The organism is Tenacibaculum aestuarii, from assembly GCF_964510395.1.
Taxonomy (GTDB): Bacteria; Bacteroidota; Bacteroidia; order Flavobacteriales; family Flavobacteriaceae; genus Polaribacter; species Polaribacter aestuarii.
This window is the reverse complement of sequence record NZ_CAZEFY010000003.1, coordinates 1153431-1211101: the sequence shown is the minus strand read 5'-3', so window position 1 is coordinate 1211101 and position 57671 is coordinate 1153431. Positions and strand designations below refer to the sequence as shown.

The following is a 57671-nucleotide window of genomic DNA, read 5'->3' as shown; positions in this document are numbered from 1 at the left end:
CAAGAGTTGTTTGCTGAAACCCAAAAAGTTTTTTCTGAAATCAATAGAGAAAAAGAGGAGTTAACATCACTATTCAAACATGTAAAATATTACAACCCGAAGTTTGTGAGTCCGAAAGTAATTACCATGCTAACAAATATTGATTACAACAATCGAATAGTTTATACCGATAGCTTATTATTAATTTCTTTAGATGCTTATTTAGGAGGAAAACATGAGTTTTACAACGATTATCCTGAATATGTAAAACAGAATAATACCAAAGAACATATTGTGGTAGACGTAGCAAAAGCTATTGTTGGTAAGCAAATGTTACCAAGTACAGCTAGAAGTTTTATTGATAAAATTATTTATCGCGGAAAGAAAATGTATTTGTTAGATGCTTATTTACCAACTATTCCAGATGCGATTAAAGTAGGATATTCACAAACTAAATTAGATTGGGCTAAAAGCAATGAAGAGCAAATTTGGATGTATTTTATTGAGAAAGATTTGTTGTATAGTACCAGTAAAGATGTTGATAAACGTTTTTTAGATTTGGCACCTTTTTCTAAGTTTTATATGGAAGAAGACAACCAATCACCAGGAAGAATAGGCGAGTGGATTGGTTGGCAAATAGTACGTTCGTATATGCAAAAGAATGACGTATCTTTGCATCAATTATTACAAACAAGTGAAGAGGAAATCTTCAAAAAATCAGGATACAAACCAAAAAGATAATGGCGGTTAAACATACATCAAAGATTACATTTAAAGTAGGATTAGACGAAAACAGAATTCCAGAAGAAATTACTTGGAATGCAGAGGACGGAGGAATAAAAGATGAGGCATCAAAAGCAATTATGCTGTCTGTTTGGGATCATAAACAAAAAGATACATTGCGTATGGATTTATGGACCAAAGACATGCCTGTAGATGAAATGAAGCAGTTTTTTCATCAAACCTTAGTATCTATGGCAAATTCGTTTGAAAGAGCTACGAATGACGAAAAAATGAGCGCTACCATGCGCGATTTTTGTGATTACTTTGCTGAAAAGCTAGAGTTAATTCAGAAATAATGAGTTCTGAAAAAGAGCAAGATATAATAATAAGAAATAAATTATGGTTAGCTTTTATGCCTATTTTAATAGTTTTTATTATTGCTTCTTATTTTAAAACTAACTCACTTAATTACAAAAGGAAAATTTATTATGAGGCAAAAAGTATTTCTTATTCAGGAGTAATTATAAGAAAAAGAATTGACAAAGATTTTGGAGATGTAGGTTCTAGAACACCAAGGATAATTACATTAAATTCAAATTATGAAAAAAATGTTTTTTCTAATTTATTTGATAGACTGAGAGTAGGAGATTCAGTTGTGAAAAAACAAGGATTTGATTCAGTTTATTATTACAGAGATAATAAAATTTTACATATAGTAGATGAATTGAAATATTTACGAGAAGATTATTTAGTAAATATAGAGAAATAAAAAAAGCAGCTTTTAAAGCTGCTTTTTTTATGCGTTGTGATTTTTTATTTTATTAATGATGGTTTCATAATCATCAAGATTATTTACAAAATCCAGTTCAGAAACATCAATAATTAAAATATTTAAATCAGGTTGTGTTTTGATAAAGTTACTATAGCCGTCATGAATTTTCTGTAAGTAACTTGCTTCTATATTTTGTTCGTAATCACGACCACGTTTCTTTATGTTTTCTAATAAACGCTCTGTGTTTTGATATAAATAAACGTATAAATCAGGTTTAGTAATTTCCTTGTACATTAAATCAAACATTTTTCTGTACAATTTATACTCGTCACTATGTAAAGTAACCTGTGCAAAAATGAGCGATTTAAAAATATAATAATCAGAAACAATAAAGTTTTTAAACAAATCAAATTGCGCTAAATCATCTGATAATTGTTGATAGCGATCCGCTAAAAAACTCATTTCTAAAGGAAAAGCAAAACGTTCATTGTCGTTATAAAACTTTGGTAAAAACGGATTATCAGCAAAACGTTCTAGTACGATTTTAGCGTTAAATTCGTCAGACATCATATTTGCTAAAGATGTTTTTCCTGCACCAATATTTCCCTCAATAGCAATGTAATTATACTTTTCAGTAATAGGAATTGGTCGTTCAAGTTTCACATCTAACTTTGTGATTTCCGAAGTGTCAGAACAATTTTCTAAACAGATATATAAATGTTTTTTTTCTATTGGATGAATAACATTACGAGCAATTTCAACCAAAGGAACTAAAGCGAATTTACGCTCTAACATTCTAGGGTGCGGAACAATTAAAGTCTTTGAAAAGATGATTTCATCATCAAATAATAGAATATCTAAATCGATTAATCTATCTGAATATTCGTTAGTATCTTTTCGAGTTCTCCCTAATTCTTTTTCAATAGAAAGGAGTCTTAAAATTAATTGCTCAGGTGGTAAATACGTTGAAACTTTTATACAAGTATTATAAAAATTATTACTGTTAAAACCCCAAGAAGCTGTTTCGTATACTGAAGCTACTTTTAAAACTGCTCCTACTTTATCAGCAATTAAATTAATTGCTTGTTGAATGTTTGCAAGCTTGTCTCCTTGATTGGTTCCTATAGAAATATATGTGATTCGTTGTATTTTCATGAGTAGAATGCAAAGAAAAATAAAACTTAAATAAGAAGTGCTAAAAAAATGGCTTTTTATTTAAATATTTTTTTTAAAAAAAGGTAGGGTGTTTTTATATTGAACTGTTTTAGTAGTGGATTTCTTTATAGAGTAAGATTTTTATATGATTATTGGGGAATGATCTAGAACAACTCTAAGTTAAAAGGCTACTGTTATTATGGTAGCCTTTTTTTTATTGTAAAATTTAAAAATGTAATAAAACAAAAAGGTAACCAATTTGGTTACCTTTTTGTTTTTATATAGAAAAGAATATTATGATTCTTTTTTCTCTTCTCTAGGTCTTCTGTCATCACGACGATTATCGCGGTTGCGATTGTCGCGACCTCCTCTGTTATCTTTATTATTGTCTCTAGGTGGTCTAGCTACATAACCTTCAGGTTTTGGTAATATCGCTTTACGAGATACTTTTTCCTTACGAGTTTTAGGATCAATTCCAAAGTATTTTACATCAATAATATCGCCAATGTTTACTACATCAGTTACATTGTTTGTACGTTCCCAAGCAAGCTCACTAACGTGTAATAATACTTCATTTCCTGGAGCTTCAGTATATTCAACAACAGCACCAAAATCTAATATTTTTATAACTTTTACTTCGTAAATAGAACCTTTTTCAGGTTTAAACATCATAGAGTCGATACGAGCAAGTACTTTATCAATTCCTTCTTGGTTAGTACCTAAAATTTCAACGATTCCTTCTTCAGTAACAGGATCTTCATTAATTACAATAGTAGTTTCTGTTTCTTTTTGTAACTCTTGAATGTGTTTTCCTTGTGGTCCGATAAACGCACCGATTAAGTCGTTAGGAATAACTCTATTTACCATTTTAGGAGCATGAGGCTTCACATCTGCATTTGGAGTAGCAATTGTGTCAGTTAATTTCTCTAAAATATGTAAACGACCATCACGAGCTTGTTTTAATGCTTTAACTAAGATTTCGTAAGATAATCCTTTAATCTTAATATCCATTTGACAAGCAGTAATACCATCAGCGGTACCAGTTACTTTAAAGTCCATATCTCCTAAGTGATCTTCATCACCTAAAATATCAGATAAAACAGCATAACGATCACCATCAGAGATTAATCCCATTGCGATACCTGAAACTGGTTTTTTCATTTGAACTCCAGCATCCATTAATGCCATAGTACCAGAACAAACAGTTGCCATAGAAGAAGAACCGTTAGATTCTAATACTTCAGAAACTACACGTACTGTGTAAGGACAATCTGCAGGAATCATTCCTTTTAAGGCTCTTTGAGCTAAGTTTCCGTGTCCTATTTCACGACGAGAAGTTCCTCTTAAAGGACGCGCTTCACCAGTTGAAAATGGAGGGAAGTTATAGTGTAAATAGAATTTTTCTTCACCTTGTAATGTAGGAGAATCTACCATGTTAGCATCTCTAGAAGTACCTAAAGTAACAGTAGCTAACGCTTGAGTTTCACCACGTGTAAAGATTGATGAACCATGAGTTCTTGGTAAATAATCAACCTCACACCAAATTGGTCTAATATCAGTAGTTGTACGACCGTCTAAACGTAAACCTTCGTTTAAAGTTAAGTCTCTAACCGCTGCTTTGTGTGCTTTACCAAAATACTTTCCTACTAAATCACCATACTCTTCTAATTCTTCTTCGGTAAACATTGCGATAACTTCATCTTTTACTTCAGAAAAAGCTAATCCTCTTTCTTGTTTAGAAGTTCCTTTTTTAGCAATGTCATAACATTTTTGGTAAGCTGCTTCATGAATTTTAGCTGCTAACTCTTCGTTTTCAGCCTCTCCTTCGTATTCACGAGTTTCTTTTTTACCAAAAGCTTCTGCTAATGCTACTTGAGCATCACACTGTACTTTAATAGCTTCGTGTGCTATGCGGATTGCTTCTGCCATTTCTTCTTCAGAAACTTCGTCCATTTCACCTTCAACCATGGCAACGAAGTCATTAGAAGCTCCAACCATTAAGTCGATGTCAGCTTCTGCTAATTGAGTAGCGCTCGGGTTAATGATAAACTCACCGTTAATACGTGCAACACGTACTTCAGAAATTGGTGCTTCAAAAGGAATGTCTGATAACTGAATTGCTGCAGATGCTGCTAAACCAGCTAAAGCATCAGGCATTACATTTTCGTCATGAGACATTAATTGAATCATTACCTGAGTTTCTGCGTGATAATCTTTTGGGAATAATGGACGTAAAACACGGTCAACCAAACGCATGGTTAAAATTTCTTCGTTAGAAGGACGTGCTTCACGTTTCATAAATCCACCAGGGTAACGACCTGCGGCAGCAAATTTTTCACGGTAATCTACCGTTAATGGTAAAAAGTCTATACCTGGATTTGCAGTTCTTGCTGATACAACTGTAGCTAATAACATTGTATCTCCCATTCTTACAACAACAGAACCATCTGCTTGTTTTGCTAATTTTCCTGTTTCTAATGTGATGGTTCTTCCATCTCCAAGTTCTATAACTTGGTTAAATACTTTTGGAATCATAAATTAATTCGTCTAAATTTTTAATTCGTTTTTGTTTGTTGTTGTGTTGTTGTTGTTGTTCCAATGGAAAAATCAAAATTGTTGTTAATAATTTTGAACTTTTTATATATAAATTTCTGGTTGTTAGTCAGAAATACTTTTTGTTGTAAAATAAAAAAGAGGCACGTTTATAGAGCCTCTTTTTTTGTAGAATTATTTTCTAATTCCTAATTCTTTAATAATCGCACGGTATCTGTTGATATCTTTTTTCTTTAGATAATCTAACAAGCTTCTACGCTTACCTACCATTTTAACTAATGAACGCTCAGTGTTAAAATCTTTACGATTTCTTTTTAAGTGCTCAGTTAAGTGATTAATTCTGTGCGTAAATAACGCGATTTGTCCTTCAGCAGTACCAGTATCATTTGCTCCCTTACCGTGTTTTGCGAAGATTTGTTCTTTAACTTCTTTTGTTAAATACATGCCAATATTGTTTAAATGATTATTATGTACTCAATGCTATTACATTGAAGTTGCAAATGTACGATTATTTTTTAAATGAGAACTATTCATGTATATTGAAAATGATAGAAAGCAAAAGGGCTAGCAATTGCTAGCCCTTTTGTTATGCTCTTACAGGTTGGTTTTGTATTAAATCTAAATATAAATTCACCTGTTTTTTTAAGTCTTTTCTTTCGTAGATAGCATCTAAGAAACCGTGTTCTAATAAAAATTCTGAACGTTGGAAGCCTTCAGGTAAATCTTTACCTGTAGTATCTTTTACTACACGAGGTCCTGCAAATCCAATTAAAGCATTTGGTTCAGCAATATTAATGTCTCCTAACATTGCAAAAGAAGCTGTTGTTCCCCCTGTAGTAGGATCGGTACATAATGAAATGTATGGAATTTTAGCTTCTGCTAACTGAGCTAGCTTTACTGAAGTTTTTGCTAATTGCATTAAAGAAATTAATGCTTCTTGCATACGTGCTCCTCCTGATTTAGAAATCATTAAGAAAGGAATTTTATGTTCAAGTGAATGATCAATAGCACGAGCTATTTTTTCACCTACAACACTACCCATTGAACCACCGATAAAAGAGAAGTCCATAGCTGCAATTACTAAATCTTTCCCATTTGATTTACCAACGGCAGCTCGTGCAGCGTCTTTTAAACCTGTTTTCTTTTGAGCCGCTTTTAATTTTTCAGGATACTTTTTAGTGTCCTCGAATTTTAAGGGATCTTTAGCCGATAATTTTGGTGCTATTTCTGTGAACTTATTGTCATCAAAAAATATTTCAAAATATTCTTTACTTCCTACACGTACATGGTATCCATCTTCTGGACTAACATATAGGTTTCTTTTAAGTTCATCGGTGTCAATTATCTTTCCGCTTGGGGTTTTATACCACAAGCCTTTCGGTGTGTCTTTCTTTTCTTCTGTTGGGGTTTGAATCCCTTTGTCTGTACGTTTAAACCAAGCCATAATTTAGTTTTTTAATCTTTAGTTGTTTGGTTTTTCTTTTTCAAAGAATTTTATAATGTGTTTACATTATTTAAATCTTCAAAAGCTTTCTTTAATCTAGCTTTAAAAGTTTGTTCTCCTTCGCGTAACCATTTACGAGGATCGTAATGTTTTTTGTTAGGAACATCATCTCCTTCAGGGTTACCTATTTGAGACTGCAAATATGCAGATTTTTCTTTCATATAATCACGAACACCTTCGGTGAATGCATATTGTAAATCAGTATCGATATTCATTTTAATAACTCCATAGCCAATAGCTTCACGAATTTCTTCTAAAGTAGAACCTGACCCTCCATGGAATACAAAGTCGATTGTATTGTGAGGTACATTGTACTTTTCTGAAATATACTCTTGAGAGTTCTTTAAAATTTTCGGAGTTAATTTTACGTTTCCTGGTTTGTAAACACCGTGTACGTTACCAAAAGCAGCAGCGATAGTAAACTGAGGGCTTACTTTCATTAATTCTTCGTAAGCATAAGCTACTTCTTCTGGTTGAGTATATAGTTTAGAAACATCTACATCAGAATTATCAACACCATCTTCTTCACCTCCAGTAATTCCTAATTCAATTTCTAAAGTCATTCCCATTTTACTCATGCGAGCAAGGTATTCTTTACAAATTTCAATATTTTCTTCTAAAGGTTCTTCACTTAAATCAATCATGTGAGAACTATATAAAGGTTTTCCTGTTTCTTTATAAAATTGCTCACTAGCATCTAATAAACCATCAATCCAAGGTAATAATTTTTTAGCAGCATGATCGGTATGTAAAATAACAGGAACCCCGTAAGCTTCTGCTAATAAATGTATATGTTTAGCACCTGCTACTGCGCCTGCAATAGCAGCTTTTTCATTTTCGTTTGATAAGCCTTTACCTGCATTAAATTGAGCACCTCCGTTAGAGAACTGGATAATTACAGGTGAGTTAAGTTCTTTAGCTGTTTCTAAAACAGTATTAATAGTATTAGAACCTACAACATTAACAGCTGGTAGAGCAAAGTTTTTTTGCTTAGCTAATTCAAAAATTGCTTGAACTTCTTTTCCGGTGGCAACCCCAGGTTTAATCATCTTTTGTTTTTTATTAGTTGTGTGTTACAAAATTAGGGAACAAATCTACACTTTTTTTATAAGTTGCGATAAATTTTTGATAGAAAGTAGTTTATTAAAAAGGGTAGTTGATACCGATATTTAGTACTGAGTTAGTGAAATTAAAGTTTCTAAACCATCTATTACCAGCTAGGTAAGGTTCGTGTGCTTTAAAGCCTAAATCTAATCGGGCAATTAAAAATTTGAAATCATATCGAAGCCCGAAACCAGCACCTACAGCCATATCTTTTATTGATTTAATTCCTTTAAATTTAGAAGGATCATCAACAAAACTTGAGTTGGTGATATCCCAAATATTTCCAGCATCAACAAATAAAGCTGATTTAAGCGAGCCAAAAACATTAAATCGATATTCGAAACTGGTTAAAAATTTTAAACTACCTATATTGTATTCTAATAAAGGAGTTCTAGTACCAGGACCTAAATCATAGGTTCTCCAAGCTCGTATATCATTAGAACCTCCAGCAAAATAACTACGAGAAAAAGGAATGTCAGAATTGTCGTAAGTAAAAATAGCTCCAAGAAAAGTCCTATGAGCAAGTACATTATTATCACCTAAGTCCCAGTATTTTTTATATTCAATATCAGTTTTAAAATATTGTGCTATTGGAATTTTAAATACTGTTTTTTGATCTAAATTATTTTTATTTTTAGATAAAAGCCCCATAAAGTTTCCAGAGTTAGCAATTCTAATTTTTAGAAATGAAAAGCTAGCGTCTTTAACACTTTCTTGGTTGTTATACGTATACCCATAAGCTATTTCAGGAATCAAGAAATCAGAGGTAATAATATTGAATCGATTTGCAATATTGAGTACATTTTGATATTCGGTAGGATTAGAACCCGCAAAAGAAGTGTCTGTAAGCACATTTCTCATAAACCCTACAATTAGATTAAAATTAGTTGCGGTGTTTTCAGGTAAAGTGTATGAAGGGTCAAAAATAGCAGCTACTTCATCTAGTTTTAGATATTCAGAATTGTAGATAGAAAAGTAATTATCTACATTTAAGTTTCTAATGTATTGTGTGTTTAATATTTCTAGTTGAATAGATTTTTTAGCGTCATAATCCCATCTGTAATCTATTCCAACGGAAATATTTTGTTTGTCTAAACCAATGTTTTTTTGAATACCTATACCTGAATAGAATTTGGTTCTAGGAAACATTTTTTTAGGAACTAGTTTATGTAAACCGAAAGGAGCCATAAAACGAGGAACTTCTAACGAAATGTCAGAACCTATTTCCCAACCAGGACCATTGTTTGAATTAAAATAGGAACCAAAGGTTGAAAATTTAAAGATTTCTGCACCTTTAAAAGTATTCCTGTTGGTTAAAGAGAATTTTAAAGAGACATCAAAATTACGAATATTAGAACGGGATAGTTCAGATTCAAATCCTAAGGTGTATTTTTCAATAGGGGTTAAAAAAATGTTGGCTTCTAGTTCGTTTTCGTTCAACTCATCATATCTAATAGAAGTAGCTTTGAAATTTTTTAAACCCCTTAAATGTAAACGTGTTAAATTTCTGAGAGAATCACTGTAAACATTGTTTGGTTTTATAAAGATAGATTGAGATAAATACTTAGGGTTGTATTTTAATTTGCGTAGCGCATAAAAATTAATTCCTTCATAGTTTGTAGTATCTCTGTGTCTAGCATTACGTCTATTATAAGCGAAATCTGTATAAACATTAACTTTTTTGATTTTTTGAACTTGAAAAGGAATTGATCTTTCTGAAATTTCTACATCTACATTTGACTTTTCATAGTTTTTTAAAGTGTCAATTTCAAAGGAAATGTAATTTTCATTAAAATGATAAATACCTTTGTTTCTAAAAAGTTTTACCAACCGATTAGCTTCTTTTATAAAGTTGTTATCTTTATATTGATCTCCTGACTTTAAGTAACTTTTATTTTTAGTCGATTGATATAGAGAATCTAAAACAGGAGAAGTGATAATAGTTTTAATAGTGTCTATAAGCGAGGGGTTTCCTTTGGTAATATGGTAGCTTATTTCTCCTTTTCTCTTCCCAATAGTATCTTTTTTTGAAAATACTTTAGCTCTAAAATGCCCTTCAGTTTGATAGTACGTTTTTAAGTTATCTACTGTTCTTGCAGTTTTTTTATCGTCTATAATAACAGGGGCTTGTCCACTAGTTAAAAACCAATTATTGAACCCGATAAAAGTTTTAGCAACCGAAATACTTTGCTTTTCAGAAAAAAGATCACTAATAAAATTATAAGTTTTTTGATGTTTTTTTCCCCATTCACTGGGTGTCTTTGGAGCTTCAGGATTTCCAAGGTTGTAAAAATGTAACGATAAAGGCATTCCTAAAGCCTTAGCATTAGGACGTTGCATTAGTAATTCAGAAATGTTTTCGCTTGAACTTTTTACACTGTCAATATACACGGTGTTTTTTGCCAGTAACAATTCATTTTCTTTAACATATTTAATCGTGCTACACGAACTGAATAAGACTACTAATAAAAAGAAGAAAAAAAGTTTTTTCATTAACTTTACGCCTCGTATTAAGAATCAAAAATACTATTTTTTAGTGGTTTTAGAGTGTTAAAAATAATTTAATGAGCTTATCTAAAAACAACATAAAGTTAATAACTAGTTTACAACAAAAAAAGTATAGACAAAAGCATGGATTATTTGTTGCAGAAGGGGTGAAAGTGGTAAATGAGTTGTTAGCATCTTCACTAGAAGTTGAGCACATATTTTCTGTAGATGAATCTTTTGAAGCTTCAAAAAAATATGAGATAACATTAATCTCTGAAAGCGAATTAAAAAAAGTAAGCACGTTAAAAAGTCCGAATAAAGTTTTAGGATTATTTAAAGTTCCGAAGGAAAAAGAAATCAACCAAGATAAGTTTATGGTTGCTCTAGATGGAGTTAACGATCCTGGGAATTTAGGAACTATTATTCGTTTATGTGATTGGTTTGGAGTTACTGAATTAGTTTGTTCAAAAAACACAGTTGATTGTTACAATCAAAAAGTAGTGCAATCTACCATGGGGTCTTTAACACGAGTGAATATTTCGTATGTAGATTTACAAGATTTTTTATCAAATAGCAAACTTCCAGTTTTTACTGCAGATATGGATGGTGAGAATGTATACACATCGTCATTACCAGAAAAAGCAGTATTAGTTATGGGGAACGAAGCTAACGGAATTTCACCTGAAATTGCTCAAACAGTAAAGCACGCGTTAACCATTCCAAGATTTGGTGATTTACAACAAACTGAAAGTTTAAATGTAGCTACTGCTACAGCAATTTTACTGAGTGAATTTAAAAGAGGATTAAAATAATCCGTTTATTTGCGCATCTATTCTGTCGATAACATACCCTAAGTCTTCTGGGTTGTCAACAAAATCTAAATTATCAACATCAATAATTAATAGCTTTCCTTTGTTATATTGGCTAATCCAAGCTTCGTAGCGTTCGTTTAATCGGCTTAAATAGTCAATACTAATAGAATTTTCATACTCTCTACCTCGTTTGTGTATTTGACCAACTAAAGTAGAAATATCTGCGCGTAAATAAATTAATAAATCAGGAGGCGTTACCAAGTTTTCCATTAATTCAAATAACGAAGAATAGTTGCTGAAATCTCTATTGGTCATAAGCCCCATTGCATGTAGGTTTGGAGCAAAAATATGAGCGTCTTCGTAAATAGTTCTATCTTGAATTATTTTCTTCCCTGACTTACGTAGCTCTAAGACTTGACGAAAACGGCTATTTAAAAAGTATACTTGCAAGTTAAAAGACCAACGCTCCATTTCACCATAGAAATCATCTAAATAAGGATTTTCATCAACTGATTCAAAGTGAGGTTCCCAATTGTAGTGTTTTGCTAATAATTTGGTTAAAGTGGTTTTTCCTGCGCCTATGTTTCCGGCAATTGCTACGTGCATAACTATTTGTGTAATAATGATTTTAATATTACTGGCAATGCCAGTTCAGGGGAGGTAAAAGTAAACAAAAAAAGGAATTAAGAAACAAGATTAACAAATCAATTTATAACCATAGCCTCTTACGTTTACAATCTGAATGTTTTCATCGTGTTTTAACTTCTTTCGTAATTTAGAAATAAATACATCCATACTACGCGCATTAAAAAAATCATCATCGCCCCATAACTTTTTTAAAATAAAGGTTCTGTCTAAAATTTCATTTTTATTTTGGGATAGATGAAAAAGAAGTTCAGACTCTCTATGTGTGAGATTTTTTATGTCATTATTAAGTACTAATGTTTGTTTAGTGTAATTGAAAATATAGTTACCTATATTTATGTTGTTATGGTTCTTTTTTAACTCAATTCTATTTAATAGAGCATGGATGCGAACAATAAGCTCTTCCATAGAAAAAGGCTTTTTTAAATAGTCATTGCCGCCATGTTCAAAACCTTCTACAACATCTTTAGTTTGTGATTTTGCAGTTAAAAAAATAATAGGAATCTGTTTGTTTTCTTGTCTGATTTATTTGGCTAAGGTGAAACCATCTTTTTTAGGCATCATTACATCTAAAACTAATATTTCGGGCGAGTTGCTTTTGTACACTTCATAAGCCTCTTCACCATTAAGTGTATGAAAAACCTCAAAGTTTCTGGTTTCTAAACTTTCTTTAACAATTTGACTTAAACTAGGTTCATCTTCGGCTAATAAAACCTTGATAATTTTATTCATAATTCAAAACAATTTTAAACAGCGTATTGTTGGGTTTTGAGGTTGCTAAAATTGAGCCTCCATGTTTTTCAATAATCTTTTTTGTGTAGTACAAACCAATTCCAAAACCTTTTACATCGTGAGTATTTCCTTTTGGAATACGGTAAAACTTGTCAAATATTTTTTCTTGTTGATGTTTGTCAATCCCTTTACCATTATCAGCTACTGTAATTTCAATAGTGTTTAATACTTGATTGATGTATACTTCGATAATCTCTCCTCCATATTTAATGGCATTGTCGAGTAGGTTTGAAATAGCATTTTCAAAATGAAAAGAATCTACATTGGTAATAATTTGAGGCTTATTTGTAGAAAATTGAATTGTTTTTTCTGAATTGGTGAACTGATGTTTTTTAACATTATTTTCTATCAGCTCCACTAAATTGATGGACTCTTTTTTTAGAAGTAGTTTTTCACTGTCAAGAGTTGCTGTTTCTAATAGTTTTTCAACCATTAAATGTAGTTTTTCAACTTGAACAGATGAGATAGCGAGGTATTTTTTCGTTTTTTCTTTATCATCTATAGCATTGAAATTATTAATAGCTTCTAATGCAGTTGAAACCGTTGTTATAGGAGTTTTAAATTCATGTGTAATATTGCTAATTAGGTCGTTTTTTATCTCAGCCAATTCTTTTTGTTGATTGATGATTTTTAGTAAATAAAATAAACTAGAGATTACAGCTAACGCCAATAATAGCGATAGTAAAATACCAGTTGAGCTTCTCTTTAAGGTAACATAAGTAGGGTTTTCATATTGCAATGATAGTTTTTCTTCACTTTTTATATAAGTAGATTTAGCATTCCTTTTTAAAGCAAGAACAGGCGAATTTTCCTTTTTTGATGAATAAAAAAGTGTATCATGTTTAAAATGATTGATATAAAATGGAGTAGAAATTCCCTTTGTGAAAAGTTGTTTCTTTATAAGTGAATCTAATTTATTATGATTTAAAGAATTGTCTTGAACAGAAATAAGAATGGTTTGTAGCCCTTTAATTAATCTTAAGCTGTCAGTAACTTTATCATCATTAAAATTAAAAACTTTGACTTCTTCAATATCGGTAGGAGAATTAAAATGAAAATTCGACTTTTCATTTGTATTAGAGTGAGTTATCTGCTTGACTTTAAATTCAAGTTTTGAAGAGTCTATTTTTTTGTGATGCTTTTTTATACCATTGGTAATTTGTTGAGTAAAAATAGAATCCATTTCTTTAAATTCCTGATTACTATCGGTGCTAAAACTCAACGAAGTTATATTGACTTTTGATTTATGGTCAGAGGAATCTTTGTTGTTATTTAAACTAGAAAAAATAGAACTCCAAGCATTTGTTTTTTTTGGTAAACTATCTGAAGAGGAAAAAGTAAAAAACTTTTTCTTAGTTAAATCTGTATAATAAATTTCAATAGCATCATCTAAACTTTGCTGAATTTCATTTACAACTCGTTGTTTGTTTTCTTGGTAGTTCTTATAATTCCAATAAAACTGAATAGCAATAGTAGCAACAATGGTAATACTGATTAAGTATAAAATCCAACGATGTTTTTTCGTGTTCATATTCCAAAGATATAATCTAATGTTGAATAAAAATACCGGTTAACACTCGTTAACACTCATTAACTCAAAATGATGTTAGAGTAAACCATATTTGTAGTGTTGAACGAAAAAAATATAAAAATGAAAAAAATTAGTACAATTCTGTTTTTACTTATTAGTGGTTTACTTTTTTCACAAAGTGAAGCTCCTACAACTACATTAAAAGAAAGTAAAATTATTTCACTGGTTTATTCGGTTGATTCTGTAGAGGAATTAAAAACCATTAATTGGGATGATGTTAAAGAGATTTTTAATAGAAATGAAAATAAGGATGAAAGCATAGTCCTTGGATTTAAAGTAAAAAGTGATACAAATGATTCAGAGCCAAAATTCAAACATAGTGTTGAGGTCAAAGGTAAAATGTCTGATTTGGACGGAACAATCGAAATTACAAGAAAGATGATTAAAGTAATTGAAAAACTATAAAACGTTAAAAAAATGAAAAGTATAATAATATTATTAGCATTCTTAATTAGTGTTGGAGGGTACTCACAAAATTTTACAGGAAAAGCAACTTACAAAACGCATCGAAAAATGGATTTTAAGATAGATGATGGTAAAGGAGCTCCGAATGCAGATATGCAAAAACAATTACAAACTCAGTTGATGAAGCAATTTCAAAAAACGTATACGTTAAACTTTAATAAATCAGAATCTGTTTATACACAAAACGAAGAGTTGTCTTCGCCACAAGTTCAAACAGGAGGGATGCAAATCCAAATCATGGGAAGCGGTGGTGGAACCGATGTTTTATATAAGAATATAGTAGATAGACGCTATGTAAATAAAACAGAAATTAGTGGAAAACGCTTTTTAATTAAAGATGCTTTAGAAGATTATGGGTGGGAAGCCACAGGAGAAACCAAAAATATTGGCGATTACACTTGTTATAAAGCAACAAGAAAAAGGGAAGAAGAAAGAACGTCTTTTTCGATGACCGATGGAGAAAAAGAAGAGAAAAAGGAAACCGTAACAATTGAAACGGTTGCTTGGTATACACCACAAGTTCCTATAAGTAATGGTCCAGAAGAATTTTGGGGATTACCTGGATTGATTTTAGAAGTACAAGACGGTAACCTTACTATCGTTTGTTCAGAAATTGTATTAAATCCTTCAGAAAAAATAGAAATTGAAGAACCTAAAAAAGGAAAAAAAGTAACCCAAGAAGAGTTTGATAAGATTATGGACGATCATTCAAAAGAAATGATGGAGCGTTTTAAAAACAAGCGAAAAAGTAAGGATGGAAGCTCTTTTAGCATAGAAATTCGAGGGTAATACATGTGTTTTAAACTTTTACGTTTTTTAAGAGTCTAACAGTTATCTGTTAAAGAGTTATAACTTAAAAAATAAAGTAATGAAACGTTTAATTACCAGCTTTCTTTTGTGTATTTCTATTGCTGCTTTTTCTCAAGCAAACTTTCAAGGAAAAGCTATTTATCAATCCAAAACTACGGTAGATACTGATTTTGGCGGAAGACAAATGTCTGAAGAACAAAAAAAACGAATTTTAGAACGTATGAAAAATATGTTAGAGAAAACATACATTCTAAATTTTACGAAAGAGGAATCAATATATAAAGAGGAAGAAAAACTTGAAGCTCCAGGATCAGGGAGAGGTTTTAGATTTGGAGGATTTGCAGGTGGAGGAACTACCTATAAAAATGTAAAAGAAGGTAAGTTATTAGAAGCTACTGAGCTTTTCGGTAAGAACTTTTTAATTACTGAAAACGCAGAACAACCAAAATGGGAGTTAGGAAGTGAAACAAAACAAATAGGAAATTATACCTGTTTTAAAGCAACTTTAGTTAAGGAAACCAGTGCTTTCGATTGGAGGAATATGCGAAGAAGAAACCGTGATAATGAAGAGAAAAAAGATACTTCAAATGTAAAAAAAGTAACTGACGAAGTTGAAATGCCAAAAGAAATTGTTGTTACAGCTTGGTACACTCCTCAGATACCTGTAAGCAATGGTCCAGGAGAATATTGGGGATTACCGGGGTTGATTTTAGAAATTAATGAAGGAAGAACAACAATTTTATGTTCAGAAATTACAATGAACCCTTCTGAAAAAATAGATATAAAAGAACCTGTAAAAGGAAAAGAAATAACAAGAGAAGAATACAATAAGGTTGTAAAAGAAAAAATGGAAGAAATGAGAGAGCGTTTTAGAAGTAGACGAGGAGGAAACGATAGAGGCGGAAGAGGTTTTCACTAATATACAACTTACTTAACAAGAAACTACACAATGAAACAACTATTACTCATAGTCATATGTATGGCTACATGGGCAACGAATGCTCAAATTACACTTAAAGGAGTTGTAAAAGATAGTATTGGAAACCCGTTAGAAATGGCGAATGTTATCGCTATTAATAAGGCAACTAAAAAGTTAGACTCTTATGGGTTTACAGATTCCAAAGGAAATTACAAACTCAATCTTACTACAAACACAATCTACAACATTCAAGTAAGTTATATAGGTTTAAAAACAGTAGAAATAGGTGTTGAAACAAAAGAAGTTGATTTACTAAAAGATATTACTCTAGAAGGAGATGATAGCTTAGATGAGGTGAATATTACCTATAAAATGCCTGTAACCATTAAAGGTGATACAATAGTGTACGATGCAGATAGCTTTAAAAGTGGAACAGAAAAAAAACTAGGGGATGTGCTTCAAAAATTACCGGGTGTAGAAGTGAATGATGACGGAGAAATTGAAGTGGAAGGAAAAACTGTAAAAAAAGTAATGGTAGAAGGAAAAGATTTTTTTGATGGCGATTCTAAAATAGCAACAAAAAATATTCCTGCCAATGCAATTGATAAGATTCAGGTGTTAAAAAACCACAGCGAAGTAGGGCAGATGAGCAGCGTAACAGATAATGAAGATAATGTGGTTATCAATATCAAATTAAAAGAAGGGAAGAAAAATTTTTGGTTTGGTGAAGTTTCAGCAGGTTTAGGGGTGGCGATGGAAGATAGTAGATACATAGCACATCCAAAGTTATTCTATTACAGTCCTAAATACAGCGTGAACATTATTACCGATGTGAATAATATTGGTGAAGTTCCGTTTACTATGCGCGACTATTTTAAGTTTGCTGGAGGTTTCAGGTCGTTTGGTGAAAGCAACGGAACCAATTTTAATGTGGGTTCAAATGATATTTCTTTTTTAACCTTACGAAACAACCGAGCTAAAGAAATAGAATCGAAGTTTGGAGCTTTAAATTTTAGTTATTCTCCGAAAAAAACTTGGGATATTAGTGGGTTTGCCATTTACTCTGGAAACAAAACAGATATGGAAGAAACCACACAGCGTGTGTATGCTAATGCAGGAATTGATACAAATAATTTGCCAGCGTATGATGAAAATGATTTGTCTTCAGCAAAATATATTGATACCGAGCAAACACAAGATTTAACAACTCAAAAAAGTGATTTAGGGTTGTTTAAATTGAGTTCAAGTTATAAACCGAATGCTAATAATCAATTAGATTATGACATTTTTGCTAAAATATCAAAGCAACAACAATTACAATCAACATTATCGACTAGAACCTATTTAAACGCCGACGATGAGGTTGTGCCAATTAATCAGCTTTCAGATCAAAGTCCGTTTTCTATCAATCAAAACTTAAATTACTATTATACGTTAAACGATAAAAATATTTTTGCTTTTGAGGCACAGCATTTATGGCAGAACGAAGATCCATTTTACAATGCAGAACTTGAAAAATTATCTTTTTACAACTTATTATCACTAACAAATGTAAACCCAAATCTTGGAGATCATAATTTGTTTGATGTAAGTCAGAATAAAAAGATAAGAACAAATAAGTTAGATACAAAGCTTGATTACTTTTACGTAATAAATTCAAAAAGTAATTTAAATGTAACCTTGGGAGCTACGTTGAGCAATCAACAATTTAATTCTAACATTTTTGAAATTTTAGAAGGGAATAAAAATGACATCACAGAACCTTCTACAATTAACGATGTTGATTTCTCTTTTAATGATTTATATGTAGGGCTACATTATAAATTTATTACAGGGATTTTCACTTTTAATCAAGGTTTTACTTTACATAATTATGTGTCTAAAAACACACAGTTGGGGTCGGTTTATGAGAATAATTTCACCAAATTATTGCCAGATGCTTCTATAAAAATAAACCTTAAAAAATCGGAAACTTTACGTTTAAGTTATAATATGCAAACAAGTTTTACGGATGTAAATCAGTTAGCAGAAGGTTATGTTTTTAATAATTATAACAGTTTGTATTCAGGAAACAGAGAGCTAGAAAATTCACTATATCATAATATAAATCTGAATTATTTTAGCTTCAATATGTTTAATTATACAAATGTTTTTGGATCTATAAACTATAGCAAACGAATTGATCAAATTAAAAGTAATACTGAGTTTATTGACGTAAACCAAGTGAGAACTTCAATCAACTCTGCTTTTCCAGATGAAACCATTTCAGCAAGAGCTAATTTTCAAAAGAGTTTTAGAAAGTTTAAATTACGATTTGGAGGAAATATTTCTTACGGAAAATCAAATAGTTTGATAACTGATCGTCAAACAAATGAAGTAAGAAATAGATTAGCAAAGACATTTTCACAAACGTATACTTCAAAATTTAGCACCAATTTTAAAGAAGCGCCGAATTTTGATGTAGGTTATAATGTGTCTATCAATAATTCGAATATTGGAGGAGTGGAAAATACATTCACAACACACAGTCCATATATAAATTTTGATGCATTTTTCTTAAAAGAGTTCGTTTTTACATCGAATTATACTTACAACAATGTATTGAATGATGGAGAAACCATTGATAGTTACGGGTTTTTAAAAGCAGACATAACGTATCAAAAGAAAGATAGTAAATGGGAATACAAAGTAGGAGTTACTAATTTGCTAAATTCAACAGGATTGAATCAAAACAGCAGTAATGATATTTTTGTAAGTAACTCATCGTATGTTATTCAGCCGAGAATAGTTATGTTTACTGTAAAGTATAATTTATAAGAAGCATATTAAGAACAAAAAAGCGAGCATAATTGCTCGCTTTTTTGTTATATAATGAGAAAAATACTATCGAATAGCAATTTTTCTTGTAGTTTGTTTTCCTGAATTTTCAATTTGCATTAGGTAAAATCCACTAGCTGCTTTATTAAAGTTAACCACTCTATTAAAAGAACTAGAGATTGTTGAAAATTTCTGGGTTTCAATCAAGCGTCCTCTAAAATCAAATAAACGGATAATGGTAGCGTTTTTATCTTTTACTCTAAAGCTTACCGTTAAGCTACCGTTGGAAGGAACAGGATATGCTTGGAGATCTTTAAATAAACTGTTGTCAGTTGCAAATCGTTCTTCAACAGTAATAGTGTAGTCTTCTACTTCACCATTTAAGCTTAATTCACAAGCATCAGGTGCAGAATTTAACTTTGTAGTAATTCTCATTGTTGTAGAACCCACAGCAGCATTTTCAGGAACTGTAATTGTAACGGTATTGTTTAAAATTTCATAAGTTTCATTAATGTCAAACACACAGTTCTGATTCCAATCTATCCAAGCAAAGGTTTTAATATTACTAAAACTGTCATTGTTAATAGTAGTTGTTAGCGTGTAACTTTCTCCTTTTCCTACTATAGTACTTTGACTTTTAAAATCAGAATACCCTGTTGTTTTAGTAGAGCTGTTATTAATATCATTAAAAGCTACATTGGTAATACTAATTTGAGATTCGGTAGTACCTGTAGATTTACAAATATTGTCATTCTTATTTAGATTAAGATTTATTGATTTTGTTAAAGAACCATCAGAAGCTATAATATTAATAACATAATCTGCTGTAGCTGCATCATTAATATTGTCAATAGTTACTATTACTTGAGAACTACTACTCACAGTATTTTTGTCAAATGAAATAGATGAACCAGTTGGAGCACCAGAGGCAGAAAAAGTAACCGTATTGTTAAATCCGTTAGAAGCAACATAATCTAATTCAAACTGTACATCATTAGAAGCACTACCGCATAGAGCTATATTTCCACTTAAGTTAGAGATTGCAAAGTCAGGAGTAGTATCTATTTTAAATTCAGGGGTAATATTGTAAAAAATATTATCAGCGGCTTCAACCATTAAAATAGCATTGTTTGTTGTAGTTAAATTAGGAAGTGTAATAGATTCTATACCGTCGTTAGGAGTGTTTTCTATAAGAACAACATCAAAAGAAACGCCTCCGTTTGTAGATAATTTTATGTTTACACTCTGGCAGTTAATAGGAGATGCATTGGTTTGACCAACCAGCCACTTAATTTCTCTTGTGGTGTTTGGTGCCCAAGTAGGTTGGTTATTAACTACGAAAGGTTGTGAATCTATAACTGTAACTTTTACATCATCTCTAGCTGAACTACCTCCACCTACATGATTATCTCTAACTGTAAAAGCAAAATCTAATTCTCTTGCTACAGAAGGAAGAACTTCCCATTCAGTAGAAGTATTACCACTTACTACAGTTGAAAGAGCAGGGAAATATCTATTTGGAGATTTTGAAGGAGATAAAGATCTGAACATTGGTCCACCAGTATTGGTTGGTAAAGGAGACATGGTTGCTATTTCATTGTCAATTTGCTCCCAAGTATAGGTTAAAGATGTTGTTCCGTCTACGTCTGTAGCTTGTCCTTTTAAAACAAAAGGTGTAGATTTAGGAATACTTACATTGTTTCCTGCGTTAGCTGTGGGAGCAGTATTTCCTGTGTTAGAAGTACTAGCACAATTACCCGCTCCTTGTAGATGTTCCCACATTTGAGCTATACTAACAGCATGAAAATAATCATCGCTTGCACCTTGTACGTTTGGTGAGCAAATACCAGCATAAGCCATAATGGTTGAGCCACTTCCAGGTTCAACGGCAGTTTCAAGACTTCTATTACCACTACAAGAATTGTTAAATGTATGTGTAGCACCAAATTGATGTCCTATTTCATGTGCTACATAATCAATAGAGTATCCGTCGCCTATTGGTTGACCTCTACCCGTTATTCCTTGAGCTTTATACCCTGTTACACAAACAGAATTTAGTTGAGCTAATCCTCCACCTCCTGTACTAAAGGTATGTCCGATGTCGTAATTAGTGTCTCCAATAATAGCGTCACATTTCACTTGGCTCTCATCAATTAAAAGATTTGCATCATCGTTTGATAATCCATCAGTTTCAGCATCTAAAAAAATTAACTCATCATTGTTGTTAACAAGAACCATTCTGACAGCTAAATCTTTTTCAAAAATACCGTTAACACGAGTCATCGTAGTATTCATAGCAGACAATACAGCTGCTTTTTTTTCCGTTTCACTAGCAGTTGGTAATACACCTTGATTGCTTATGTGAAATTGTGCATACTCACCAGTACAAGCAATGGCCGTTCTAAAAGTTCTCAATGTTCCATCATTAGCATTTCTACTTTGAATAGAAGAGGAAATGTTTTTTTGAGCGGTATTTTCAAGTTTACATGAAAAATCATCTTCTAAAGAAGCAAGTTCTCCTTTTTTATAAACTATATACTCTTTATGATCTTTTGTATAAGGGTCAATATAAACAGTACTCTCATTAGAGGTGAATAACATAACATGTACACCATCTTTTCCGATACTTATTTTAGCTGTAGTGGAAGTGTCGTCAATTTCTTGAGCAGAAAATGATTTTACTTGTGGGAATTTTGCTGATAATTCAGGGGCTAAATAAGAAGTCTCTTTTACTGAAAATCGTTTAACCTCTCCAGTAGCATTAGGAAGTGTTATTATTTTTTCACCAGAAGTACTTTTAGCTTTTGAGTTTAATAAAATACTTGTAAATTTCTCTAAATCTAACCTCATTAGCAAGTGTTGATTTGAAGAAATTTTAGTTGTAAGTACCTCTTTTTTTTGAAGCTTAATTGTTTCATTAGAAGTCTTTGTCCACATTTGCTGAGAGAACAAACCAGTGGATGAAAGAAGTAAAACACAAAATATGAGAAGGGAGTTTCTTTTCGACATGATTTAGTTATTGATAAGTCTTACATATAAACAGTAAAAGTTTAATTTTCCCTACCTTTGTAGGGCTATTTAGACGCCTAATTTATGAATAAAAAAGTAAGTGTTAGTGATCTAGGAAAAAAAGATTACAAAGAAACATGGGATTATCAAACGAGTTTGTTAGACGAGATAGTTTCATTAAAGAGAGAAAAGAGGAGTGGAGAAGGTGTGATTGAAACCCCAAATTATTTTTTATTTGTTGAGCACCCTCACGTATATACTCTAGGAAAATCTGGTGATATTAGTAATTTATTATTGAATGAAGAGAAGCTTAAAGAAAAGGAAGCTACTTTTTATAAAATTAATAGAGGAGGAGATATTACCTATCATGGACCTGGTCAAATAGTTGGGTATCCAATTTTAGATCTGGAAAATTTCTTTACCGATATTCATAAGTATTTACGTTTGTTAGAAGAGTCTATCATTTTAACAATTGCTGAATATGGTATTAAAGCGGAAAGAAGCGAAGGAGAAACAGGGGTTTGGTTAGATGTTGGAACACCGTTTGCTAGAAAGATTTGCGCGATGGGAATTCGCGCGAGTAGATGGGTAACTATGCATGGGTTTGCATTAAATGTGAACGCTAATTTAGGTTACTTTGATAATATAATTCCTTGTGGAATTCGTGGTAAAGCAGTAACCTCTATGGAAGCCGAATTGGGAAGAAAAATACCAGAGGAAGAAGTGAAAGAAAAAATTCTAAAACACTTTAAAGCGTTGTTTGAAGTAGAGGAATTTATTAAAGCATAAAAAAGGGTTGACAATTGTCAACCCTTTTTTAGTTTCTATAGAAAACTAAAATTATTTTTTAGCTTTAACTTCGAAAGAAATTTCCATTAAATCGTTAATGAATTTATCTTTTAAAGCAGCGTCAATTTTCTTAGAGCTATAAGTAATACCAAAATCAGTTCTATCAATGCTAAAAACATCACTTTTAAAAGTAACAGCGTCCTCAGCTTCAGTAATAGTAGCAGGAATAGTAATGCTCTTAGTAACATCTTTTAAAGTTAAGTTACCAGTAACGTGAACTTTTCCTTCTTTTACTTCAGAACTAGATACTTCAAACTTAGCAGTTGGAAACTTTTCAACATCAAAGAAATCAGCATTTTTTAAATGACCTTCTAACTTCTCTTTACCTTTGCCAGCCTCTAAATCTTCACAAACGATAGTGTTCATATCGATAACGAATTCACCAGATTTTACAGCTCCGTTTTCAATTTCTAAAGTTCCTTTTTCTAAACTAACAACACCGTTATGAGAACCAGTTGGTTTACTTCCTTTCCAAGTAACTACAGATTCAGCAACGTTTGCTTTGTATGTGTTAATGATATTTTCTGTTTTTGCTACTTCTTTCTCTTCGCTAACAGCAGTTTTGTTTTTCTCTGTCTTACAAGCAACAGCTCCCATTGCCATAAAAGCAATAGCTAAAATTGTTTTTTTCATCTTTGAGTTTTTAATAATGATTATTAATTGGATGCAAATGTAATAAAAAAATAATTTCCATGGGATTTATTTTTTTGTTAAGATGTGATTAATTACGTAAGAAGCAGCTTGTAAGCCGAAAGCAGCGGGCATATAACTGATGGTTCCGTAGTATGATTTTTTATAGTTGGTTCCGTCGGTGAGTTTTAAACTTTCAGAAATTTGAATTTCTTCGGAATAAACGGCTCTAACCCCTTTGTCAACTTTAAGTTCTTTTAAACGTTTACGTAAGGCTCTCGCCATTTTACAATGCTTAGTTTTGCTAATGTCTTTTACTTTTACTTTAGAAGCATCAAGTTTGCCGCCCGCTCCCATTGAGCTGATGATTTTTACTTTTTTTCTGCGTGCAGCTACAATTAGATTAACTTTAGGAGTAATACTGTCAATACAATCTAACACATAATCAAAGTCTGGAGTTACGATTTCAAAGGCTCTTTCAGGTGATAAAAACTCTTCTAAAACAGTCAATTCAATATCTGGATTGATGTCTTTAAGTCTCTCAGCCAATATATGTGCTTTTGATTTTCCAATGGTACTATGCAATGCTGGTAATTGACGATTTATGTTTGTTTTGTCAAAAATATCACCATCCACAATGGTCATTTTATTTACTCCTGCACGTGCAATAAATTCTGCAGCAAACGATCCTACTCCACCTAATCCAACTACTAAAACATTGGCTTTTTTAATCTTCTCTAATCCTTCTTTTTGAACCAATAATTCGGTACGTTCTAACCAACTCATCTTTTAAAAATTCTACTAAAATTTTGTTTTACAGTATTTATAATTTCTTTTTTTTCGGTTTTTCTCAGTTCGCTAGCAATGTTGTATATGTTTTCAATATGTTTTTCGGAAGTATCTGTTTCTAGAAAAAGAAAGTCTAATGGAAGTTTCGAAAATGTTTCTTGTAGTCTCTCATTTATTAATAAACTCTCTCCGAAGGATATACATATTTGATGTCGTATTAAATCGAGCGCAATTTGGTGATTTTTATTGAATCCGTGAACAATCCAAGGTTGTTTTGGTTTAATTTCTTTTTTTAATTGAATAATTTCCTGAAAAGCCTTTACACAATGAATAATTATAGGTTTGTTGTGCTTTTCAGAAAGTTGAATTTGTTGCTTGAAAACTTCAAGTTGAAGCGAGAAGTCAATTTCGGTTATTTTATCCAAACCACATTCGCCTAATGCATAACATTTTTCTGAGTTTAGTTGCTCTTTAACAATTTTTAAATCGTTTTGTAAAGAGTTTTCTGAAATATACCACGGGTGAATTCCAATAGAAAAAGGTTTGCTAAAATCAGTTGAATTAGGATATTTATTTTCTATTGAAAAAACATCTTTTTGAATAGATGAAGTGTGCGTATGAATATCAATAAATTGCAATTACACTTTGTCTTTGGTATCAATAATAATAGTTACAGGTCCGTCATTTAACAATTCTACTTTCATATCTGCTCCAAATTCACCTGTTTGGACTTTTTTGCCTAACTCTGTTTCAAATTGCTGAACAAAACTTTCGTATAACGGAATAGCAACATCAGGTTTTGCAGCTTTAATATAGCTAGGTCGATTCCCTTTTTTTGTAGAAGCATGTAAGGTAAACTGACTTACAACGATTGCTTCTCCATTAATGTCAAGTAAAGACTTGTTCATAACGCCATCTTCATCATTAAAAATACGAAGATTGGCAATTTTCTTAGTCAACCAAGTAATATCTTCTTGTGTGTCGTCATCAATAATACCCAATAAGATTAACAATCCGTTTTGGATATTCGCAACTTTTTCTCCTTCAATAGTAACACTAGCTTTTGAAACACGTTGAATTACGGCTTTCATCTTTTTGAAATTTAAATTATTTGGATAAATTGAAAGTCTAAATTACTCCCAAACATCAGTTCGATAATTTTCGTCTTCACCTTCTAAAATTTGTAAATAGCTTTTATAGCGAGACCAAGCAATCTCCTCATTTTCTAAGGCTTCTTTAACAGCACATTGAGGTTCATTTACGTGAATACAATTGTTGAATTTACAGTCTTGTTTTAAAGCAAAAAATTCAGGGAAATAGTCACCTAATTCGTCTTTATCCATATCAACTACTCCAAAACCTTTAATTCCTGGAGTGTCAATAATACGCGCATCAAAACTTAAATCGAACATTTCAGCAAACGTAGTAGTGTGTTGTCCTTGTTTGTGTTGTTCAGAAATTTCTTTGGTTTTTAAATCTAAAGAAGGTTCAATGGCGTTGACTAAAGTAGTTTTTCCAACTCCCGAATGACCAGCAAACATGCTTACTTTGCCTGTCATCATCTCTTTGATTTTATCTATATTGATGTTTTCAGTGGCAGAAACTTCTACACATTCGTAACCGATGGCTTCATAAATATCTTTTAGATACATAATTTCGGCACGTTGCTCAATTTCATATGAATCAATCTTATTAAAAACTAAAATAGTTTTGATTGAATAGGCCTCAGCAGTAACTAAAAAACGATCGATAAATGTGGTAAACGTAGGAGGGTTATCAATGGTGATTAACAGAAATACCTGATCGATATTAGAAGCAATTACATGAGTTTGTTTTGATAAGTTAACCGATTTACGAACAATAAAATTTTTACGCTCGTGAATGTTGGTAATTAAACCTGTTTCTTCATCATTATTGGTTTCTAAAGAAAAATCAACAATATCACCTACAGATATAGGGTTCGTACTTTTGATTCCTTTAATACGGAATTTTCCTTTAATACGACACTTATATAGTTCGCCTTTAGACTTTACCCAATACCAACTTCCTGTAGATTTGTAAACCGTTCCTGTCATAAAACAAAGATGCGGATTATTCATAAAAAAATAATATATTCGTGCCTTAATTTTAAAAATTTATTATGAAAAAGCTATTATTATCTATTTGTTTTATTGGATTGTCTTATGTTTCGGCCATTGCGCAAACATATGAATATAAGGTTATAACAAGTGTTGAGTCTATAGTACCAAATGGTTTGGGAAGATCTAGGTTAATTTCTTCAGACGAAGAGAGAAATTTTGAAGATTATACCTCTGGAAGGTCAGAAGAAAATGATGAAAGAAACAAGTCGAAAAGATCGGAAATTAGAGTTAAAAATTTCGAAGAAACAAAACTGTTAAACTTCTTTAATATTGGAGGAATTCGTTTTCAGAATATTGTAGCAAATGATGCAGTGATTACCTCTAAGCTTAATGATATGGCAAAAAATGGTTGGGAATTGGCTTTTTCTAATAGTGGAGTAGAGAGTTATGGAGGAAAAGGAGATAGTAACGGAATTTTTATAACACGTTATATTTTTAAAAGAGAGGTTAAGACTTCAGAGTCTGTTGAAAAATAAAAAAGAAAGCGCCTAATGGCGCTTTTTTTTATGAGTTAATGATTTTTTCTTGATGATTGATGCTTTCTTGGTGTATTGCCTTAAACATTTTAAGAACAAACTCTTCGCTTAGTCCTCTATCTTGTCCTTCTAATATCATTTTACCTAAGATTTCGTTCCATCGTCTAGTTTGTAAAATAGCAACGTTTTTATCTTTCTTCAACTCGCCAATAGCATCAGCTATTTTCATACGTTTTCCTAACATCTCAATTAATTGATGATCCACTACATCAATTTGGGTACGTAAAGTATTCAATGCATTTCGGTAATCAGCCTCGGTATCAGTAGCTTTTCTAACTTTTAAGTCTACCATCATTTGTATTAGAGTTTTAGGGGTGATTTGTTGATCGGCATCACTCCAAGCATTGTCAGGGTTATAGTGTGTTTCAACCATTAAACCATCAAAGTTTAAGTCTAAAGCTGTTTGGCAAATATCAAAAATGATATCGCGACGACCAGCGATGTGTGATGGATCACAAATTAATGGTAAATCAGGAAAACGGTTTTGTAATTCGATAGGAATTTGCCATTCAGGATTGTTTCTGTATCGTGTTTTCTCATAAGTTGAGAAACCTCGATGAATTACTCCTAGCTTTTTAATGTTTTTAGCGTATAAACGCTCTATGGCACCTAACCATAATGGTAAATCTGGATTTACAGGGTTTTTCACCAAAACAATTTTATCAGTTCCATCTAAAGCATCTGCAATTTCTTGAACGATAAAAGGGCTTACAGTAGTACGAGCACCAATCCATAAAATATCTACATCATGTTCTAAGGCTAATTGTACATGATCTTTATTGGCAACCTCGGTAGCAATTAACATTCCTGTTTCTTGTTTGGCTTTTTGTAACCATTTTAGACCTAGAGCGCCTACGCCTTCAAAATTCCCAGGTCTTGTACGAGGTTTCCAAATACCAGCTCTTAATACAGTGGCATCGGTGTCTTTTAATTCGTGTGCTATTTTTAATACTTGTTCTTCAGTTTCAGCACTACAAGGTCCTGCAATTACTAAGGGATGCCCTAATCCGAAGGCATCTAGCCATGTTCTTAATTCTTTTGTGTTTTCCATTTTGATATCTTTATTGTTGAGGTGCTACCTCTAAAATTCCGTTTAATATTTGTTTTATATGATTGGTGTTTTTCATTTCAGTGTATATTTCTGGAAAATCATCTTTTTCTAATAATGTTTTGAATTGTTGTAAGTTACTAATGTATTCGTTCAAAGATTCTACAACATTTTCTTTATTTTGTTTAAAAATAGGAGTCCACATGGCAGGTGAACTTTTTGCTAAACGCACAGTGGAAGCAAATCCACTACCAGCCATATCGAAAATATCACGCTCGTTTTTCTCTTTTTCGATGACGGTTTTACCAAGCATAAAAGAGCTAATGTGTGATAAATGGGATACATAAGCAATATGTTTATCGTGTGATTTTGGATCCATGTATCGAATGCGCATTCCTAATTTTGAAAAAATATCCAATGCTTTTTCTTGTAATTTGAAAGCTGTTTTTTCTACTTCACAAATAATATTGGTTTTACTTCTAAATAAATTTGTCAAAGCTGCATTTGGTCCTGAAAATTCCGTTCCAGCAATAGGGTGTGTAGCTAAAAAATTTCTTCTCTTCGGATGATTTTTAACAGCATCGCAAATCAGTTCTTTAGTCGAACCTACATCAAAAACCAAACAATCATCAGAGATACTATCTAATGTTTTTAAAATTACCTCTTGAGAAACATCTACAGGAATAGCAATAATGACTATATCTGCATTTTTTAACTCTGAAAAAGTCGCTTTTTGATGGATAATCCCTTTCTCTAAAGCAAGATCTCCATGTTCTTCGTTGGAGTCAATTCCATAGATAGTAGCGTTTTTAAATTCTTGCTGAATATCTAGAGCAAAACTTCCGCCGATTAATCCTAGTCCTATGATAAATATGTTCATTATATTCTGTTGATTGCTTCGTTAATTTTTTCTTCTGATACACATAGTGAGAAACGAATGTAACCTTCGCCTTGACTGCCAAAAATGGTTCCAGGAGCAGCAAAAATGTGTTTGTTATATAACAAGTCGTCAATCATTTCTTCTGATGTTTTTCCTTCTGGAAGTTTACACCAAACAAACATTCCAGAGGTGTTTTTATCATAAGTACATTCTAATTTATCTGCTAGTTTAAAAACTAACTCTTGCCGCTTTTTATACGTATTGTTTAGTTGGGTAAACCAATCTTTGTCTAACTCTAAAGCTTTTGTTGCTCCTTTTTGGATTCCATAAAACATGCCAGAATCCATTTGAGTTTTAACTTTTAAAACTTCGGTTAAGAATTCAGGTTTTCCTAACAACATTCCAACACGCCATCCTGCCATATTGAAAGATTTACTTACCGAGTTTAACTCTAGTGCAATATCTTTTGCGCCTTCAATTTGTAAAATACTTTGAGGATGTTCATTCAATATAAAGCTATACGGATTGTCATTTACAATCACAATATTGTGCTTTTTTCCAAAGTCAATCAACTTTTGAAAAGTTTCTTTGGTCGCATCTGCACCTGTTGGCATATGCGGATAATTTACCCACATCAACTTTATTTTTGAGGTATCTAGTTTTTCCAAAGCTTCAAAATTAGGTTGCCAGTTACTCACTTCTTCCAAATTGTAAAAAATAGGCTCTCCTCCTAATAAATTGGTTACTGAACTGTAAGTTGGGTATCCTGGATTAGGAATTAATACCTGATCTCCTTCATTTAAAAAAGCTAATGAAATATGCATAATTCCCTCTTTACTTCCCATTAAAGGGAGTACTTCGTTAGCAGGATTTATGGCAACTTCATAGTTGTTTTGATAAAAATTAGAAACAGCTTGTCTAAACTCAGGTAAGCCTTGATAACTCTGATAACTATGAGCTCCAGTATCTTGTAAGCTATCTTGAATAGCTTTTAATACTGAGGTTGGAGGTAGCAAATCAGGGCTTCCAATTCCAATATTTATAATTGGTTTACCTTCTGAAATTAATTGACGTACTTCTTGTAATTTTTTAGAGAAGTAGTATTCTTGTACGGTTTGTAATCTGTTAGCAAACTGTATCATAATCTTCCGTTTTTGTATTCGCCTAATATTTTAAATTCTTCTGCCATAATTTGTATAATGGCTTTTGCTTTTTCGAAATCTTCGTATGCTTCAAAAGTTACATCCACAAAAAAAGCATACTTCCATGGGGTTTCAATTTTGGGTAATGACTGTATTTTGGTAAGGTTTAATTTGCAATCACTCATTACATTTAGAACTGCGGCTAAACTTCCTCTTTTATGATCTAATTCAAATCTTAATGAGGCTTTGTTAATTTCATTCTTACCATTTTCAGGATGGCTTGTTTGAATAATCACAAAGCGAGTCGCATTATTTTTAATGGTTTGAATCTCGTCTTCAATGATAGAAAGCCCAAAAATATCAGCAGCCATTTTTGGAGCAATGGCTGCAATCCCTTTTAATTGTTGGTCTGCAATTCTTTTCGCAACAGCAGAGGTGTCAACATCTTCAACTAACTTTATATGCTTGTGTTGTTTGAAAAACTCTTTGCATTGTAGTAAGGCCATTGGGTGTGAGCAAACCTCAGTAATATCTTCAATTTGTTGATTTGGTAACGCCATTAAATGATGGTGTATAGGCAAGTAATACTCGCCAGAAATATGTAAATTGTATTTGTCAATTAGGGCATAGTTGGGTATAATTGAGCCTGCTATGGTGTTTTCTAACGCCATAATTGCTTGTTCGCTTCTTGAATTGATAAGGCTGTCAACCAATACGTCAAAAGATAAGCATTCATCTAAACTGATGTTAGCTCCGTAGTAGTTGTTTGCAACAATATGATGGTTGCTTCCTTGTATTCCTTGAATGGCTATTTTTTTCATTTTAGGTCAAAAAAAAAGCCTCGATAAATTCGAGACTTTGATTAGCTATATTATTTTCTTGTTAGTTTAACAATATGGTACAAAGTCTCAGCTCTTACTAAAAAAGTAAAAGTAAAAATAGAAACCCTGCCATACGTTTTGTAACATCATTGTATTTGTGTTCTTTGTACGGGGCAAATCTTAGAAATAAATTTCAGTAAACCAAACTTTTTTTGAAAAAATGTATAAAAAGAAAAAAGCTCCTCAAAAATTGAGAAGCTTTTCGCGGTCTGGACGGGACTCGAACCCGCGACCCCATGCGTGACAGGCATGTATTCTAACCAGCTGAACTACCAGACCGTTGCTTGAAGCATTATGTTGTATGTTTTAGAGAAACTTTAGCGGTCTGGACGGGACTCGAACCCGCGACCCCATGCGTGACAGGCATGTATTCTAACCAGCTGAACTACCAGACCGTTGCTCTAAGCGGATGCAAATATATAACCTTTTTTTAAATAAAAAAGAGTTATTTATAAAAAATTCTGTCTACTGATAAGATAAGCGATAAGTACTTTATCATAACCTTTATTAATATCTACAGGTATGTAATCAATTTTATATTGTAAGCATTTGTTTTTTAGGTTTTTGAAAAATTCAGAGCTTAATTCTTGATATTTTTGCTGTACATTTTCGGCGTATAAATTTATTTCTTCTCCAGTTTCAACATCTACAAATTTTTTTGGTGAGTTGTCAAAATCAAACAAAAATTCTGTCTTTTTATCGTGTGTATGAAACAACACTACCTCATGTTTGTTAAATTTTAGGTGTCGTAAAGCATCAAAAAGAGCTTCTTCATTTTTTGAAGTTTGAAACATATCGGTAAATAAGAAAATTAAAGACCTTCTATGAATCTTTTCTGCTATTTCATGTAAATATTGATAGGTTTCTGTAGATGAGGTAGAATTGGATGATAGTAACTGTTCTAATTGATGTAATAACATCTTACGATGACGCTCACTACCTTTTTCAGGAGCATAATATTCGTAAGTGTCAGAATAAATACTTAATCCAACGGCATCGCGTTGTCTTTTTAAAATATCCATTAAAGAAGCAGCAGCTACTGCTGAGAAACCAATCTTGTTTAAACTATCTATTGATTGATTCTTACTTATAGGATAATGCATAGAAGCAGAATTGTCGATAATTAAATGACATCTAAGATTCGTTTCTTCTTCATATTTTTTGGTGTACAGCTTTTCGGTTTTAGCAAATAGTTTCCAATCAATATGGCGAGTACTTTCGCCTTTATTATAGAGTTTGTGTTCAGAAAACTCAACCGAAAATCCGTGAAATGGACTTTTGTGCATTCCTGTGATAAAACCTTCTACCACTTGTTTGGCAAGTAGTTCAAGATTGTTAATTTTTGAAGCAGTACTGTTTAAATCAATCATACAGTACCGAAAATAACAAAAGGTTTAGCAATAGCCAAACCTTTTGTGTAATAAAAAGAAAACGGATTATTGTTTAATTGTATGTTGTGCTCTGTCCATATTATCAGCTACAATCAATAATTTTTTTAATAGAATTGGGTTATAGTTTTTATGATTGTTTAAAAACTCTTGAACAATATCATTAGCTTCTTTTGAGGTATAGTTTCCAAGTGAGCTCGTTAACCAGTTTTTTGGGAAAAAGATATCGCCAGTAAGTTGTACTTCTTCCAACAAATCTAAACAAAGTTTAAGGTGTTTGATAGAAGTTTTTTGACGTAAAGGATGGTGTATAGAGGCTAAAGCGGCTTCTACCCAAGATTCTTTTTCACGGTTTTTAGCTTCTTTTAGAGAAAGCATAAAATCATCTCTTACTTTTTCATCATTAGATAAGGTAGGAAGCAACCATGAAAAGCGTTCTTTTTTGTCTTTGTTTTTAATGTTTTCAAGTTGCTGCTTATTTATTTCTTCTGATTCAGGATGTTGATAAATAGCAAGTTTTATTGCAAGGTTTGTTAAATCAGTTTCGTTTAAAGTTAAGTTGTCTATTACAAGAGTTTTATTCCATAATTGAAATAGCTTCTCTTTTCCGGTTTCATTATAAGCAAGATTACTATATAAGTTAAACAGTGTTTTTTTAATATTTTTTGGAAGCTCAGTTTGAAGCAATTCAAAAACGCTATTTTCAGTGGTGTTTAAAAGCTTATGATGTTGTTCTTTTGGTAAAAACTTCCAGAAAATAGCATTGATGCCTCTAGATAAATAATTAACAATTAACTCGTTTTTTTCAGATTGAATTCCTTTTAAAAATAAATTAAAAGTATTCAAAGGAGTAATGTTCCCATGAAGCATGTTTTCGTAAAGGTTTATATAAGAATGCCCTCGCGCAACATCATTTTTAATTAAATGAATATCGGTTGTGTTTAGAGGGAAGATTCCGTAGCCCAAACCATTATAGTTGTAAATAATTTCTTTAGGTATAGGTAAACCAATTGCTTCGTTAATTGTGTTAGTATGTTTGTTTAGGTCAACATGAATTGTTTTTATTTCATCTTTATAAACCAAACCAATAGCGAAAGATTGTTCCCATGTATTGTTTGATTTGTCTTCAGCTTTTTGATGGATGTTAAAAGTGCTTATTTTTCCGTCATTATAACTAATAGAATCAGAAATTATTGGACGACTAGGAGAGTTTACCCAAACCTTACTCCATTGTTTAATGTCTTTAGGAGATAAATTATCAAAAATAGTCACTAAATCATTCCAGTCTGCATTGTCATTAGCATAGGTGGCAATGTATTGTTGAGTTCCTTTCTGAAAGTTTTCTTTGCCCAATAAAAGCTCGAGTTGACGCATCATAATAGGGGCTTTGTTGTAAATGATGCGACCATATAAAGAACCTGCATTTTTTAAATTATCTAGCTGTTGTCTTATAGGGTTTGAACCTTTGGTACGGTCTTCAGAATAGGCACTTGGATAGTGAGACATCATAAAACCTAAATCGTGGTTTATTTCAGGAAACACAGGATTCATAATTTTGTCAGCCATGAAGTTGGCAAAGACTTCTTTCATCCAAACATCATTAAACCAACGCATGGTTACTAAATTACCAAACCACATATGAGAAGTTTCATGAGCAATTAATTTAGCTCGATTTAATTTGCGGGTTTGTGTTGCATTTTCATCCAAAAAGAGAGAGCTTTCTCTATATTGTATCGCTCCTGTATGTTCCATTCCACCATATTGAAATGGAGGAAGAGAGGCAAAGTCCATTTTTTGAAACGGAAATTTATAATGAGTGTATTCTTCTAAAAACTCTAAAGAATTTTGATGCGTGTTAAAAATATAGGCTAAACTTTCCTTAATTTTTGTACTGTCAGATTCTCTGTATAAAAAGCGCATGTTAAAGGCACCAGGATTAGTATTGTTTTCATTGAACTTACCAGCAACAAAAGAGAATAAATACGTGCTCATTTTGTCTGTTTGTTTAAATTGATGTTCAATAAAATCACCTTTTTCTACTTGTTGCTTTTCAAAAGCACCACATAAAACTTTCCAATCTTTTGGAGCGGTTATAATAAGATTGTAGTGAGCTTTGATATTAGGTTGATCAAAGCAAGGAAATAAAGTACTAGCTCTATCTGGAACTAATAAAGTGTATAAATATTCTTTGTTTCTGTTCAAAGAAAGTTCTCCTGCATCAAAACTTATATCAATCGTATTCTCTCCTGATTTTAATAAGTTTTTATCAATAACAATATGTTCGCTGGTATGTACTATAGTGGCGTTTGTGTCATTAACACGAATATTTTTTAAATGACTTGTTTTCTCGTTAAAATCTAAAATTAGGTTATTTTCAGTATTGGTAAGATTGAAGTTGATTTTAAGTTCTGATGGAATAGCGTCTTCCTTTTTCAAAGGAATTGAAAAGTGAAGGTTGTATACTACGTCAGATACTTGTTTTTTTCTAAATTTTGCCAGTTCTAAAGAAATACCATTGGTGATTTCAGGAAGTTGAGTTTTTCTTTTTTACAAGCTAAGCAAATAGATAAACAAAAAAATAAGAGGTATTTATACATGGTTTTAGTTGTTTCTTGGTTTTTAAAAATAAAAAAGGTTTAGCAATAGCCAAACCTTTTTTATGAGATGAATTGAAATACTTTTTATAAAGCAGCATCAATTTTATCTGTATATGCTTTTTTAGGAGCAGCACCAACTTGCTTGTCTACAACTTCTCCGTTTTTGAAAATTAATACAGTTGGAATGTTTCTTACACCATACTTAGCAGCAAATTCTTGGTTTGCGTCTACGTCTACTTTACCAACAACAGCTTTTCCTTCATACTCGCTACTGATTTCATCAACGATAGGAGATACCATTCTACATGGTCCACACCAAGCTGCCCAAAAGTCTACTAATACTGGTTTGTCAGATTTTAATACTACTTCTTCGAAAGAAGCATCTGTAATTTCTAATGCCATTTTATATATGTTTTATCTAAGTTATTATCTTACTTTGTACACCACAAAAGTAAGCAAATATTTTTCCAATGCAATTTTACAAAAATTACTTTTTATTATCATAGTATCAATACTTTCTATTTTTTTATAGCTTAGTTTGTTTTTATGTGTGTAAAATAATCTATAACTTTGCACCAATATTTATTTGAGGAAAAATTTGACTGATTGCAACCTCAATGAACAATAGTTCAGAATAAAAATGCTAAAGCAGTAATTTTCTACTCCTTTTAGCGACTTAGCAATTCAAGTTTTTTCTTTTAATTAATTTAAAAAGAAGTTTTTATGTCATATTTTTTTACTTCGGAAAGTGTTTCTGAAGGACATCCAGATAAAGTAGCAGATCAAATTTCTGACGCTTTAATAGATAATTTTTTAGCATTTGACCCAGAATCTAAGGTTGCTTGTGAAACTTTAGTAACTACAGGTCAGGTTGTATTGGCTGGAGAGGTAAAGTCATCAACCTATTTAGATGTTCAAAAAATAGCTCGTGAAGTAATCAATAAAATTGGTTATACTAAAGGAGAATACATGTTTGATGGAAATTCTTGTGGAGTTTTATCAGCAATTCATGAACAATCAGACGATATTAACCGTGGAGTAGATAGAGCTTCTAAGGAAGAGCAAGGTGCAGGAGACCAAGGTATGATGTTTGGGTATGCAACGAACGAAACTGAGCATTATATGCCGTTAGCGTTAGATTTATCACATATAATCTTAAAGGAATTAGCAGTTATACGTAGAGAAAGTAAAGAAATTACTTATTTACGCCCAGATGCAAAGAGTCAGGTAACTATTGAGTATTCTGACGATAATGTACCACAACGTATTGAAGCAATTGTTGTTTCTACACAGCACGATGATTTTGCTGATGACGAAACCATGTTAGCAAAAATTAGAAAAGATATTGTTGAAATTTTAATCCCTAGAGTTAAAGCACAATTAACTCCTGAAATTCAAGCGTTGTTTAATAATGATATTAAGTATCATATTAACCCAACAGGAAAGTTTGTAATTGGTGGGCCTCACGGAGATACAGGATTGACAGGTCGTAAGATTATTGTTGATACGTATGGAGGAAAAGGAGCACATGGTGGTGGAGCATTCTCAGGAAAAGATCCAAGTAAAGTAGATCGTTCTGCAGCCTATGCAACACGTCATATCGCAAAGAATTTAGTAGCTGCTGGAGTTGCTGATGAGGTATTAGTTCAAGTATCGTACGCAATTGGAGTAGTAGAGCCGATGGGTATTTTTGTAGATACTTATGGAACTTCAAAAGTTGATTTAACCGATGGAGAGATCGCTCAAAAAGTTTCTGAAATTTTTGATATGCGTCCACACGCAATTGAAGATCGTTTAAAATTACGTAATCCAATATATAGCGAAACTGCTGCTTACGGACACATGGGACGTACAAATGAAGTAGTTTCTAAAACGTTTACACAACCTAATGGAGAAAGTATAACGCTAGATGTAGAGTTATTTACTTGGGAGAAATTAGATTATGTATCTAAAGTAAAAGAAAGTTTCGGTTTGTAAGAACCGTTAACTATTAAAACTAAAAAACCTCGACATTGTCGAGGTTTTTTTATGATTATTTTATTTGAAATATAAAAGGGATTCTGGCTTGAATTCCTTCTAGGTTTTTCATTTTATGAATGTTGTTGTATAGCTGATAGTTTTCATCACCCATTGTTTCTTTTAAAATTTCTTCTTTAGAAGCTTTCATAAAAGGATTCATTTGTAAAGCATCCTTTAAATCAGTTTTGTAGTGAGGATAGTTACGAACTCTATAATTTTCAACTTCAGCTAATTCAGCAGCTACTTTAATAGCATCTTCTAAGCTTCCTAATTGATCAACTAAACCTTTTTCAATAGCTTCTTTACCTGTCCAAACTCTACCTTGTGCAATTTCGTTTACTTGCTCGAAAGTCATGTTACGTCCTGTAGAAACACGATTGACAAAAGTAGTGTAGATTTGCTCAACTCCTTCTTTGGTAACATCATAGAACTTCTGATTCATTGGCTCAAAAACACTGTAAGAAGCACTATTGTTAGTAGATACTTGTTCCGCATTGATGCCAATATTGTCGGCAAACTGACTAAAATTTGGAATCGCACCAAAAACACCAATTGATCCTGTAATGGTTGTTGGTTCAGCGATAATTTTATCAGCATTACAAGCAATATAATAACCACCAGAAGCAGCTAAGTTCCCCATAGAAACGACTAGAGGTTTTTCTTTCTTAGTTAATTCTAGCTCACGCCAAATTAATTCAGAAGCTAAAGCACTACCACCAGGAGAATTTACGCGAAGAACGATAGCTTTTACATTATCATCTTTTCTAGCTTTTTTAATCGCTTTATTAATAATTCTTTGTCCGATGTAGCTTTCATTTCCTTCTCCATACACGATATCACCTTGTGCATAAATTACAGCAATTTTATCTTTAGCAGTAGAAGAAATTCTTCCTTTTCCTGAGTTGATGTAATCTTCGATAGAAATAGTATTCACTTTTTCATCAGAACCTCCTGCCAGTTTTTCTTGGTATTCATCTTCATAAATAGAAGCATCAATAAGTTTGCTTTTTAACGCTATTTCAGCATTTCTTCCGTTAGAGTTATCAGCAATGTTATTTAATTCTTCAATTGAAATGTTTCTGCTATTGCTAATATCTTCAGTAATTTCTGACCAAATTGATTTTAAGAAAGAGGTAGTTTGCTCGCGATTTGCATCACTCATTTTATTTTCTAAAAATGGTTCAACAGCACTTTTATATTTACCGTGGCGAACAACTTCCATTTTAATACCGTATTTATCTTCGAAATCTTTGAAGTATAAAATTTCAGTTGATAAACCTCTAAAATCGATAGCCCCAACTGGGTTTAAGAATAAACTATCGGCAACAGAACTTAAGTAATAATTTTTTTGAGTATAAATGTCGTTGTACGCATATATGAATTTACCACTCTCTTTAAATTCTTCTAATTTATTTCTAATGGCTTGCGTTTGTGCAATACCAGCATTAACAAAGGTTGTTTTTATACTAATTCCTTTAATTTTATCATCAGTTTTAGCGTTTTCAATAGCGTTAATGATTTTATTTAAAGCTAATCTTTCCTCGTTTAGCTCTAAGGCTTCAGCGATAGGGTTGTCTTCTTTAGGAGCGTAATCTTTTATAGGTGTTGATAAATCTAATTCTAAAACTGAATTTGATTTAACTACAATTTGCTCTTCAGCTCCAACAATAGTAGCGATAGCAAAAAAGAAAACAAACAGTAAAAAAAAGGCAATAAAAAAGCCAAGAACTGAGGCTAATAGATTTCTTAAAAATTTCATGTTATTGGGTTGATTTTTTGAGCAAATATACAGTTTTTACAAAGATGCTTTTTTGAGTAAAAATCATCTATTAAATTGAGTTGATCCAGCTCCTAAACTCATCTTGTATTTACGTTGAGCAAACTCAAAATAATTGAATAATTTGTAGTTTACTTCGTAGCCATAATCAATATGTGGACTGTAATCAATCACATTTTCATAAATATTAGGATTGAATTGTAGTGGGTTTCGTGCTCGGTAATTCCATGTAATAACATACAAACGATTTTTATTTTCTAAATACGTTTGCGAATAATAACCTTCTGGTTTGGCTATGCTGTTTAAATAAGTAGTAAAACCAGGATCTATGATAATAATTTCGTATTCTAAACTGTCATTGGCAATAACAACAGGTTCTTCATTAGTATTTGAGGTGTCCTTTAAAGGAGAAGAACCACAAGCCCACAGCATAATTCCTATGATACTGAGAGCTAAAATATGTTGTAGTGTTTTCATAATCAATATGAGTTTGTTAACTATAAAATTGCAAAAATTATTCCGAAATTCATTGATTTTTAACTTGTTTAACAGTAATTTTCAGCATTAAATAAAAGATTATGAAGCAAAGATGTTTTTGGGTAGGAAATGACCCTTTGTATATAGAATACCACGATACAGAATGGGGAGTTCCTGTTTATGATGATGATAAATTGTTTGAGTTTTTAATTTTAGAAACCTTTCAGGCAGGATTGAGTTGGATAACTATTCTAAAAAAAAGAGAAAATTTTAGAAAAGCGTTAGATGATTTTAATTATCAGAAAATTGCAAAATATGGAGAAGAAAAGTATGAAGAGCTGTTACAAAATGAAGGAATTATTAGAAATAAGTTAAAGATAAAAGCTACCATTACCAACGCTCAATTATTTATGAAAGTGCAAGAAGAGTTTGGTACATTTTCTAAATATATTTGGAGTTTTGTTGATGGAGAGCCAATAAAAAATTCATTTGAAAAAAGAGAAGAAGTACCTGCAACAACAGCGCTTTCTGATGCAATTTCAAAAGATTTAAAAAAACGTGGATTTAAATTTGTAGGATCCACAGTAATTTATGCTCATATGCAGGCTACGGGGATGGTAAACGACCACACAACCGACTGTTTTCGATACCATGAAGTTTAAATTTCGTAATTTTATCCTTCCAAAAAAATAAACTAAATATTATTATAAATGAAACTAAAACAAATGCTTTGTGCAGTTGTTGCGGCTGGAGTGTTAACTTCATGCGGAACAGAAGCCAAAAAAGAGCCTAAAGTAGCTGAAAAAAAAGCAAAAGAGTTTGAATATGTTGTTGAGCAATTTGCTGATATAAAAGTATTACGTTACCAAATTCCCGGTTTTGATGAGTTAACACTAAAAGAAAAAAAGTTAGTGTATTATTTAACGCAAGCTGGTTTATCTGGTCGTGATATTATGTGGGATCAAAACTACCGTCACAATCTTGAAATTAGAGCAGCTTTAGAAAATATCAACAATAACTTTAAAGGTGATAAAGAGAGCGAAGAGTTTAAAGCATTTACAACGTATTTAAAACGTGTATGGTTTTCAAACGGGATTCACCACCACTATTCTAACGATAAGTTAAAACCTGAATTTTCTAAAGAATATTTTGAATCGTTATTAAAAGAAACTAATACTGAGTTATCTACAGAAGCATTAGAAGTTATTTTTAATGATAAAGATGCTAAAAAAGTAAACAAAAAAGCTGGGGTAGATAATGTATTAGCATCAGCAGTAAATTTTTACGGAGCAGATATTACAAGTAAAGATGTAGAAGATTTTTATGCTAAAGCTGATAAAGGCCCAGAAGGACAACCAATTGAGGCTGGATTAAACTCGAAGTTAGTTCGTGAAGATGGAAAACTAGTTGAAAAAGTATGGAAGTCTGGTGGAATGTACGGACAAGCAATCGATAAAATTATTTATTGGTTAGGAAAAGCTAAAGAAGTAGCAGAAAACGAAAAACAAGCAAAAACGTTAGAGTTGTTAATCGAATACTATAAAACAGGAGATTTACATACTTGGGACGAATATGCAATTGCTTGGGTAGAATCTACCGAAGGAAATATTGATTGGATTAATGGTTTTATTGAAGTATATAATGACCCTAAAGGGTACAGAGGTTCGTACGAAACAATTGTACAGATCAAAGACTTCGATATGTCTAAAAAGATGAAAGTATTATCAGACAATGCACAATGGTTTGAAGATAATTCTCCATTAGATCCAACTCACAAAAAGAAAGATGTTGTGGGGGTTTCGTATAAAACAGTAAATGTTGCTGGTGAAGCAGGAGATGCATCTCCAAGTACACCAATTGGAGTGAACTTACCGAACAATAACTGGATTCGTCAACAACACGGTTCTAAATCGGTATCGTTAGGAAATATTATAGGTTCTTATAACAATGCTGGAGGAACTGGACGTTTAAAAGAATTTGCTAACGATCAAGAAGAAATCGATTTAGAGATTAAATATGGTAAGTTAGCTGATAAATTACATACAGCATTACATGAGGTAATCGGACATGCTTCAGGTGTAATTAATGATGGAATTGGCCAACCAAAAGAAACGTTAAAGAACTATGCTTCTACAATGGAAGAAGGTAGAGCGGATTTAGTAGGGCTTTATTATTTAATGGATCCTAAATTACAAGAATTAGGTTTAGTTGATGACTGGCAAAAAGTAGGTAAAGCTGCTTATGATGGATATATCAGAAACGGATTAATGACACAGTTAATCAGAATCAATTTAGGAGATGATATTGAAGAAGACCACATGGTTAACCGTCAATGGGTATCAGCTTGGGCTTTTGAACAAGGAGCGAAAGATAATGTAATTGAAAAAGTTACTAGAGATGGTAAGACATATTATAACATCAACGATTATGATAAGCTTCGCGAAATTTTCGGACGTTTATTAAAAGAAACGCAAAGAATTAAATCTGAAGGAGATTTTGAAGCTGCTAAAGCATTAGTTGAAGGATACGGAGTAAAAGTAGATCAAGATATTCATAAAGAAGTTTTAGATCGTAATGTACAGTTTACATCAGCTCCTTATAACGGATTTGTAAACCCAGTATTAGAGCCAGTAATGGATGCTGAAGGAAATATTACCGATATTAAAATTACGCAACCAGAAACGTTTGAAGAGCAAATGAACTTCTACGCCAAAAACTATAATTTCTTACCAATAAAAAATTAAGAAGTTAAAAGGCTAAATAATAAAAAACCGATTCTGAAAAGAATCGGTTTTTTGTTTTATAAAGAAACCTTAAACGGTTGTGCTATTTCGTTAGTAGTTTTGATAAAAACAACAGTGCAATTACTACAGCAATTCCTATTGCTACGTAAATAGCAGCGTTTTGGTAGTACTTCTTATTGTTTTTAGAGTCTTTTTTATAGCTAAAAAACATCAAAATAATAAAGGCTACAACAAATAAACTAGCAAAAATGATTCTGCCTGTAGTAAACATTTTAGCAGCAATAAGTATAAACATAAAATTGTATTTTTAGCAAAGTTAAAGAATGATTTTAGAATGGAGAAAACTAAAACAGCAATTATTTTTGGCGCTACCTCAGGTATCGGGAAGAGTTTAGCTGAAACATTAATAAAAGACAATTATATAGTTGCAGTTACTGGTAGAAGGTTAGAAAAGCTAGAAGAATTAAAAAGTGCTTATCCGAATCAAGTAATTATAAAACAAAACGATATTCAAAAAGTTACTGAAGTAGAAAAAGTATTTACTGAAATGGTGGACGAATTAGGAGAAGTTCATTTAGTGATACAGTCTTCAGGAGTTGGATTTGTGAATACAGAATTAGACTGGCATAAAGAAAATGAAACGGTACAAACTAATGTAGTTGGAGTTACCAAACTATATAATTTAGCGTATAATTTGTTTGAAAAACAGCAATTCGGACATTTAGTAGGAATTTCTTCAATAGCATCTTTTAGAGGAAATAAAGATGCACCTGCATATTTTGCATCTAAAGCCTATCAAAAATCATATTTAGAAGGGTTGTATATTAAAACCAAAACAATAGAATCTAAAAAAGTATTTGTAACAGATATTCGCCCTGGCTTTGTTGATACTGCAATGGCGTTAGGTGATGGAATTTTTTGGATGGTTTCTCTAGAAAAAGCAGTTGATCAAATTTATTCAGCAATAAAACGAAAAAAACGAGTGGCTTACATTTCAAAACGATGGAGACTTATTGCTTGGGTACTAAAAATTGTGCCAGCAAGAATTTTAAAAATGGCAACATAAACTAATATATAAAGCAGATTAAAAACAATGAAAAAAAGAATAGAAGCAGTACACGAATTTCATACCGCTTTCGGATTAGGAATTAACAACGAACCAATAGCAAATATTGGAGAGGAACGAAATTTACTTCGTTACAATTTAATGAAAGAAGAAAATGAAGAATACCTAGAAGCAGCACAGAATAACGATTTAGTTGAGGTTGCAGATGCTTTAGGTGACATGTTGTATATTTTATGTGGAACTATTATTGAACACGGAATGCAACACAAAATAGAAGAAGTGTTTAATGAAATTCAACGAAGTAATATGAGTAAGTTAGGAGAAGATGGTAAGCCAATTTATCGTGAAGATGGTAAGGTACTTAAAGGACCAAATTACTTCAAACCAAATATTAAGGAAATTTTAGATAAATAAAAAAGCTCCTCAAAAGAGGAGCTTTTTTTAATTTTGTTTTCTATGTTATTTACCCATAATTCTTTCTAATTCTAATGTTAATGTTTTAACATTATTAACCATTTTAATGATAACACCGTTAGAGTCTACAATTAAGTGCGTAGGGTATTGCTTAACTTTTAATTTTTTAGCCATGTAATCCTTTTGTTCAGGAATAGTAGGGTATTTAAACTCTTTAGTTTCTAAAAACTCAACTAATTCGCCCTTTTTATCAAAAGCTAAACTAACAAATTCAATTTTTTCATCTTTGTATTTGTCTACCAACTCATTTAATTCAGGGAATTCTTCTACACACACTTTACAAGTAATAAACCAACATTTAAGAACTAATAACTTTCCTTTCGTATCAGCTTTGTTATGTGCTTTCCCTTTTAAATCAACAAAATTATAGTCAGGAAGCTTTTTACCTTCCATTTTAAAATATTGATGAGCTATAGCGGCTTTACTAGCAATAGACTTCTTTATTTTTTCATCAGAAGTATCGCTGATATTTGTCAGTTGATATTGTATTTTTCCTTCTTTTACAAATTTAATAGGAATATAAGCACCAGTACGTAATAATGTTAGGAAAATACCCTTTTCGATAGTAGCTCCTTTTTCATCTAAAGGAGTATAAGTAGACATTAAATCAATATTGTCTTTTGTATAGGCTTCCCAATTATCAAAACTCTTTTGAATATCATCAGAATCGTAAGAAGTTGAAGTAATTGTTTCAACTTCGATAGCTTCTCCTTCTCCCTCTTCATCTTCTTTGTTTTCATGAGTATCTTCTTCAGGAATAGTTTCTTCAATAGAAGGAGCTTCCTCATTAATATCCGCGCTAATTTCTTGTTGCGTATCTTCAGTGTCAGTTGTTTCTTCCTCTTCAGGAAGCTCTGTTTCTTCTTGGGTGTCTACGGTTTCGTTTATAGCGAAAATAGGTTTACCCGATATAGAATTCGAGTAACTTTGTAAACCAAAAAAAGAAATAGCAAAACCAATTCCTATAGATAATAATGCTGGTACTATATTTCTCATTTTATTTAGATTTTTCTATTCAAAAACTGAATATTATCCACTAATATAGCTTTTTTAAATGAAAAAACTAAATTTTCACTCTCCAGTTGTGCTTGTCTTCCAGTTTGTTATATTGAATTCCTAGTAATTTCTCTTTGAAAAAAGCAGCATATGAATCTTCCATATCTGGTAATTCAAAAGTTTCATCTTGATGTTTAAACCCTTTAATAGGGTTTATTACCGCAGCAGTACCAGAACCAAAAATTTCTTTTAATTCTCCTTTTCTTGCAGCTTCTTTTATCTCAGAAACCGATACTCTTCTTACCTCTAGTTCAATATTATAATCTTTAGCAAGTTGAATGATTGATTTACGAGTAACACCATCTAAAATACGATCATTTGTTGGTGCGGTAACAAGTTTGTCTCCAATTCTAAAGAACACATTCATAGTACCTGCCTCTTCAAGATATTCATGAGTATTAGCATCTGTCCAAACAATTTGTTGGTATCCTTCTTTATGTGCTAAACTAGTAGGGTAAAACTGTGCGGCGTAGTTACCCGCTGCTTTTGCAAATCCGACACCACCGTCAGCAGAGCGACTATATTTTTCAGCAAAAAGAACACGAACTTCTCCTGCATAGTACGATTGTGCAGGTGAACAAATGATGATGAATTTATATTCTTCAGCAGGAGAAGCAGAAATAGCTCCTTCAGAAGCAATAATAAAAGGACGGATATATAACGAGTTTCCAAATCCTTTTTTAATCCAAGCATCGTCAATTTCTAATAACTTTTTTAGTCCTTCCATAAAAACATTCTCAGGGACAGAAGGCATTGCTAAACGTTCTCCAGACTTGTTAATTCTGTGGAAGTTTTCATCAGGACGAAATAAAAAAACGTCATCATTATCATCTTTATAAGCTTTCATTCCTTCAAAAACAGCTTGTCCGTAATGAAAAACTCTCGCCGAAGGTTCAAAAGTCATGGGTCCGTAAGGCATAATTTGAGGCGTTTTCCACTCACCATCTTTAAAATCACAAACTAACATGTGGTCAGAAAAAACACGACCAAACGCTAAGTTGTTAAAATCTACTTTATCTATTTTCGATTCTTGTATAAGCTCAATATCAATATTCATTGTGTTGTTGTTTTTAGAAGTGCTACGAAGATACAAAATCTAGTGGTATGTTCTAGGGTGGCTTATTGCTTGAAGAAATAATAAGTATATTTGTTGAATGTTAATTTTAAAATTTTGAAAATGAAAAGACTACTAGTTTTTGCTATGGTTTTAAGCGTAGCACTTAGCTCATGTAAAGTTGAAAAGAAAGAAGAAAAATCTACTACAAATGATACTGAAGTACAAAAAATAGAATATGCATCTTTTGGAGAAAAGATTACAGATACTGATGCAATTTCTGCAGATGAAATGCGATTGAAATTCAAAAACTTAAAGGCAGGAGATACTTTAAATGTAAAATTTGCTTCAACAATAAACGAAGTATGTAAGAAAAAAGGGTGTTGGATGAAGCTAGATTTAGGTGAAGAACAAGAATCAATGGTACGTTTTAAAGATTACGGATTTTTTATGCCATTAAATGCAGATGCAAAAGAAGTGGTAGTAAATGGTAAAGCTTTTGTTACCGAAATTTCTGTAGATGAATTACAGCATTATGCAAAAGATGCTGGAAAATCAGAAGAAGAGATTGCTAAAATTACTGAACCAAAATACACCTATGCTTTTGAAGCAGATGGCGTGTTAATGAAAAAGTAATGAAGAACGTTTTTGGTTTATTATGTATAGTTTTACTTCTTTTTTCTTGCAAAAAGGAAGTAAAACAACCCAAAGAGGAATTAATTATGTATCAATCTTCAGAAATGGCGGCGTTAATGAATGCCATGTATGAAGGTAATATGACAATTAAGAATAAAATTTTGGAAGGAGAGGCTATTGGGAATTTTCCTGATATCTACCTTAATATTCACAATGCAGTTTTAACTGATCCTACTGATAGAAATGCCAGTTTTGAGGCTTTTTCAAAATTGTATATACAAAACCTGCAACAGGTGTATAGTGGTTCACAAGATTCGTTAAAGCAAAACTTCAATCAAGCAATAAACAGTTGTATTGCCTGTCATGAAACTACCTGTAGAGGACCGATACCTAGAATTAAAAAATTATTAATTAAATAATTTAGGAATCAAAAGAGAGATAATCATAACGTCTGATGGTTCAACAACCATTCACTTACCTGAATGGGATGAGCAATATCATTCTAAACATGGAGCGATACTAGAAGCGTATCATGTGTTTATTAGAAATGGTTTAAGGTATGTTGATCACGAGAATATTTCAATTTTAGAAATCGGTTTTGGTACAGGTCTTAATTGTTTTATTACGTTGTTGGAAGCGAAAAGTAAGATTGATTATGTTGGGGTAGAGGCGTATCCTGTTGCTAAAGAAGAAGTTGAAAAACTAAATTATGTAGCAGAATTAGAGGCTGAAGAACAGCAAGAGTTGTTTAATAAAATGCATGAAGTTTCTTGGGAAGAGAAGCATAACATCACTAATAATTTTTCGCTAACAAAACGCAAACAATTTTTTTCTGAAATTACAGATGAAAATCAATTTGATTTGATTTATTTTGATGCCTTCGGAGCAAGGGTACAACCAGAGTTGTGGACGGAAGGTATTTTTCGAATTATGTATACAGCATTAAAAGCTGAAGGAGTATTGGTGACCTATTCAGCAAAAGGAAGTGTTAGAAGGGCAATGCAAGCAGTAGGTTTTGAAGTGGAACGTTTACCAGGGCCTCCAGGAAAACGTGAAATGTTACGAGCGAAAGTAGGCGAGTAATATTCAGCGTAGCTAAATGCTTCTAGAAATAAAAATAGTATAATGTTATTCCGAATTTAGCTTGGAATCAGATTAAACAAATAGAGGATAATGGAATTTAAAAGACGTTTTGGTAATAGAAAAAAAGGAAATCCTAAAAGAGGATTATTCTTGGTTATATTATTGATTATTGTGTTGTATTTGTTTTTCAATGCAGAAAACATATTGAGTAGATTTTTATAGATGAAGCCATTTCAATTTAAGGAGTTTGCAGTTTGTCAAGATAAAACAGCAATGAAAATCGGTACCGATGCAGTATTGTTAGGAGCTTGGTGTGATTTAGGAGAGTTTCCTGATATGTTGTTAGACGTAGGTTCAGGAACAGGAGTTATTTCTTTGATGTTGGCACAACGTAGTGATGCGATGACCATTGATGCGGTAGAGATTGACGAAAACGCTTATGAACAAACCGTTGAAAATTTCGAGCAATCAGATTGGGGAGATCGTCTTTTTTGTTACAACGCATCTTTTGTAGAATTTGCGGAAGAAATGGTAGAAGAGGAAGAGCAATACGATGTAATAGTGTCAAATCCTCCGTTTTATACTGATAATTACGAAACCGAAGACGAAGCACGTAACAAAGCGCGATTTACGAGTTCATTATCTTTTGAAGAATTGCTTGAAGGTGTGAGTAAAATCTTATCTCAAAACGGAAAATTCTCAACGATTATCCCTTTTAAAGAAGAAGGAAACTTTATTGATTTAGCAAATAAGTACAGTTTACATCTAAACAGAGTTTGTCGCGTAAAAGGAACACCTGATACAGAGGTTAAGCGAAGTTTGTTAGAATTATCTTTTGTAGAAACATCAATCCAAGAAGAAGAGTTAATCATAGAAATAAAAAGGCACCAGTACACTGATGCCTATATTAATCTTACGAAAGATTTTTATTTAAAGATGTAAGCTTTAAAGCAAGTGTTAATTTTTCCAGTTTTTAAGCCTATCCAGATATAAGTAGCTTTCAATAAATTGTCTGTGTTCAGTACTTGTCATAATTTCAAGAAGCTCTAAAGCAGAAATATAACTGGCTAAATTTCCGTTGGAAGATAAAAACTTTCCATCTTTAATATAAGTTACCAAACTGTCGTTTTGAACTTTTAAATTTGGATAGTCTTTTTGTAGTTGTTCACCACCACCAATCCATGTTACAATTTTATGACCATCAGCTATACCAGATTTGCCAATTAAATTAGCTCCAGCGCAGTTACTAACGGTATATTGAGTTTCTTGATTTTTTGCTTTTATAAAATCTACAACTTTGTTATTATGTACTTGTGCATACATATCGTAAGCACTTGGTACAAATAAAGCTGTTAGTTTTGGGCAATTATCAAAAGTAAAGTCAGGAACAAAATGCATTCCTTCTTCAGTAGTAATTGGTTTGGCTGTTTCAGCAATAGCTACTACATTAAAAAGTTGTTTGCCATCTTTGTTTGGTTTTCCAAAAACGTCAGATGTTGCTATAACTTCACCTTGTAAAACACCGTTAAACATCAAAAGTCCGATCGTTGGTAAATCAGGGTTGAAAGGTTTTAGATGTTTAGTTAGCGTATCAGATGGAGATACGATTTCTTCGGAGTTGCTACTACTTTTTGATTTTTTTGAATTACAGCCAGTAGCAATAATTGCAAAAACCAACACTATTATAAAACTAATTTTTTTCATCTTTTTAATTATTATCTCTTGGAGTAGGCTTAATAATCATTCTAAAATACTGGTCTTTGTAAATGTAATAACCAAGCCAGTTGTAAAGTGTTCTTGCTTTGTTTTTAAAGTTTACAAGCCCCATAATATGTACAAAAATCCAAATTAACCAAGCTACAAAACCTTTTAAAGATTGTTTTTGACTAGGAAAATCAAGTACCGCTTTGTTTCGTCCAATAATTGCTAACGAACCCCTGTCGTTGTATTGAAAAGGTTTCCAATTACTATCTTTTCTTTTAAGGTTGTTTGCTAGGTTTTTAGCTTGTTGTAAAGCTGGTTGCGCTAATTGCGGGTGCCCGTTAGGATAGTTTTTATCGCCAGAAATCAAGGCGCAGTCTCCTAACGCATAAATATTATCGTATGAATCTACTAAGTTAAACTGATTTGTTTTTAGCCTTCTACCAGGGCCAAAACTTTCTTTTGAAAAACCGTCGAATGTTTTAGCTGATACCCCAGCTGCCCAAATAAGGTTTTTGGTTTCTATTTTTTCACCGTTTGATAAATACACGGTTTCACCATCAAAGTCGTTAACCATTGTATTCATAGTCAGAGTTACTCCTAGTTCACTTAGCTTTTCAGAAGTGTATTCTTGTGCTTTTTTAGACATAGGAGCTAAAACAGAGCTTTGACCATCGATAAGATGTATATCACCAAAATCATTTTCGTCTAATTCAGGGTAATCTTTTATGATGATTGAAGTTTTAATTTCTGATAAAATTCCTGAAAGTTCAACTCCAGTAGGTCCAGCACCTGCAATAACAAAAGTTAAGCACTTTTTTCTTTCTTCTGGATCTTGAATTCTCGTAGCACGGTCAAATCGAGTTAAAATAACATTTCTAAGAGACAGAGCGTCGCTAATCGTTTTCATAGGTAAACTGTACTTTTCAATATTTTTGTTTCCAAAAAAGTTACTTTCTGTACCCGTTGCCATTACTAAGATATCATACTCTAGTTCTCCGTTATTTAAAATTATTTTGTTTTCCTCTGGAACAACTTTTTCAAGAGAGCCAAGTCGAAAACGAACATTTTTAAGTTTTCTTAGTATCTTTCTGAATGGATAGCTAATTGCTGATGGCTCCATAAATCCAGTAGATACCTGATAGATTAAGGGAGGGAAGAAATTGTAGTTATTACTATCAACTAGAATAGTTTGATAATTTTCTGAGTTTCCTAATCTTTTTACAAGCTCTAAACCAGCAAAACCGCCGCCAATAACGACAAGTTTTTTTGTGTTTTTCATAATAGTATTACGCCCTTAGATTAATATTGTTACAAAGATAGTTAAGTGTGTTTTAGTAAAAATTAAACTGGTTTAAGAAAAGCGATTTTTTTTAATTTCACTCAAGTATTCAGGGGTTAAACCTAAAAAGCTCGCTAATAAATATTGTGGGACTCGTTGTACAAATTCAGGAAATTCTTCTTGAAATCTAAAGTACATTTCTTCTTTAGAATAACTGTTTATATATTTTAAGCGCATTAAAGCAGCTCCGTAAGCAGTTTCGTAAATGTTTCTGAAATATTTTTCTAGTGAAGGAAATGTATTTAATAGTTCGTTGTATTTTGAAAAGGAAATTGATAAAACTTCAGAATTTTCAATACTTTCTATAGAAAAATTAGATTCTTTTTGGTTTTGAAAAGCTAAGAAATCAGTTAACCACCAGTTTTCCATAGCAAACTGTGTTGTTTTTTTATAGCCTAAATCATCAATAAAATATAAGTGCAAGCAACCTTTACTGACAAAAAACAGCTTATTGCATCGTTTACCTGTAAGTATTAAAATTTCTTTTTTCTTATAGGTATGATATTCAAAATAAGAGATGATTTCAGATAATTCTTCTTCACTAAGAGGAAGGTAGCTATTGATATGATTTTTTAAAACACTTTCAGACATTTGTTAGTGTGATGTTGAAGTGTAAAAATACTAACTTTTAGAATAATTTTTTTAGGATTTAAGTTGTTATGATTGTTGTTGAGTGAGGTTTGTTGATAATAAATTTCGCAAATATTCTACCTCTCCTTTATTTCCTATTCCTTTCATTTCAATTAAATCTCCATTTTTTTTATAGATAGTGAGTAAGGAATCTTTATGTGATTCTGTGCCAGAGCGAATAATGGCATTAAGAAGGAAAATAGTTAAAGAGAACTTGCTTGGGGTAAATCGAATATCACTAATTTCAGAGTAGTTGATATATTCTTTTGATGCTGAAATTTTAAGAAGGTTTGAATGAGATATTTCAATGCCTCTGCTGTCAGCTTTAATTGTATAGGCTTCATCACTTACAAGTAATTGAAAGGATATTATAAGTATACAAACACCGTAAATACTAGGGTTGTCATAAAAGTTGAAAACTAAATAAGAAATGATAGCTAAACCTATTGTTCTTGAAATTACTCTGGTGATAGAACCTTCTTTGATTTCAATTTTTTTATTCATGATTGTAAAATACGTACAAATAAGTTGTTGGTTACAATTCTTTTTAATGACAATTGAGGATGTAAACTAGTGTAATACCAGAAAATATCCTCAATTGCTAATTTATTAAAAAAGAGTAAATATTTGAAGTTTAACTACCCCTTTACACTTTCAGGATTGTAACCTAAATAAGGAACTTCTTTTTCTACAAATGTAATTCCGTAATCTTCTAATTCTTTTAAAATAGGTTCGTACACCTCTTTGTTAATCGGTAATTGAACTCCTGGAGTCGTAATTTCACCATTTAAAATACGTACGGTTGCCATGGCTACAGGTAAACCAACAGTTTTTGCCATAGCAGTATAGGTTTGATCGTCACCTTTAATTACCATACTACTTTCTATCTGATGATTTTCCTCCTTGTATTGATATCCAAAAATATGATGCATAACAATCATGTCTTTATCATCTTTTTCAAGCGTCCAAGAATCCATTAATATTTTTTGTAAAATTTGAGCAGGAGTTGCATTTTTTAACCCAACTTTTTTGTTTGGATTGAAAATATCTAATTCTAAGAATTTATCCCACATTAAATCATCTTGATCAATCTTTAAGTACGAACGGAACTTTAATTCTACTGAATCAGACGGAGAATACGCTAAGAAAAGATTAGTGAAATCACGATAGCTCATGTTTTCAGAATCTTCAATAGTGTAAGTGTCATCAGTCATTCCTAATTGAACAAAAACATTCCATGCACGAGAAAAACCAACTTTACGAATGGTTCCGCGGTACATAGTTTTAATATCTTCTAACCCATAAATACTTCTATATTTTAAAGAGTCTCTGTTAGCATAAGCTTCAAACTTTCCACTTCCGTTAATGGTCATAAACTCCGTTCTTCTAAATAATTTATGATACGGAATGTATTTATATGTGCCTTCTTGAATAAACATAGAAGCTCCACCTTGACCTGCTAAAACCACATTTCTTGGATTCCAAGTAAATTTATAGTTCCATAAGTTAGTATCACTTTCAGGAGCTACTAATCCACCGCAAAAAGATTCAAATAATAACATTTTTCCACCTTGATCTTTAATGCGATCAATGATTTGCATAGCACTCATATGGTCGATACCAGGGTCTAGACCAATCTCGTTCATAAATACCAATCCTTTGGCTTTTGCTTCTTCATCTAAAGCTTTCATTTCATTAGAAATATAAGAAGCTGTTACCATATGCTTTCCGTAGGTAATACAATCTTTAGCTACTTCAATATGAAAACTAGCAGGAAGCATAGAAATTACGATATCTGCTTCTTGAATAGCGTTAGCACGTTGTTCCGCATTGAAAACGTCTAATTGAATTGCCGTAGCATTTTTATGGTTGTTAATTTTTGATTGTGCACTTTCTAACGAAACGTCGCCAATAGTAATATGTAGGTTTTCTTGTGAAGATTTTTCTAATAAATATTTTATAAGTGAGGAGCTCGATCTACCAGCACCAATAATCAATATATTTCTCATTTATAATTATTTTTGTTGTGGATAATATTTGAGGCGACAATATCGCTAAAAAAGTTTAAATTTAAACAAAAACAGAATAAATGCGTAAAAATTTAACAACAGGAGCGATCTTGGGAATGATTGCTGTGATTTTAGGAGCTTTTGGAGCACATGCTTTAAAATCAAAATTAACATCTGAAGCTCTAGAGAGTTTTGAAACAGCAGTTCGATATCAGTTTTTTCATGTATTGCTATTGCTTTTCGTAAATATGTATACAGAATTTACGAATAAAGAAAAAAATAGGATTAGTTATTTTTTAATAACAGGAATTTTATTGTTCTCAGGTTCTATTTATCTTATTTACTTACTACATGTGCCAGCTAAATCAATTTGGTTTGTAACACCTTTGGGAGGAGTATTGTTAATCATTGGTTGGGGATTACTAGCGTATAACTTTTTTAAAAGAGTTGTTAAAAATTAAAGTTGATAAAATCTTTTATTGATATAGCTGTTTAATCAAAAAGAACTATTTTTGTCCAAAATTAAACACAACTAAAATCTTTTAAGATGACAAATCTTGATACGAAAACGATATCGTTAGATAACTTAGGCATAAAAGACGCTACGGTTCGTTATCAATTAACTTCAGACGAGTTACACGACATCACTATTGAAAAAGGACAAGGAAAAGAAAGCAGTTTTGGAGCTATAGCTGTTAATACAGGTGAGTTTACAGGACGTTCTCCTATGGATCGTTTTATCGTTAAAGACGATATTACGAAAGATGAAGTATGGTGGGGAAATATCAATATTCCTTTTGATTCAGAAAAATTTGACAAGTTATACGATAAAGTAACTAACTATTTATCAAATAAAGAAGTATTTGTACGTGACAGTTATGCGTGTGCAGATGAAGATTATAAATTAAATATTCGTGTAGTAAACGAATATCCTTGGAGTAACATGTTTGCTTACAACATGTTTTTGCGTCCAACGGCTGAGGAGTTAAAAACTTTTTCTCCTGAGTGGACAGTAATTAACGCTCCAGGTTTTATGGCAGATCCGGAAGTGGATGGAACTCGCCAACATAACTTTGCAATCTTAAACTTCGGAAAGAAAATCGCATTAATTGGTGGTACAGGATATACAGGAGAGATCAAGAAAGGTATTTTTTCTGCGTTAAACTTTATTTTACCAGTATTTAAAAACACGTTACCAATGCACTGTTCTGCAAACGTTGGTAAAGATGGTGATACTGCTATTTTCTTCGGATTATCAGGAACAGGTAAAACTACCTTATCTACAGATCCTAATCGTAGTTTAATTGGTGATGATGAGCATGGTTGGACTGCTGAAAACACAATCTTTAACTTTGAAGGTGGATGTTACGCAAAAGTAATCGACTTATCTCAAGAAAAAGAACCAGAAATTTACGGAGCTATCAAAAGAGGAGCAATCCTTGAAAATATAGTAATGGATGATAAAGGAAACGTTGATTTTGCAGATACTACTATCACGCAAAATACACGTGTAAGTTATCCAATTTACCATATTGAAAATATTCAAACTCCATCAATCGGTAAAAACCCTAAGAACATCTTCTTCTTAACAGCAGATGCTTTTGGTGTATTGCCTCCAATCTCAAAATTAACACCAGGTCAAGCGGCTTACCACTTCATTTCTGGATACACTGCTAAAGTAGCAGGTACAGAAGCAGGTGTAACAGAGCCACAACCAAGTTTCTCGGCATGTTTTGGTGCGCCATTTATGCCATTACACCCAACTCGTTACGCAGAAATGTTAAGTGAGAAAATGAAAGAAACAGGTGTAAACGTTTGGTTAGTAAACACAGGTTGGACAGCAGGACCTTATGGAGTTGGTGAACGTATGAAATTAAAATACACGCGTGCAATGATTAATGCAGCATTAAATGGAGAGTTAGGAAGCACTCCTGAAGATTTCAGAATCCACTCTGTATTTGGTTTAGCACAACCAAGAACATGTCCAGGTGTTCCAGATGACTTATTAAGTCAACGTAAAGCTTGGGACAACGACGAAGAATATTACAAAACTGCACATAAATTAGCAGATTCGTTTAGAAACAACTTTAAAAAGTTTGAAGACTATGCGAATGATGAAATTTTAGCGGGAGGTCCTCCAGCTGCAGAAAAATAAAACTTTAAAAAGCATCCAAATCGGATGCTTTTTTTATGCGTAAATACTATGTATTTTAGCATAGTTAAATAGTTAGGTCATGATAGTACAAGGAAATATAGTTGATATACAAAATAAAAGAATTTTTAAAGGTGAAGTAGAGGTAGAAGGAGGTAAGATTACAGAAGTAAGACCCGTAGAGCATACTGTAGAAAACTATATTTTGCCTGGGTTTATTGATGCCCATATTCATATTGAAAGTTCTATGTTAGTACCGTCGGAGTTTGCAAAAATAGCCGTTACACATGGTACTGTAGCAACGGTGTCTGATCCGCATGAAATAGCTAATGTGCTAGGGGTAAAAGGTGTGGACTTCATGATTGAGAATGGAAAAAAAGTTCCGTTAAAGTTCAATTTTGGAGCACCATCCTGTGTGCCAGCAACTTCTTTTGAAAGTGCAGGAGCGGTTATTGATTCAGAAGATATCAAAAAGATGATGGAGAATCCTGATATCAAGTATTTAGCAGAAATGATGAATTATCCAGGTGTTATTTATCAAGATGAGGAAGTGTTGAAAAAAATCGCTTGGGCAAAACACTACAACAAACCAGTAGATGGACATGCGCCAGGATTAAGAGGTGAAGATTTAGATAAATATATAGCGGCAGGAATCTTTACTGATCACGAATGTTTTACCTATGAAGAAGGGTTGGAGAAATTAGAAAAAGGGATGAAAGTCATTATCCGTGAAGGAAGCGCTGCAAAAAATTTTGAAGCATTAATTGATCTACTACCTGAGTATTATGAGAATATGATGTTCTGTTCCGATGATAAACATCCCGATGATTTGTTATTAGGGCATATTAATCAGTTATGTGAGCGTGCTGTAGCTAAAGGAATGGATGTGTTTAAAGTTTTACAGGCAGCTTGTATAAATCCTGTAGAGCATTATAATCTAGATGTAGGGATTTTAAAGGAAGGAGATGATGCCGATTTTATTGTAGTGAAAGACTTACAAAAGTTTGAAGTACTACAAACATACATTAATGGTGAGTTAGTGGCTGAAAAAGGAAAATCATTTATAGAGCATGTTGATTTTGAAGTGTTGAATAATTTTGATACTAATGCAAAAAATGTAGCTGATTTTGAATTTCACTCAGCGTCTGAGAAAATTCGAGTGATAGAGGCTTTGGACGGAGAATTAGTGACGAATGAAATAGAAGCAGATTCGTTAATAAAAGACGGAAATTTAGTTTCAGATGTAGAGAATGATGTATTGAAAATGACCATAGTAAATCGTTATCAAAATGCTGAGCCTTCTATAGCTTTTATTAAAAACTTTGGATTAAAAGAAGGAGCAATAGCGAGTTCAGTAGGTCATGATTCTCACAATATTATTGCAGTTGGAGTTTCAGATGAATTAATTTGTAAGGCGGTAAACTTACTAATCGAGAATAGAGGAGGGGTTTGCGCTGTAACCACTTCTGAAGAAAAAGTAGTTCCGCTTCCTGTAGCAGGAATTATGTCGGATAAACCAGCGGTTGAAATAGGAAAAGCTTATGCAGAGTTGGATGCCATGGCAAAACAACTAGGTAGTAAGTTACGAGCCCCATATATGACCTTATCTTTTATGGCGTTGTTAGTAATTCCATCTTTAAAGCTATCAGACAAAGGGTTGTTTGATGGGAACACATTTAAATTTACTTCTTTAGAAGTTAAATAAACGAGAGTTTGAAGACAGAAAAAATTATATTAGGGATTGACCCAGGAACCTCTATTATGGGGTTCGGAATTATAAAGGTAGTAGGGAAAAAGATGGAATTTGTTCAAATGAATGAATTACTTTTAAAAAAATATGATGATCATTATTTGAAATTGAAAATCATATTTGAACGTACTATTGAGTTGATAGATACCTATAATCCAGATGAAATAGCCTTAGAAGCTCCTTTTTTTGGTAAAAATGTACAATCCATGTTAAAATTGGGGCGTGCACAAGGTGTAGCCATGGCAGCAGGATTGTCGCGTCAAATTCCTGTAACGGAGTATGCGCCTAAGAAAATAAAAATGGCAATTACAGGTAAAGGTACCTCTAGTAAAGAACAAGTAGCGTTAATGCTAAAGTCTTTGTTAAATTTAAAAGAGTTACCTAAAAATTTGGACGCAACTGATGGTTTAGCAGCTGCTGTATGTCATTTTTATAATTCAGGAACTAAAGTAGGAGGCAAGAACTATACAGGTTGGGCTGCGTTTGTAAAACAAAATCCTGGAAAGGTGAAATAATTTGGCAGGAATTTATCTACATATCCCATTTTGTAAGCAAGCATGTTATTATTGCGATTTTCACTTTTCTACTTCTTTAAAAAAGAAAGAGGAGTTAGTTTCTTGTTTGGTGAAAGAGCTAGAATTTCGAAAGGAAGAACTACAACACGAAGAAATAGAAACCATCTA

55 protein-coding genes, 2 tRNA genes and 1 pseudogene (2 of these 58 cut by a window edge) are annotated in these 57671 nt (G+C 32.2%); 24 read left to right on the top strand and 34 right to left on the bottom strand.

Translation table 11 applies throughout. The annotated features are described in order from the left end of the window. The 3 genes in view from gldB to ACKTSU_RS11830 are tightly spaced (each overlapping or abutting the next) and all read left to right on the top strand, a layout consistent with a single transcriptional unit that may run on beyond the window. Window positions 1-720, top strand: the 3' portion of a protein-coding gene (gene gldB / locus ACKTSU_RS11840; protein WP_408036593.1) for a gliding motility lipoprotein GldB. It extends 243 nt beyond the left edge of the window; the window shows 720 of its 963 coding nt (coding positions 244-963); the start codon falls outside the window, past its left edge; its stop codon occupies window positions 718-720. Next, window positions 720-1058, top strand: a complete 339-nt coding sequence (gene gldC, locus ACKTSU_RS11835; protein ID WP_299001378.1) for a gliding motility protein GldC — start codon at window positions 720-722, stop codon at window positions 1056-1058. The genes gldB and gldC overlap by 1 nt, the downstream gene beginning before the upstream one ends. Next, window positions 1058-1471, top strand: a complete 414-nt coding sequence (locus ACKTSU_RS11830) for a hypothetical protein (RefSeq protein WP_408036591.1) — start codon at window positions 1058-1060, stop codon at window positions 1469-1471. The genes gldC and ACKTSU_RS11830 overlap by 1 nt, the downstream gene beginning before the upstream one ends. A gap of 27 nt (window positions 1472-1498) precedes the next feature. On the opposite strand, the gene folK is transcribed toward ACKTSU_RS11830, so the two are convergent. The 6 genes from folK to tamL form a co-directional block, all read right to left on the bottom strand. Next, window positions 1499-2629, bottom strand: a complete 1131-nt coding sequence (gene folK / locus ACKTSU_RS11825; protein ID WP_408036589.1) for a 2-amino-4-hydroxy-6-hydroxymethyldihydropteridine diphosphokinase — start codon at window positions 2627-2629, stop codon at window positions 1499-1501. 294 nt (window positions 2630-2923) lie between these two features. Further along, window positions 2924-5164, bottom strand: coding sequence for a polyribonucleotide nucleotidyltransferase (locus tag ACKTSU_RS11820; RefSeq protein ID WP_408036587.1), 2241 nt, complete (start codon window positions 5162-5164; stop codon window positions 2924-2926). Between the two features lie 192 nt (window positions 5165-5356). Beyond that, a complete protein-coding gene (rpsO, locus tag ACKTSU_RS11815; RefSeq protein WP_274635235.1) occupies window positions 5357-5626 on the bottom strand; it encodes a 30S ribosomal protein S15 in 270 nt (89 codons plus the stop codon). Window positions 5627-5768: 142 nt separating this feature from the next. Next, window positions 5769-6626, bottom strand: a complete 858-nt coding sequence (gene accD / locus ACKTSU_RS11810) for an acetyl-CoA carboxylase, carboxyltransferase subunit beta (protein ID WP_408036586.1) — start codon at window positions 6624-6626, stop codon at window positions 5769-5771. Between the two features lie 50 nt (window positions 6627-6676). Further along, window positions 6677-7735 carry a class II fructose-bisphosphate aldolase gene (fbaA, locus tag ACKTSU_RS11805; protein WP_408036585.1) on the bottom strand — a complete coding sequence of 353 codons (1059 nt, stop codon included), beginning with the start codon at window positions 7733-7735 and terminating at the stop codon, window positions 6677-6679. Window positions 7736-7829: 94 nt separating this feature from the next. Beyond that, a complete protein-coding gene (tamL, locus tag ACKTSU_RS11800; protein ID WP_408036584.1) occupies window positions 7830-10283 on the bottom strand; it encodes a translocation and assembly module lipoprotein TamL in 2454 nt (817 codons plus the stop codon). Between the two features lie 71 nt (window positions 10284-10354). On the opposite strand from tamL, the gene ACKTSU_RS11795 reads away from it, so the two are divergent. Continuing rightward, window positions 10355-11089, top strand: coding sequence for a TrmH family RNA methyltransferase (locus ACKTSU_RS11795; RefSeq protein WP_408036583.1), 735 nt, complete (start codon window positions 10355-10357; stop codon window positions 11087-11089). On the opposite strand, the gene ACKTSU_RS11790 is transcribed toward ACKTSU_RS11795, so the two are convergent. The 3 genes and pseudogenes from ACKTSU_RS11790 to ACKTSU_RS11780 all read right to left on the bottom strand — a co-directional run bounded on the left by ACKTSU_RS11790 (window position 11081) and on the right by ACKTSU_RS11780 (window position 14057). Next, entirely contained in the window at window positions 11081-11695 is a 615-nt protein-coding gene (locus ACKTSU_RS11790; protein WP_274635240.1) for a deoxynucleoside kinase, read from the bottom strand. The genes ACKTSU_RS11795 and ACKTSU_RS11790 overlap by 9 nt on opposite strands. Window positions 11696-11785: 90 nt before the next feature. Continuing rightward, window positions 11786-12466 (bottom strand): annotated as a pseudogene (locus ACKTSU_RS11785) (response regulator transcription factor). Next, window positions 12459-14057, bottom strand: coding sequence for a sensor histidine kinase (locus ACKTSU_RS11780; protein WP_408036582.1), 1599 nt, complete (start codon window positions 14055-14057; stop codon window positions 12459-12461). Before ACKTSU_RS11780 ends, ACKTSU_RS11785 begins: the two are co-directional and overlap by 8 nt. A gap of 120 nt (window positions 14058-14177) precedes the next feature. Between ACKTSU_RS11780 and ACKTSU_RS11775 the strand changes: the two genes are divergently transcribed. From ACKTSU_RS11775 to ACKTSU_RS11760, 4 genes are all read left to right on the top strand, one after another. Then, window positions 14178-14522 carry a hypothetical protein gene (locus ACKTSU_RS11775; protein WP_408036581.1) on the top strand — a complete coding sequence of 115 codons (345 nt, stop codon included), beginning with the start codon at window positions 14178-14180 and terminating at the stop codon, window positions 14520-14522. A 12-nt stretch (window positions 14523-14534) separates the two neighbouring features. After that, complete coding sequence (locus tag ACKTSU_RS11770) at window positions 14535-15371, top strand: GLPGLI family protein (RefSeq protein WP_408036580.1); 837 nt, start codon at window positions 14535-14537, stop codon at window positions 15369-15371. Between the two features lie 79 nt (window positions 15372-15450). Then, a complete protein-coding gene (locus tag ACKTSU_RS11765) occupies window positions 15451-16311 on the top strand; it encodes a GLPGLI family protein (protein ID WP_408036579.1) in 861 nt (286 codons plus the stop codon). A gap of 30 nt (window positions 16312-16341) precedes the next feature. After that, window positions 16342-19128: a TonB-dependent receptor gene (locus ACKTSU_RS11760; protein WP_408036578.1), complete on the top strand. Its 2787-nt coding sequence runs from the start codon at window positions 16342-16344 to the stop codon at window positions 19126-19128. 66 nt (window positions 19129-19194) lie between these two features. Here the strand turns inward: ACKTSU_RS11760 and ACKTSU_RS11755 are convergent, their stop codons facing one another. Next, window positions 19195-21978 carry a reprolysin-like metallopeptidase gene (locus ACKTSU_RS11755; protein ID WP_408036577.1) on the bottom strand — a complete coding sequence of 928 codons (2784 nt, stop codon included), beginning with the start codon at window positions 21976-21978 and terminating at the stop codon, window positions 19195-19197. 243 nt (window positions 21979-22221) lie between these two features. Between ACKTSU_RS11755 and lipB the strand changes: the two genes are divergently transcribed. After that, a complete protein-coding gene (lipB, locus tag ACKTSU_RS11750) occupies window positions 22222-22926 on the top strand; it encodes a lipoyl(octanoyl) transferase LipB (protein ID WP_408036576.1) in 705 nt (234 codons plus the stop codon). A gap of 51 nt (window positions 22927-22977) precedes the next feature. Here the strand turns inward: lipB and ACKTSU_RS11745 are convergent, their stop codons facing one another. The 5 genes from ACKTSU_RS11745 to rsgA all read right to left on the bottom strand — a co-directional run bounded on the left by ACKTSU_RS11745 (window position 22978) and on the right by rsgA (window position 26480). Continuing rightward, on the bottom strand, window positions 22978-23619 hold the full coding sequence (locus ACKTSU_RS11745; RefSeq protein WP_408036575.1) for a YceI family protein: 642 nt from the start codon (window positions 23617-23619) through the stop codon (window positions 22978-22980). A gap of 66 nt (window positions 23620-23685) precedes the next feature. Further along, window positions 23686-24402, bottom strand: coding sequence for a tRNA threonylcarbamoyladenosine dehydratase (locus tag ACKTSU_RS11740; RefSeq protein ID WP_408036574.1), 717 nt, complete (start codon window positions 24400-24402; stop codon window positions 23686-23688). Then, the gene (locus ACKTSU_RS11735) at window positions 24399-25043 is read right to left on the bottom strand and encodes a TatD family hydrolase (protein ID WP_408036572.1); all 645 of its coding nucleotides are present in this window, start codon (window positions 25041-25043) and stop codon (window positions 24399-24401) included. Before ACKTSU_RS11735 ends, ACKTSU_RS11740 begins: the two co-directional genes overlap by 4 nt. Continuing rightward, complete coding sequence (gene dtd / locus ACKTSU_RS11730; RefSeq protein WP_408036571.1) at window positions 25044-25496, bottom strand: D-aminoacyl-tRNA deacylase; 453 nt, start codon at window positions 25494-25496, stop codon at window positions 25044-25046. 42 nt (window positions 25497-25538) lie between these two features. Next, entirely contained in the window at window positions 25539-26480 is a 942-nt protein-coding gene (rsgA, locus tag ACKTSU_RS11725) for a ribosome small subunit-dependent GTPase A (protein ID WP_408036919.1), read from the bottom strand. Between the two features lie 65 nt (window positions 26481-26545). On the opposite strand from rsgA, the gene ACKTSU_RS11720 reads away from it, so the two are divergent. Continuing rightward, window positions 26546-27022, top strand: a complete 477-nt coding sequence (locus tag ACKTSU_RS11720) for a hypothetical protein (protein WP_408036570.1) — start codon at window positions 26546-26548, stop codon at window positions 27020-27022. A gap of 28 nt (window positions 27023-27050) precedes the next feature. Here the strand turns inward: ACKTSU_RS11720 and ACKTSU_RS11715 are convergent, their stop codons facing one another. From ACKTSU_RS11715 to trxA, 9 genes are all read right to left on the bottom strand, one after another. Beyond that, window positions 27051-28133, bottom strand: a complete 1083-nt coding sequence (locus ACKTSU_RS11715) for a chorismate mutase (protein ID WP_408036569.1) — start codon at window positions 28131-28133, stop codon at window positions 27051-27053. Window positions 28134-28143: 10 nt separating this feature from the next. Further along, on the bottom strand, window positions 28144-29010 hold the full coding sequence (locus ACKTSU_RS11710; protein ID WP_408036568.1) for a prephenate dehydrogenase: 867 nt from the start codon (window positions 29008-29010) through the stop codon (window positions 28144-28146). Beyond that, window positions 29010-30152, bottom strand: a complete 1143-nt coding sequence (locus ACKTSU_RS11705; RefSeq protein ID WP_408036566.1) for a pyridoxal phosphate-dependent aminotransferase — start codon at window positions 30150-30152, stop codon at window positions 29010-29012. Before ACKTSU_RS11705 ends, ACKTSU_RS11710 begins: the two co-directional genes overlap by 1 nt. Further along, the gene (locus tag ACKTSU_RS11700; protein WP_408036565.1) at window positions 30149-30973 is read right to left on the bottom strand and encodes a prephenate dehydratase; all 825 of its coding nucleotides are present in this window, start codon (window positions 30971-30973) and stop codon (window positions 30149-30151) included. Before ACKTSU_RS11700 ends, ACKTSU_RS11705 begins: the two co-directional genes overlap by 4 nt. 265 nt (window positions 30974-31238) lie before the next feature. Further along, window positions 31239-31312 (bottom strand) — tRNA-Asp (locus tag ACKTSU_RS11695). A gap of 42 nt (window positions 31313-31354) precedes the next feature. After that, window positions 31355-31428 (bottom strand) — tRNA-Asp (locus tag ACKTSU_RS11690). Between the two features lie 54 nt (window positions 31429-31482). Further along, entirely contained in the window at window positions 31483-32403 is a 921-nt protein-coding gene (locus ACKTSU_RS11685; protein ID WP_408036564.1) for a DUF58 domain-containing protein, read from the bottom strand. A gap of 66 nt (window positions 32404-32469) precedes the next feature. After that, window positions 32470-34857 carry a M1 family metallopeptidase gene (locus ACKTSU_RS11680; RefSeq protein ID WP_408036563.1) on the bottom strand — a complete coding sequence of 796 codons (2388 nt, stop codon included), beginning with the start codon at window positions 34855-34857 and terminating at the stop codon, window positions 32470-32472. Between the two features lie 245 nt (window positions 34858-35102). After that, window positions 35103-35420 carry a thioredoxin gene (gene trxA / locus ACKTSU_RS11675; protein WP_125068953.1) on the bottom strand — a complete coding sequence of 106 codons (318 nt, stop codon included), beginning with the start codon at window positions 35418-35420 and terminating at the stop codon, window positions 35103-35105. A 321-nt stretch (window positions 35421-35741) separates the two neighbouring features. Here trxA and metK point away from each other — a divergent pair, with 321 nt between their 5' ends. Next, window positions 35742-36995 (top strand): methionine adenosyltransferase, encoded by a 1254-nt coding sequence (metK, locus tag ACKTSU_RS11670; RefSeq protein ID WP_408036561.1) that lies wholly within the window; start codon window positions 35742-35744, stop codon window positions 36993-36995. Between the two features lie 55 nt (window positions 36996-37050). On the opposite strand, the gene sppA is transcribed toward metK, so the two are convergent. Together sppA and ACKTSU_RS11660 are read right to left on the bottom strand one after the other, a co-directional pair. Beyond that, the gene (sppA, locus tag ACKTSU_RS11665; protein ID WP_408036560.1) at window positions 37051-38796 is read right to left on the bottom strand and encodes a signal peptide peptidase SppA; all 1746 of its coding nucleotides are present in this window, start codon (window positions 38794-38796) and stop codon (window positions 37051-37053) included. A gap of 63 nt (window positions 38797-38859) precedes the next feature. Then, window positions 38860-39291 carry a DUF6146 family protein gene (locus ACKTSU_RS11660; protein WP_408036559.1) on the bottom strand — a complete coding sequence of 144 codons (432 nt, stop codon included), beginning with the start codon at window positions 39289-39291 and terminating at the stop codon, window positions 38860-38862. A gap of 101 nt (window positions 39292-39392) precedes the next feature. Between ACKTSU_RS11660 and ACKTSU_RS11655 the strand changes: the two genes are divergently transcribed. Both ACKTSU_RS11655 and ACKTSU_RS11650 read left to right on the top strand, forming a co-directional pair. Continuing rightward, window positions 39393-39953 carry a DNA-3-methyladenine glycosylase I gene (locus tag ACKTSU_RS11655; RefSeq protein WP_274634041.1) on the top strand — a complete coding sequence of 187 codons (561 nt, stop codon included), beginning with the start codon at window positions 39393-39395 and terminating at the stop codon, window positions 39951-39953. A 48-nt stretch (window positions 39954-40001) separates the two neighbouring features. Then, the gene (locus ACKTSU_RS11650; RefSeq protein ID WP_408036558.1) at window positions 40002-42035 is read left to right on the top strand and encodes a dipeptidyl-peptidase 3 family protein; all 2034 of its coding nucleotides are present in this window, start codon (window positions 40002-40004) and stop codon (window positions 42033-42035) included. Between the two features lie 82 nt (window positions 42036-42117). Here ACKTSU_RS11650 and ACKTSU_RS11645 read toward each other — a convergent pair whose 3' ends face one another. Next, on the bottom strand, window positions 42118-42330 hold the full coding sequence (locus ACKTSU_RS11645) for a hypothetical protein (RefSeq protein ID WP_408036556.1): 213 nt from the start codon (window positions 42328-42330) through the stop codon (window positions 42118-42120). Window positions 42331-42369: 39 nt separating this feature from the next. Here ACKTSU_RS11645 and ACKTSU_RS11640 point away from each other — a divergent pair, with 39 nt between their 5' ends. Next, window positions 42370-43101 (top strand): SDR family NAD(P)-dependent oxidoreductase, encoded by a 732-nt coding sequence (locus ACKTSU_RS11640; RefSeq protein ID WP_408036554.1) that lies wholly within the window; start codon window positions 42370-42372, stop codon window positions 43099-43101. 27 nt (window positions 43102-43128) lie between these two features. Then, on the top strand, window positions 43129-43515 hold the full coding sequence (locus ACKTSU_RS11635; RefSeq protein WP_408036553.1) for a pyrophosphohydrolase domain-containing protein: 387 nt from the start codon (window positions 43129-43131) through the stop codon (window positions 43513-43515). 45 nt (window positions 43516-43560) lie between these two features. On the opposite strand, the gene ACKTSU_RS11630 is transcribed toward ACKTSU_RS11635, so the two are convergent. Then, window positions 43561-44571 carry a TlpA family protein disulfide reductase gene (locus ACKTSU_RS11630; RefSeq protein WP_408036552.1) on the bottom strand — a complete coding sequence of 337 codons (1011 nt, stop codon included), beginning with the start codon at window positions 44569-44571 and terminating at the stop codon, window positions 43561-43563. 67 nt (window positions 44572-44638) lie between these two features. After that, window positions 44639-45688: a branched-chain amino acid aminotransferase gene (locus ACKTSU_RS11625; protein ID WP_408036551.1), complete on the bottom strand. Its 1050-nt coding sequence runs from the start codon at window positions 45686-45688 to the stop codon at window positions 44639-44641. A gap of 120 nt (window positions 45689-45808) precedes the next feature. On the opposite strand from ACKTSU_RS11625, the gene ACKTSU_RS11620 reads away from it, so the two are divergent. From ACKTSU_RS11620 to ACKTSU_RS11605, 4 genes are all read left to right on the top strand, one after another. Continuing rightward, the gene (locus ACKTSU_RS11620; RefSeq protein ID WP_408036550.1) at window positions 45809-46321 is read left to right on the top strand and encodes a DUF4920 domain-containing protein; all 513 of its coding nucleotides are present in this window, start codon (window positions 45809-45811) and stop codon (window positions 46319-46321) included. Then, on the top strand, window positions 46321-46740 hold the full coding sequence (locus ACKTSU_RS11615) for a hypothetical protein (protein ID WP_408036549.1): 420 nt from the start codon (window positions 46321-46323) through the stop codon (window positions 46738-46740). Before ACKTSU_RS11620 ends, ACKTSU_RS11615 begins: the two co-directional genes overlap by 1 nt. 7 nt (window positions 46741-46747) lie before the next feature. After that, window positions 46748-47404 (top strand): tRNA (5-methylaminomethyl-2-thiouridine)(34)-methyltransferase MnmD, encoded by a 657-nt coding sequence (gene mnmD / locus ACKTSU_RS11610; protein ID WP_408036917.1) that lies wholly within the window; start codon window positions 46748-46750, stop codon window positions 47402-47404. Between the two features lie 222 nt (window positions 47405-47626). Beyond that, entirely contained in the window at window positions 47627-48346 is a 720-nt protein-coding gene (locus ACKTSU_RS11605) for a tRNA1(Val) (adenine(37)-N6)-methyltransferase (protein ID WP_408036548.1), read from the top strand. A 15-nt stretch (window positions 48347-48361) separates the two neighbouring features. Here the strand turns inward: ACKTSU_RS11605 and ACKTSU_RS11600 are convergent, their stop codons facing one another. The 5 genes from ACKTSU_RS11600 to ACKTSU_RS11580 form a co-directional block, all read right to left on the bottom strand. Beyond that, complete coding sequence (locus ACKTSU_RS11600) at window positions 48362-49108, bottom strand: DJ-1/PfpI family protein (RefSeq protein WP_408036547.1); 747 nt, start codon at window positions 49106-49108, stop codon at window positions 48362-48364. A 4-nt stretch (window positions 49109-49112) separates the two neighbouring features. Beyond that, window positions 49113-50387: an NAD(P)/FAD-dependent oxidoreductase gene (locus ACKTSU_RS11595; protein WP_408036546.1), complete on the bottom strand. Its 1275-nt coding sequence runs from the start codon at window positions 50385-50387 to the stop codon at window positions 49113-49115. 72 nt (window positions 50388-50459) lie between these two features. Further along, window positions 50460-51038: a Crp/Fnr family transcriptional regulator gene (locus tag ACKTSU_RS11590; protein WP_408036545.1), complete on the bottom strand. Its 579-nt coding sequence runs from the start codon at window positions 51036-51038 to the stop codon at window positions 50460-50462. Between the two features lie 66 nt (window positions 51039-51104). Further along, complete coding sequence (locus ACKTSU_RS11585) at window positions 51105-51581, bottom strand: hypothetical protein (RefSeq protein WP_408036544.1); 477 nt, start codon at window positions 51579-51581, stop codon at window positions 51105-51107. A 134-nt stretch (window positions 51582-51715) separates the two neighbouring features. Then, window positions 51716-53086, bottom strand: a complete 1371-nt coding sequence (locus tag ACKTSU_RS11580) for a saccharopine dehydrogenase family protein (RefSeq protein ID WP_408036543.1) — start codon at window positions 53084-53086, stop codon at window positions 51716-51718. Between the two features lie 80 nt (window positions 53087-53166). Between ACKTSU_RS11580 and ACKTSU_RS11575 the strand changes: the two genes are divergently transcribed. From ACKTSU_RS11575 to hemW, 5 genes are all read left to right on the top strand, one after another. Continuing rightward, window positions 53167-53547, top strand: a complete 381-nt coding sequence (locus ACKTSU_RS11575) for a DUF423 domain-containing protein (RefSeq protein ID WP_408036542.1) — start codon at window positions 53167-53169, stop codon at window positions 53545-53547. 86 nt (window positions 53548-53633) lie between these two features. After that, window positions 53634-55241 (top strand): phosphoenolpyruvate carboxykinase (ATP), encoded by a 1608-nt coding sequence (pckA, locus tag ACKTSU_RS11570; protein WP_408036541.1) that lies wholly within the window; start codon window positions 53634-53636, stop codon window positions 55239-55241. Between the two features lie 79 nt (window positions 55242-55320). Further along, on the top strand, window positions 55321-56943 hold the full coding sequence (ade, locus tag ACKTSU_RS11565) for an adenine deaminase (RefSeq protein WP_408036540.1): 1623 nt from the start codon (window positions 55321-55323) through the stop codon (window positions 56941-56943). Between the two features lie 8 nt (window positions 56944-56951). Continuing rightward, complete coding sequence (ruvC, locus tag ACKTSU_RS11560) at window positions 56952-57503, top strand: crossover junction endodeoxyribonuclease RuvC (RefSeq protein ID WP_028892438.1); 552 nt, start codon at window positions 56952-56954, stop codon at window positions 57501-57503. Between the two features lies 1 nt (window position 57504). Beyond that, window positions 57505-57671: the 5' portion of a radical SAM family heme chaperone HemW gene (gene hemW / locus ACKTSU_RS11555; RefSeq protein WP_408036539.1), read on the top strand. Its footprint extends 958 nt past the window's final position; only the first 167 of its 1125 coding nucleotides appear in the window; it begins with the start codon at window positions 57505-57507; the stop codon falls past the right edge of the window.

Excerpts from the sequence above, each read along its gene's own strand:
- gldC (WP_299001378.1), top strand. The coding sequence starts at position 720 with ATGGCGGTTAAACATACATCAAAGATTACATTTAAAGTAGGATTAGAC.
- ACKTSU_RS11830 (WP_408036591.1), top strand. The coding sequence starts at position 1,058 with ATGAGTTCTGAAAAAGAGCAAGATATAATAATAAGAAATAAATTATGG.
- folK (WP_408036589.1), bottom strand. The coding sequence starts at position 2,629 with ATGAAAATACAACGAATCACATATATTTCTATAGGAACCAATCAAGGA.
- ACKTSU_RS11820 (WP_408036587.1), bottom strand. The coding sequence starts at position 5,164 with ATGATTCCAAAAGTATTTAACCAAGTTATAGAACTTGGAGATGGAAGA.
- rpsO (WP_274635235.1), bottom strand. The coding sequence starts at position 5,626 with ATGTATTTAACAAAAGAAGTTAAAGAACAAATCTTCGCAAAACACGGT.
- accD (WP_408036586.1), bottom strand. The coding sequence starts at position 6,626 with ATGGCTTGGTTTAAACGTACAGACAAAGGGATTCAAACCCCAACAGAA.
- fbaA (WP_408036585.1), bottom strand. The coding sequence starts at position 7,735 with ATGATTAAACCTGGGGTTGCCACCGGAAAAGAAGTTCAAGCAATTTTT.
- tamL (WP_408036584.1), bottom strand. The coding sequence starts at position 10,283 with ATGAAAAAACTTTTTTTCTTCTTTTTATTAGTAGTCTTATTCAGTTCG.
- ACKTSU_RS11795 (WP_408036583.1), top strand. The coding sequence starts at position 10,355 with ATGAGCTTATCTAAAAACAACATAAAGTTAATAACTAGTTTACAACAA.
- ACKTSU_RS11790 (WP_274635240.1), bottom strand. The coding sequence starts at position 11,695 with ATGCACGTAGCAATTGCCGGAAACATAGGCGCAGGAAAAACCACTTTA.
- ACKTSU_RS11780 (WP_408036582.1), bottom strand. The coding sequence starts at position 14,057 with ATGAACACGAAAAAACATCGTTGGATTTTATACTTAATCAGTATTACC.
- ACKTSU_RS11775 (WP_408036581.1), top strand. The coding sequence starts at position 14,178 with ATGAAAAAAATTAGTACAATTCTGTTTTTACTTATTAGTGGTTTACTT.
- ACKTSU_RS11770 (WP_408036580.1), top strand. The coding sequence starts at position 14,535 with ATGAAAAGTATAATAATATTATTAGCATTCTTAATTAGTGTTGGAGGG.
- ACKTSU_RS11765 (WP_408036579.1), top strand. The coding sequence starts at position 15,451 with ATGAAACGTTTAATTACCAGCTTTCTTTTGTGTATTTCTATTGCTGCT.
- ACKTSU_RS11760 (WP_408036578.1), top strand. The coding sequence starts at position 16,342 with ATGAAACAACTATTACTCATAGTCATATGTATGGCTACATGGGCAACG.
- ACKTSU_RS11755 (WP_408036577.1), bottom strand. The coding sequence starts at position 21,978 with ATGAGGTTAGATTTAGAGAAATTTACAAGTATTTTATTAAACTCAAAA.
- lipB (WP_408036576.1), top strand. The coding sequence starts at position 22,222 with ATGAATAAAAAAGTAAGTGTTAGTGATCTAGGAAAAAAAGATTACAAA.
- ACKTSU_RS11745 (WP_408036575.1), bottom strand. The coding sequence starts at position 23,619 with ATGAAAAAAACAATTTTAGCTATTGCTTTTATGGCAATGGGAGCTGTT.
- ACKTSU_RS11740 (WP_408036574.1), bottom strand. The coding sequence starts at position 24,402 with ATGAGTTGGTTAGAACGTACCGAATTATTGGTTCAAAAAGAAGGATTA.
- dtd (WP_408036571.1), bottom strand. The coding sequence starts at position 25,496 with ATGAAAGCCGTAATTCAACGTGTTTCAAAAGCTAGTGTTACTATTGAA.
- rsgA (WP_408036919.1), bottom strand. The coding sequence starts at position 26,480 with ATGACAGGAACGGTTTACAAATCTACAGGAAGTTGGTATTGGGTAAAG.
- ACKTSU_RS11720 (WP_408036570.1), top strand. The coding sequence starts at position 26,546 with ATGAAAAAGCTATTATTATCTATTTGTTTTATTGGATTGTCTTATGTT.
- ACKTSU_RS11715 (WP_408036569.1), bottom strand. The coding sequence starts at position 28,133 with ATGGAAAACACAAAAGAATTAAGAACATGGCTAGATGCCTTCGGATTA.
- ACKTSU_RS11710 (WP_408036568.1), bottom strand. The coding sequence starts at position 29,010 with ATGAACATATTTATCATAGGACTAGGATTAATCGGCGGAAGTTTTGCT.
- ACKTSU_RS11705 (WP_408036566.1), bottom strand. The coding sequence starts at position 30,152 with ATGATACAGTTTGCTAACAGATTACAAACCGTACAAGAATACTACTTC.
- ACKTSU_RS11700 (WP_408036565.1), bottom strand. The coding sequence starts at position 30,973 with ATGAAAAAAATAGCCATTCAAGGAATACAAGGAAGCAACCATCATATT.
- ACKTSU_RS11685 (WP_408036564.1), bottom strand. The coding sequence starts at position 32,403 with ATGATTGATTTAAACAGTACTGCTTCAAAAATTAACAATCTTGAACTA.
- trxA (WP_125068953.1), bottom strand. The coding sequence starts at position 35,420 with ATGGCATTAGAAATTACAGATGCTTCTTTCGAAGAAGTAGTATTAAAA.
- metK (WP_408036561.1), top strand. The coding sequence starts at position 35,742 with ATGTCATATTTTTTTACTTCGGAAAGTGTTTCTGAAGGACATCCAGAT.
- sppA (WP_408036560.1), bottom strand. The coding sequence starts at position 38,796 with ATGAAATTTTTAAGAAATCTATTAGCCTCAGTTCTTGGCTTTTTTATT.
- ACKTSU_RS11660 (WP_408036559.1), bottom strand. The coding sequence starts at position 39,291 with ATGAAAACACTACAACATATTTTAGCTCTCAGTATCATAGGAATTATG.
- ACKTSU_RS11655 (WP_274634041.1), top strand. The coding sequence starts at position 39,393 with ATGAAGCAAAGATGTTTTTGGGTAGGAAATGACCCTTTGTATATAGAA.
- ACKTSU_RS11650 (WP_408036558.1), top strand. The coding sequence starts at position 40,002 with ATGAAACTAAAACAAATGCTTTGTGCAGTTGTTGCGGCTGGAGTGTTA.
- ACKTSU_RS11645 (WP_408036556.1), bottom strand. The coding sequence starts at position 42,330 with ATGTTTATACTTATTGCTGCTAAAATGTTTACTACAGGCAGAATCATT.
- ACKTSU_RS11640 (WP_408036554.1), top strand. The coding sequence starts at position 42,370 with ATGGAGAAAACTAAAACAGCAATTATTTTTGGCGCTACCTCAGGTATC.
- ACKTSU_RS11635 (WP_408036553.1), top strand. The coding sequence starts at position 43,129 with ATGAAAAAAAGAATAGAAGCAGTACACGAATTTCATACCGCTTTCGGA.
- ACKTSU_RS11630 (WP_408036552.1), bottom strand. The coding sequence starts at position 44,571 with ATGAGAAATATAGTACCAGCATTATTATCTATAGGAATTGGTTTTGCT.
- ACKTSU_RS11625 (WP_408036551.1), bottom strand. The coding sequence starts at position 45,688 with ATGAATATTGATATTGAGCTTATACAAGAATCGAAAATAGATAAAGTA.
- ACKTSU_RS11620 (WP_408036550.1), top strand. The coding sequence starts at position 45,809 with ATGAAAAGACTACTAGTTTTTGCTATGGTTTTAAGCGTAGCACTTAGC.
- ACKTSU_RS11615 (WP_408036549.1), top strand. The coding sequence starts at position 46,321 with ATGAAGAACGTTTTTGGTTTATTATGTATAGTTTTACTTCTTTTTTCT.
- ACKTSU_RS11605 (WP_408036548.1), top strand. The coding sequence starts at position 47,627 with ATGAAGCCATTTCAATTTAAGGAGTTTGCAGTTTGTCAAGATAAAACA.
- ACKTSU_RS11600 (WP_408036547.1), bottom strand. The coding sequence starts at position 49,108 with ATGAAAAAAATTAGTTTTATAATAGTGTTGGTTTTTGCAATTATTGCT.
- ACKTSU_RS11595 (WP_408036546.1), bottom strand. The coding sequence starts at position 50,387 with ATGAAAAACACAAAAAAACTTGTCGTTATTGGCGGCGGTTTTGCTGGT.
- ACKTSU_RS11590 (WP_408036545.1), bottom strand. The coding sequence starts at position 51,038 with ATGTCTGAAAGTGTTTTAAAAAATCATATCAATAGCTACCTTCCTCTT.
- ACKTSU_RS11585 (WP_408036544.1), bottom strand. The coding sequence starts at position 51,581 with ATGAATAAAAAAATTGAAATCAAAGAAGGTTCTATCACCAGAGTAATT.
- ACKTSU_RS11580 (WP_408036543.1), bottom strand. The coding sequence starts at position 53,086 with ATGAGAAATATATTGATTATTGGTGCTGGTAGATCGAGCTCCTCACTT.
- ACKTSU_RS11575 (WP_408036542.1), top strand. The coding sequence starts at position 53,167 with ATGCGTAAAAATTTAACAACAGGAGCGATCTTGGGAATGATTGCTGTG.
- pckA (WP_408036541.1), top strand. The coding sequence starts at position 53,634 with ATGACAAATCTTGATACGAAAACGATATCGTTAGATAACTTAGGCATA.
- ade (WP_408036540.1), top strand. The coding sequence starts at position 55,321 with ATGATAGTACAAGGAAATATAGTTGATATACAAAATAAAAGAATTTTT.